This is a genomic window from Streptomyces subrutilus (assembly GCF_008704535.1).
Classification (GTDB): Bacteria; Actinomycetota; Actinomycetes; order Streptomycetales; family Streptomycetaceae; genus Streptomyces; species Streptomyces subrutilus.
In genome coordinates, this window is record NZ_CP023701.1 from 3867346 (window position 1) to 3923727 (window position 56382).

53 protein-coding genes (1 of these 53 only partly in view) are annotated in these 56382 nt (G+C 70.8%); 25 read left to right on the forward strand and 28 right to left on the reverse strand.

Annotated elements, in window-relative coordinates; all coding sequences use genetic code 11:
* Nucleotides 1-57: 57 nt before the first annotated feature.
* From CP968_RS16880 to dnaA, 5 genes are all read right to left on the reverse strand, one after another.
* Complete coding sequence (locus CP968_RS16880; protein WP_150518812.1) at nt 58-585, reverse strand: DciA family protein; 528 nt, start codon at nt 583-585, stop codon at nt 58-60.
* Nucleotides 582-1718, reverse strand: coding sequence for a DNA replication/repair protein RecF (recF, locus tag CP968_RS16885; RefSeq protein WP_150518813.1), 1137 nt, complete (start codon nt 1716-1718; stop codon nt 582-584). Before recF ends, CP968_RS16880 begins: the two co-directional genes overlap by 4 nt.
* A gap of 53 nt (nt 1719-1771) precedes the next feature.
* Complete coding sequence (gnd, locus tag CP968_RS16890) at nt 1772-2647, reverse strand: phosphogluconate dehydrogenase (NAD(+)-dependent, decarboxylating) (protein ID WP_150518814.1); 876 nt, start codon at nt 2645-2647, stop codon at nt 1772-1774.
* A gap of 187 nt (nt 2648-2834) precedes the next feature.
* Complete coding sequence (gene dnaN / locus CP968_RS16895) at nt 2835-3965, reverse strand: DNA polymerase III subunit beta (RefSeq protein WP_150518815.1); 1131 nt, start codon at nt 3963-3965, stop codon at nt 2835-2837.
* Between the two features lie 865 nt (nt 3966-4830).
* Nucleotides 4831-6606: a chromosomal replication initiator protein DnaA gene (gene dnaA / locus CP968_RS16905; RefSeq protein ID WP_150518816.1), complete on the reverse strand. Its 1776-nt coding sequence runs from the start codon at nt 6604-6606 to the stop codon at nt 4831-4833.
* Nucleotides 6607-6963: 357 nt separating this feature from the next.
* Between dnaA and rpmH the strand changes: the two genes are divergently transcribed.
* The 9 genes from rpmH (at nt 6964) to CP968_RS16950 (ending at nt 13454) form a co-directional block, all read left to right on the forward strand.
* Nucleotides 6964-7101 carry a 50S ribosomal protein L34 gene (gene rpmH, locus CP968_RS16910; protein ID WP_008741645.1) on the forward strand — a complete coding sequence of 46 codons (138 nt, stop codon included), beginning with the start codon at nt 6964-6966 and terminating at the stop codon, nt 7099-7101.
* A 21-nt stretch (nt 7102-7122) separates the two neighbouring features.
* Nucleotides 7123-7497: a ribonuclease P protein component gene (gene rnpA / locus CP968_RS16915; RefSeq protein ID WP_150518817.1), complete on the forward strand. Its 375-nt coding sequence runs from the start codon at nt 7123-7125 to the stop codon at nt 7495-7497.
* Complete coding sequence (gene yidD, locus CP968_RS16920) at nt 7494-7775, forward strand: membrane protein insertion efficiency factor YidD (RefSeq protein WP_150518818.1); 282 nt, start codon at nt 7494-7496, stop codon at nt 7773-7775. The genes rnpA and yidD overlap by 4 nt, the downstream gene beginning before the upstream one ends.
* A 3-nt stretch (nt 7776-7778) precedes the next feature.
* Nucleotides 7779-8882, forward strand: a complete 1104-nt coding sequence (gene yidC / locus CP968_RS16925; RefSeq protein ID WP_150518819.1) for a membrane protein insertase YidC — start codon at nt 7779-7781, stop codon at nt 8880-8882.
* Nucleotides 8883-8897: 15 nt separating this feature from the next.
* Nucleotides 8898-9410 (forward strand): Jag family protein, encoded by a 513-nt coding sequence (locus CP968_RS16930; protein WP_150518820.1) that lies wholly within the window; start codon nt 8898-8900, stop codon nt 9408-9410.
* A 106-nt stretch (nt 9411-9516) separates the two neighbouring features.
* The gene (gene rsmG, locus CP968_RS16935) at nt 9517-10257 is read left to right on the forward strand and encodes a 16S rRNA (guanine(527)-N(7))-methyltransferase RsmG (protein WP_150518821.1); all 741 of its coding nucleotides are present in this window, start codon (nt 9517-9519) and stop codon (nt 10255-10257) included.
* A 265-nt stretch (nt 10258-10522) separates the two neighbouring features.
* Nucleotides 10523-11614, forward strand: coding sequence for a ParA family protein (locus CP968_RS16940; protein ID WP_150518822.1), 1092 nt, complete (start codon nt 10523-10525; stop codon nt 11612-11614).
* A complete protein-coding gene (locus CP968_RS16945) occupies nt 11611-12705 on the forward strand; it encodes a ParB/RepB/Spo0J family partition protein (protein WP_150518823.1) in 1095 nt (364 codons plus the stop codon). The genes CP968_RS16940 and CP968_RS16945 overlap by 4 nt, the downstream gene beginning before the upstream one ends.
* A 131-nt stretch (nt 12706-12836) precedes the next feature.
* A complete protein-coding gene (locus CP968_RS16950; protein WP_150518824.1) occupies nt 12837-13454 on the forward strand; it encodes a GNAT family N-acetyltransferase in 618 nt (205 codons plus the stop codon).
* Nucleotides 13455-13520: 66 nt separating this feature from the next.
* On the opposite strand, the gene trxA is transcribed toward CP968_RS16950, so the two are convergent.
* The 7 genes from trxA to CP968_RS16985 form a co-directional block, all read right to left on the reverse strand.
* A complete protein-coding gene (gene trxA / locus CP968_RS16955) occupies nt 13521-13862 on the reverse strand; it encodes a thioredoxin (RefSeq protein WP_150518825.1) in 342 nt (113 codons plus the stop codon).
* Between the two features lie 50 nt (nt 13863-13912).
* Nucleotides 13913-14872 (reverse strand): thioredoxin-disulfide reductase, encoded by a 960-nt coding sequence (trxB, locus tag CP968_RS16960; protein ID WP_150518826.1) that lies wholly within the window; start codon nt 14870-14872, stop codon nt 13913-13915.
* Between the two features lie 124 nt (nt 14873-14996).
* Complete coding sequence (locus tag CP968_RS16965) at nt 14997-15959, reverse strand: zf-HC2 domain-containing protein (protein WP_150518827.1); 963 nt, start codon at nt 15957-15959, stop codon at nt 14997-14999.
* Nucleotides 15956-16651 (reverse strand): RNA polymerase sigma factor SigM, encoded by a 696-nt coding sequence (sigM, locus tag CP968_RS16970; RefSeq protein ID WP_150518828.1) that lies wholly within the window; start codon nt 16649-16651, stop codon nt 15956-15958. The genes CP968_RS16965 and sigM overlap by 4 nt, the downstream gene beginning before the upstream one ends.
* A 97-nt stretch (nt 16652-16748) precedes the next feature.
* Complete coding sequence (locus tag CP968_RS16975) at nt 16749-18482, reverse strand: protein kinase family protein (RefSeq protein WP_150518829.1); 1734 nt, start codon at nt 18480-18482, stop codon at nt 16749-16751.
* Between the two features lie 117 nt (nt 18483-18599).
* Nucleotides 18600-20774, reverse strand: a complete 2175-nt coding sequence (gene murJ, locus CP968_RS16980; protein ID WP_150518830.1) for a murein biosynthesis integral membrane protein MurJ — start codon at nt 20772-20774, stop codon at nt 18600-18602.
* 46 nt (nt 20775-20820) lie between these two features.
* Nucleotides 20821-23085: a DUF6049 family protein gene (locus CP968_RS16985; RefSeq protein ID WP_189828906.1), complete on the reverse strand. Its 2265-nt coding sequence runs from the start codon at nt 23083-23085 to the stop codon at nt 20821-20823.
* A 186-nt stretch (nt 23086-23271) separates the two neighbouring features.
* On the opposite strand from CP968_RS16985, the gene CP968_RS16990 reads away from it, so the two are divergent.
* Complete coding sequence (locus CP968_RS16990) at nt 23272-24714, forward strand: CCA tRNA nucleotidyltransferase (RefSeq protein ID WP_150518831.1); 1443 nt, start codon at nt 23272-23274, stop codon at nt 24712-24714.
* A 159-nt stretch (nt 24715-24873) separates the two neighbouring features.
* On the opposite strand, the gene CP968_RS16995 is transcribed toward CP968_RS16990, so the two are convergent.
* From CP968_RS16995 to CP968_RS17005, 3 genes are all read right to left on the reverse strand, one after another.
* A complete protein-coding gene (locus CP968_RS16995; protein WP_150518832.1) occupies nt 24874-26142 on the reverse strand; it encodes an MFS transporter in 1269 nt (422 codons plus the stop codon).
* 135 nt (nt 26143-26277) lie between these two features.
* Nucleotides 26278-27360, reverse strand: coding sequence for an inositol-3-phosphate synthase (locus tag CP968_RS17000; protein WP_150518833.1), 1083 nt, complete (start codon nt 27358-27360; stop codon nt 26278-26280).
* A 49-nt stretch (nt 27361-27409) separates the two neighbouring features.
* Nucleotides 27410-28012, reverse strand: a complete 603-nt coding sequence (locus tag CP968_RS17005) for a PadR family transcriptional regulator (protein ID WP_136210355.1) — start codon at nt 28010-28012, stop codon at nt 27410-27412.
* A gap of 273 nt (nt 28013-28285) precedes the next feature.
* On the opposite strand from CP968_RS17005, the gene CP968_RS17010 reads away from it, so the two are divergent.
* Together CP968_RS17010 and CP968_RS17015 are read left to right on the forward strand one after the other, a co-directional pair.
* Nucleotides 28286-30949 (forward strand): transglycosylase domain-containing protein, encoded by a 2664-nt coding sequence (locus CP968_RS17010; protein WP_150518834.1) that lies wholly within the window; start codon nt 28286-28288, stop codon nt 30947-30949.
* An 87-nt stretch (nt 30950-31036) separates the two neighbouring features.
* Entirely contained in the window at nt 31037-32497 is a 1461-nt protein-coding gene (locus CP968_RS17015; protein WP_150518835.1) for a glycosyltransferase family 87 protein, read from the forward strand.
* Nucleotides 32498-32550: 53 nt separating this feature from the next.
* On the opposite strand, the gene CP968_RS17020 is transcribed toward CP968_RS17015, so the two are convergent.
* From CP968_RS17020 to CP968_RS17030, 3 genes are all read right to left on the reverse strand, one after another.
* Complete coding sequence (locus CP968_RS17020; RefSeq protein ID WP_150518836.1) at nt 32551-33582, reverse strand: alanine racemase; 1032 nt, start codon at nt 33580-33582, stop codon at nt 32551-32553.
* Between the two features lie 83 nt (nt 33583-33665).
* Complete coding sequence (locus CP968_RS17025) at nt 33666-34784, reverse strand: lipid II:glycine glycyltransferase FemX (RefSeq protein WP_150518837.1); 1119 nt, start codon at nt 34782-34784, stop codon at nt 33666-33668.
* A gap of 141 nt (nt 34785-34925) precedes the next feature.
* Nucleotides 34926-35240 (reverse strand): hypothetical protein, encoded by a 315-nt coding sequence (locus CP968_RS17030; protein WP_150518838.1) that lies wholly within the window; start codon nt 35238-35240, stop codon nt 34926-34928.
* Between the two features lie 251 nt (nt 35241-35491).
* Between CP968_RS17030 and rpsF the strand changes: the two genes are divergently transcribed.
* The 4 genes from rpsF to rplI all read left to right on the forward strand — a co-directional run bounded on the left by rpsF (nt 35492) and on the right by rplI (nt 37197).
* Nucleotides 35492-35782 carry a 30S ribosomal protein S6 gene (gene rpsF / locus CP968_RS17035; RefSeq protein ID WP_004950685.1) on the forward strand — a complete coding sequence of 97 codons (291 nt, stop codon included), beginning with the start codon at nt 35492-35494 and terminating at the stop codon, nt 35780-35782.
* Nucleotides 35783-35855: 73 nt separating this feature from the next.
* Nucleotides 35856-36452 carry a single-stranded DNA-binding protein gene (locus CP968_RS17040; RefSeq protein WP_150518839.1) on the forward strand — a complete coding sequence of 199 codons (597 nt, stop codon included), beginning with the start codon at nt 35856-35858 and terminating at the stop codon, nt 36450-36452.
* Nucleotides 36453-36495: 43 nt separating this feature from the next.
* The gene (gene rpsR, locus CP968_RS17045; RefSeq protein WP_005315025.1) at nt 36496-36732 is read left to right on the forward strand and encodes a 30S ribosomal protein S18; all 237 of its coding nucleotides are present in this window, start codon (nt 36496-36498) and stop codon (nt 36730-36732) included.
* Between the two features lie 18 nt (nt 36733-36750).
* The gene (gene rplI, locus CP968_RS17050) at nt 36751-37197 is read left to right on the forward strand and encodes a 50S ribosomal protein L9 (protein ID WP_150518840.1); all 447 of its coding nucleotides are present in this window, start codon (nt 36751-36753) and stop codon (nt 37195-37197) included.
* A gap of 186 nt (nt 37198-37383) precedes the next feature.
* Here the strand turns inward: rplI and CP968_RS17055 are convergent, their stop codons facing one another.
* Nucleotides 37384-38721, reverse strand: a complete 1338-nt coding sequence (locus CP968_RS17055) for an MATE family efflux transporter (RefSeq protein ID WP_150518841.1) — start codon at nt 38719-38721, stop codon at nt 37384-37386.
* A 434-nt stretch (nt 38722-39155) separates the two neighbouring features.
* On the opposite strand from CP968_RS17055, the gene dnaB reads away from it, so the two are divergent.
* Nucleotides 39156-40640 carry a replicative DNA helicase gene (dnaB, locus tag CP968_RS17060; RefSeq protein ID WP_150518842.1) on the forward strand — a complete coding sequence of 495 codons (1485 nt, stop codon included), beginning with the start codon at nt 39156-39158 and terminating at the stop codon, nt 40638-40640.
* Nucleotides 40641-40649: 9 nt separating this feature from the next.
* Nucleotides 40650-42035 (forward strand): serine hydrolase domain-containing protein, encoded by a 1386-nt coding sequence (locus CP968_RS17065; RefSeq protein WP_150518843.1) that lies wholly within the window; start codon nt 40650-40652, stop codon nt 42033-42035.
* Nucleotides 42036-42116: 81 nt separating this feature from the next.
* Here CP968_RS17065 and CP968_RS17070 read toward each other — a convergent pair whose 3' ends face one another.
* The 3 genes from CP968_RS17070 to CP968_RS17080 form a co-directional block, all read right to left on the reverse strand.
* Nucleotides 42117-43292 (reverse strand): winged helix DNA-binding domain-containing protein, encoded by a 1176-nt coding sequence (locus CP968_RS17070; protein WP_150518844.1) that lies wholly within the window; start codon nt 43290-43292, stop codon nt 42117-42119.
* Nucleotides 43293-43362: 70 nt separating this feature from the next.
* Nucleotides 43363-43824 carry a GNAT family N-acetyltransferase gene (locus CP968_RS17075; protein ID WP_150518845.1) on the reverse strand — a complete coding sequence of 154 codons (462 nt, stop codon included), beginning with the start codon at nt 43822-43824 and terminating at the stop codon, nt 43363-43365.
* 16 nt (nt 43825-43840) lie between these two features.
* The gene (locus tag CP968_RS17080; protein ID WP_150518846.1) at nt 43841-44728 is read right to left on the reverse strand and encodes a GNAT family N-acetyltransferase; all 888 of its coding nucleotides are present in this window, start codon (nt 44726-44728) and stop codon (nt 43841-43843) included.
* A 179-nt stretch (nt 44729-44907) separates the two neighbouring features.
* Between CP968_RS17080 and CP968_RS17085 the strand changes: the two genes are divergently transcribed.
* Together CP968_RS17085 and CP968_RS17090 are read left to right on the forward strand one after the other, a co-directional pair.
* Complete coding sequence (locus tag CP968_RS17085; RefSeq protein ID WP_150521957.1) at nt 44908-45558, forward strand: HAD family hydrolase; 651 nt, start codon at nt 44908-44910, stop codon at nt 45556-45558.
* Nucleotides 45559-45685: 127 nt separating this feature from the next.
* A complete protein-coding gene (locus tag CP968_RS17090; protein WP_150518847.1) occupies nt 45686-46894 on the forward strand; it encodes a globin domain-containing protein in 1209 nt (402 codons plus the stop codon).
* A 74-nt stretch (nt 46895-46968) separates the two neighbouring features.
* On the opposite strand, the gene CP968_RS17095 is transcribed toward CP968_RS17090, so the two are convergent.
* The 5 genes from CP968_RS17095 to CP968_RS17115 form a co-directional block, all read right to left on the reverse strand.
* Complete coding sequence (locus tag CP968_RS17095) at nt 46969-47448, reverse strand: NUDIX domain-containing protein (protein ID WP_150518848.1); 480 nt, start codon at nt 47446-47448, stop codon at nt 46969-46971.
* A 59-nt stretch (nt 47449-47507) separates the two neighbouring features.
* Nucleotides 47508-48413, reverse strand: a complete 906-nt coding sequence (locus tag CP968_RS17100) for a LysR family transcriptional regulator (RefSeq protein ID WP_150518849.1) — start codon at nt 48411-48413, stop codon at nt 47508-47510.
* Nucleotides 48414-48587: 174 nt separating this feature from the next.
* A complete protein-coding gene (locus tag CP968_RS17105; RefSeq protein ID WP_150518850.1) occupies nt 48588-49736 on the reverse strand; it encodes a cystathionine gamma-lyase in 1149 nt (382 codons plus the stop codon).
* A complete protein-coding gene (locus tag CP968_RS17110; RefSeq protein ID WP_229886398.1) occupies nt 49733-50176 on the reverse strand; it encodes a low molecular weight protein-tyrosine-phosphatase in 444 nt (147 codons plus the stop codon). The genes CP968_RS17105 and CP968_RS17110 overlap by 4 nt, the downstream gene beginning before the upstream one ends.
* Nucleotides 50177-50234: 58 nt before the next feature.
* Nucleotides 50235-50615 (reverse strand): phage holin family protein, encoded by a 381-nt coding sequence (locus CP968_RS17115; RefSeq protein WP_150518852.1) that lies wholly within the window; start codon nt 50613-50615, stop codon nt 50235-50237.
* An 89-nt stretch (nt 50616-50704) separates the two neighbouring features.
* On the opposite strand from CP968_RS17115, the gene CP968_RS17120 reads away from it, so the two are divergent.
* The 4 genes from CP968_RS17120 to CP968_RS17135 all read left to right on the forward strand — a co-directional run bounded on the left by CP968_RS17120 (nt 50705) and on the right by CP968_RS17135 (nt 52989).
* Complete coding sequence (locus CP968_RS17120; protein ID WP_150518853.1) at nt 50705-51022, forward strand: cupin domain-containing protein; 318 nt, start codon at nt 50705-50707, stop codon at nt 51020-51022.
* A 160-nt stretch (nt 51023-51182) separates the two neighbouring features.
* Nucleotides 51183-51410 carry a DUF5326 family protein gene (locus CP968_RS17125; protein ID WP_189828907.1) on the forward strand — a complete coding sequence of 76 codons (228 nt, stop codon included), beginning with the start codon at nt 51183-51185 and terminating at the stop codon, nt 51408-51410.
* Between the two features lie 262 nt (nt 51411-51672).
* Nucleotides 51673-52443, forward strand: coding sequence for an IclR family transcriptional regulator (locus tag CP968_RS17130; RefSeq protein ID WP_150518854.1), 771 nt, complete (start codon nt 51673-51675; stop codon nt 52441-52443).
* A gap of 96 nt (nt 52444-52539) precedes the next feature.
* Nucleotides 52540-52989, forward strand: a complete 450-nt coding sequence (locus CP968_RS17135) for an SsgA family sporulation/cell division regulator (protein ID WP_150518855.1) — start codon at nt 52540-52542, stop codon at nt 52987-52989.
* A 146-nt stretch (nt 52990-53135) separates the two neighbouring features.
* On the opposite strand, the gene CP968_RS17140 is transcribed toward CP968_RS17135, so the two are convergent.
* Nucleotides 53136-54476 carry a YibE/F family protein gene (locus tag CP968_RS17140; protein WP_229886425.1) on the reverse strand — a complete coding sequence of 447 codons (1341 nt, stop codon included), beginning with the start codon at nt 54474-54476 and terminating at the stop codon, nt 53136-53138.
* 254 nt (nt 54477-54730) lie between these two features.
* Between CP968_RS17140 and thiC the strand changes: the two genes are divergently transcribed.
* On the forward strand, nt 54731-56382 hold the 5' portion of the coding sequence (gene thiC / locus CP968_RS17145; protein ID WP_150518857.1) for a phosphomethylpyrimidine synthase ThiC. Its footprint extends 136 nt past the window's final position; the window shows 1652 of its 1788 coding nt (coding positions 1-1652); the start codon lies at nt 54731-54733; its stop codon lies beyond the right edge, outside the window.

Genomic DNA, 56382 nt, shown 5'->3' on the forward strand with positions numbered 1-56382 from the left:
CGACGACCACCGCACCCGGCACCGCGCAGCGGACCGGCAGTGGACCCGCACCCCGGATCAGCCGTACGTGTCCCCCGGCCCGGTACTCCCCGGCGCACGCCACGGCCCGTACCCCCGCGGCCGCCCGCCGGGCCCCCGCACCTTGATCATCCGTACCGTCCCCTGCCCCAGGTCCGCGTTCAGCCGCGCGACCAGCTGCGGGGCCAGCAGCTTCAGCTGCGCCGCCCACGCCGAGGAATCGCACCGCACGACCAGTTCACGGTCCTCGTAGCGCTCCGGTTCGCAGTGCGCGGCGATCTCCGGGCCGACGATCTCCGGCCAGCGCTCCATCACGCCCGCCACCGCCATCGGCATCTCCCAGCCGCGTTCCGTCCGCAGCCGGTCCAGCGCCGCCATCAGCGGCATCGGGTCGCGCCCGTCCGCACGCGCGCCCGAGCGCAGCCCCGGGTGCTGCTGCCGCCTGCGGCCGCCCGCGGCGTTGCCCCGGGCCCGGGCCTGCTCCCGCGCCGCCGCCAGTGCCTGCCGCGCCAGGTCCACGCCGGAGGGCTCCGGTGCCTTGCGCGCTTGATCGCCCTGGTCGTTCACAGCCGGGTCACCTCACCGCCGGACACCCCGAACCGCGCTCCCACCAGCGCTCCCGGGACGTCGTCGTCCACGGCCGCCGTCACCAGCACCTGCTCGCCCGGCGCCACCAGCTCCGCCAGCCGCTCGCGCCTGCGCACGTCCAGCTCCGCGAAGACGTCGTCCAGGATCAGCACCGGCTCGCTGCCCTCCGAGCGCAGCAGCTCGTAGGAGGCCAGCCGCAGGGCCAGCGCGTACGACCACGACTCGCCGTGGCTCGCGTACCCCTTCGCCGGCAGCTCCCCCAGCCGCAGCAGCAGGTCGTCGCGGTGCGGTCCGACCAGCGTCACGCCCCGTTCGATCTCCTGCTTGCGCACGTCCGCCAGGGCCGCGAGCAGCACCTCGTAGAGCGCCTCCCGGGTGCGGGCCGTCCCGTCGTCCACCCCTTCGCCCGCCGAGGAGCGGTACGCGAGGCCCAGCGGGCCGCCGCCGGGTGCGAGCTGCTCGTACGCCTTGTCCGCCAGCGGCAGCAGCGTCGCGATCAGGTCGAGGCGCTGGGCCAGCAGCTCGGCGCCCACGCGGGCGAGGTGCTGGTCCCACACGTCGAGGGTGGACAGGTCCATGGTGCGCCCGCCGTGCCGGCGGGCCAGGGCCGCGGACTTCAGCAGGGTGTTGCGCTGCTTGAGCACCCGCTCGTAGTCGGAGCGGACCGCCGCCATCCGCGGCGAGCGCGCGGTGACCAGTTCGTCGAGGAAGCGGCGGCGTTCCCCGGGGTCGCCCTTGACGAGCGCGAGGTCCTCCGGCGCGAACAGCACCGTGCGTACGATGCCCAGCACGTCCCGCGGCCGGACCTGCGAGGAGCGGTTGATCCGGGCCCGGTTCGCCCGGCCGGGGTTCAGCTCCAGCTCGACCAGCTGCCGGCGCTCGCCCTGGGTGACCGACGCGCGGACGATCGCCCGCTCCGCCCCCATCCGGACGAGCGGGGCGTCGGAGGAGACCCGGTGGCTGCCGAGCGTGGCCAGGTAGCCGATCGCCTCGACGAGGTTCGTCTTGCCCTGGCCGTTGGGGCCCACGAAAGCGGTGACGCCCGGGTCGAGGGGAACCTCGGCCCGGGCGTACGAGCGGAAGTCGGCCAACGAGAGATGCGAGACATGCATGACGGCGCCGACCTCCCCCGGCTTCCTGCTCCTGCTGTTACTGCGGTGAGCTGCTAGTTCTTCTCGACCGCGTGGCCGCCGAACTGGTTGCGCAGCGCGGCGATCATCTTCATCTGCGGGGAGTCGTCCTGGCGCGAGGCGAACCGCGCGAAGAGCGAGGCGGTGATCGCGGGCAGCGGCACGGCGTTGTCGATCGCCGCCTCCACCGTCCAGCGGCCCTCGCCCGAGTCCTGCGCGAAGCCGCGCAGCCGCTCCAGGTGCTCGTCCTCGTCGAGGGCGTTCACGGCCAGGTCCAGCAGCCAGGACCGGATGACGGTGCCTTCCTGCCAGGAGCGGAAGACCTCGCGGACGTCGGTGACCGAGTCCACCTTCTCCAGCAGCTCCCAGCCCTCGGCATAGGCCTGCATCATGGCGTACTCGATGCCGTTGTGGACCATCTTCGCGAAGTGGCCCGCGCCGACCTTGCCGGCGTGCACGGAGCCGAAGTCGCCTTCGGGCTTGAGGGCGTCGAAGACCGGCTGGACCCGGGCCACGTCCTCGGCGGAGCCGCCGTACATCAGGGCATAGCCGTTCGCCAGGCCCCAGACGCCGCCGGAGACGCCGCAGTCGACGAAACCGATGCCCTTGGCGGCCAGCTCGTCGGCGTGCTTCTCGTCGTCGGTCCAGCGCGAGTTCCCGCCGTCGACCACGACGTCGCCGGGCGAGAGGAGCTCGCCGAGCTCGTCGACGGTGGACTGGGTGGCCGCGCCCGCCGGGACCATCACCCACACCACGCGGGGGGCCTGCAGGCTGTCCACGAGCTCCCGGAGGCTGTGGACATCGGCGAGGTCCGGGTTGCGGTCGTATCCGATGACGGTGTGGCCTGCGCGGCGAATGCGCTCGCGCATGTTGCCGCCCATCTTGCCGAGACCGACGAGACCAAGCTCCATCAGGTGGTTCCTTAAGCGTTGTGGCCGTCTGTGCCGGGGGTCCCCTGCTTCCCGGAGACACCCCAGGCCCCGAGCCTACGCCGGGGCGGCCCGCCCGGCTCAACGGGGCGCGGGGGCCGCGCCGTGCGGTCCCGGGACCCGGCCGCCGGGGGGCGGAGCGGGTCCCGGGCCGTCGGCGCCGCGGGCGTCAGCCGGAGAGGCGCACCGGCATGATCAGGTACTTGTACGCCTCGTCGGCCTCGGCGTCGACGGCGGGGCGGCCGCTGAGCAGGGCCGGCTTGGTCGAGGTGGTGAAGCTCAGCTGGGCGGCGGGGGAGTCGATCGCGCTCAGGCCGTCCAGCAGGAAGGTCGGGTTGAAGGCGATGGAGATGTCGTCGCCCTCCAGCTTCGCGTCGACGCGCTCCACAGCCTGTGCGTCGTCGCTGGAACCGGCTTCGAGGATCAGCACGCCCTGCTCGAAGCTCAGCCGCACCGGGGTGTTGCGCTCGGCGACCAGGGCCACGCGCTTGACGGCCTCGACGAACGGGGCGGTCTCGATCACGGCGACGGAGTTGAACTCGGTCGGGAAGAGCGTGCGGTACTTCGGCAGGTCGCCTTCCAGGAGGCGGGTGGTGGTGCGGCGCCCGGCGCCCTCGAAGCCGATCAGGCCCTCGCCCTGGCCGGAGCCGGAGAGCGCCAGGGTGACGGTGTCACCGCTGGTCAGCGACTTGGCGGTGTCGAGGAGGGTCTTCGCCGGCACCAGCGCGACGGCGGAGGCCTCCGGGTCCTCGGGCTTCCACAGGAACTCGCGGACCGCGAAGCGGTAGCGGTCGGTGGAGGCCAGGGTGACGCGGTCGCCCTCGATCTCGATGCGGACGCCGGTCAGCACGGGCAGCGTGTCGTCGCGGCCCGCTGCGATGGCGACCTGCGCGGCGGCCGAGGCGAAGACCTCGCCGGGCACGGTGCCGGTCGCGGTCGGCATCTGCGGCAGCGCCGGGTACTCCTCCACGGGCAGGGTGTGGAGGGTGAACCGGGAGGATCCGCAGACCACGGTCGCCCGTACACCGTCTGTGGAAATCTCCACCGGCCGGTTGGGGAGGGCGCGGCAGATGTCGGCGAGCAGCCGTCCGGAGACCAGGACCGTGCCGTCCTCCTCCACGTCCGCCTCGACGGAGACCCGCGCCGAGACCTCGTAGTCGAAGCCGGACAGGCTCAGCTTGCCCTCCTCGGCCTTCAGCAGAAGGCCCGCGAGAACGGGCACCGGCGGCCGGGCCGGGAGGCTGCGGGCCGTCCAGGCCACCGCCTCCGCGAGTACGTCGCGCTCCACCCGGATCTTCACCGGAACCGCCTCCTGCTGTTGCTCGCTCGTCTTGCCGGCCTTCGTCGTCGGCTCGTCGATGCCTCGACCGATGCCGGGGACCAGTCTGACGTACGGCGCCGACAGCCGCTGCGGCCGGCGGTCAAGTCGGGAGCGGGGAGTCGGGACGGTCCACCGACGAGTTGTGCACAGGGCCTGCTTGAAAACCGAATCCGGCCTGACTCTGTATGGGAGTAGTAGTAGGGGCTGTGGATACAGTGGATAACCCCGTTTTCCCAGGTCAGCACGCGTTTTTTATCCACCGGCCCTGTGGGTGGCACCCGTGGACAACCCGGTGCTCCTGTGGAGAACGAAAAGTTCTGCACAGCCCGTCCCCAGGAAGGCCCCACTACTCCACAGGTGTGTCCCCAGCTTTTCCCCACTACTCCACAAGCCAAACGTCTACATCCGTGTGACCGCTTTCACTCGGGGCGGTGATCGGGGGTGGCGCGTTGCCGAACAGTGGACAACGGTGTGGAGAAGCCCCCGCATCCTGTGCACAGGATGCGAGAACCTGTGGGTCGCCGGTGGACAGAGCCGTGGACGGTGCTGTGGACGAATATTTTGTCCACAGCCTGTGGATGACGCTTGCGCACAATTCCACAGGGGTCTGAACTGCCCTGATGGTCCCTCACCCCGTACGCCTGTGGACAGATTGTGGATGACGGAACGCGTCCCCAGGCTGTGGACGGAAGAAAGTCCGCGAATCTGTGGATGACTTGCTCCCGCGGGGGCGTATTCGAACAGGTCAGAGGCGCGCGAACGACGAAGGGCGCCCCCGTGACGACCCGGGAGCGCCCTCTGAACACGCGTGAAGGGGCCCTGGAGCGGCTCCCGACGAGCCGGCTCAGGCGTTCTTGATGCGGTTGGTGAGCTCCGTGACCTGGTTGTAGATGGAGCGCCGCTCGGCCATCAGGGCGCGGATCTTGCGGTCCGCGTGCATGACCGTCGTGTGGTCCCGGCCGCCGAACTGGGCCCCGATCTTGGGCAGCGAGAGGTCCGTGAGCTCCCGGCACAGGTACATGGCGATCTGCCGGGCGGTGACCAGGACCCGGCTGCGCGAGGACCCGCACAGGTCGTCCACGGTCAGGCCGAAGTAGTCGGCGGTGGCCGCCATGATGTCGGAGGCGGTGATCTCGGGCGCGCTGTCCTCGCCGCCCGGGATCAGGTTCTTCAGGACGTCCTCGGTCAGGCCGAGGTCGACCGGCTGCCGGTTCAGGCTCGCGAAGGCCGTGACCCGGATCAGCGCCCCCTCCAGCTCGCGGATGTTGCGCGAGATGCGGGAGGCGATGAACTCCAGTACCTCCGGAGGGGCGTTGAGCTGCTCCTGGACGGCCTTCTTGCGCAGGATCGCGATCCGGGTCTCCAGCTCGGGCGGCTGGACGTCGGTGATCAGGCCCCACTCGAAGCGGTTGCGGAGCCGGTCCTCCAGGGTGACCAGCTGCTTGGGCGGCCGGTCGGAGGAGAGCACGATCTGCTTGTTGGCGTTGTGGAGCGTGTTGAAGGTGTGGAAGAACTCCTCCTGCGTCGACTCCTTGCTCGCGAGGAACTGGATGTCGTCGACGAGCAGGATGTCCATCTCGCGGTACCGCTTGCGGAAGGCGTCGCCCTTGCCGTCGCGGATGGAGTTGATGAACTCGTTGGTGAACTCCTCGGAGCTCACGTACCGCACCCGGGTGCCGGGGTACAGGCTCCGCGCGTAGTGCCCGATCGCGTGCAGCAGGTGCGTCTTGCCCAGGCCCGACTCCCCGTAGATGAACAGGGGGTTGTACGCCTTGGCGGGAGCCTCGGCCACCGCGACCGCCGCGGCGTGCGCGAAGCGGTTGGAGGCGCCGATGACGAAGGTGTCGAAGAGGTACTTGGGGTTCAGCCGGGCGGTCGGTTCCAGCGGGCCCGGCGCCGAACCCCCGGACGGCGCGGGCGCCGCGGGCCGGCCCGGCGCCTGGCGCTGCGCCGGCTGCTGGTCGTACGGGTGGGACTGCTGCTGCTCGTACTGGTGGGAGGACCGCGACGGCGGGGACTCGTACGGAGACTGCTCGTACTTCTGCTGCTCGTAGGAGCCCTGGTCGTAGCCGGAGGGCTCGGACTGCTGGAGGTAGCCCGGCTGCGGGGAGGCGTAGGGGTCGCGCTCGGGGAAGCCGCCGAGGCGCGGCTGCTGCCAGCCGTAGTCGTCCTGCTGCCCGCCGCGCGGCCAGGAGCCGGGCTCGGGGCGCTGCTGCTGGTAGTCCGGGTAGGCGGGCCGGCCGGTGGGCAGCTGGTCGTCGCCGGGACCCCCGCCGGGGCGCTGGCCGCCGTACGGCTCGTACGCGTCCCGCTGCTGGCCGGAGGAGGGGCCGGGCGCGGGCTCGCCGGCGGAGTCGTCCACGGTGATGGCGATCCGGATCGGACGGCCGCACTCGCGGCTCAGCGCGTCGCTGATCAGCGGGGCGAGGCGGCCTTCGAGGACGCGCTTGCCCCATTCGTTGGGGACGGCGAGCAGCGCGGTGTCGGCGACCAGTGCCAGGGGCTGGCACCGCTCCACCCACTGCTTGTCCTTGGGCTCGATACCCGGCTGTCCCTCCCCGAGGAGCTTTTCGAGCACCCTTGGCCACACTGCGGCAAGATCGGCAGGTACGTCAGCCACAGAGCACGCTCTCTCACAGGGAGTCCCACGAATGTGTGGTTCTTTGGGACGGTCGGGACGAAAAATCCGGGATCAGACAACGGTAGTCAGGGCGGCGGGTACGGTTCAAGTCGTTGTCCACAGCCTGTGCACAGTGTGGGGCACCGTAGGCTCGGTTTGACCGGATGGCGTAGCCGCGCGTACCGTAACGAGGTCGAGTTGTCGATGGCTGCTGCCGCCTGCCTACCGATGGGCGAAGGTCACTGATAGTGATCATTTAGCGGTGCCACTCGGGCGAACACGCGAATTTCCTTCGTGGGCGCACGGTGACAGCCAGGCGATGTCCCGCCACAACGATTCATTCTCTGGAGCCCCCGAGTGAGCAAGCGCACCTTCCAGCCGAACAACCGCCGTCGTGCCAAGACCCACGGCTTCCGTCTCCGGATGCGTACCCGTGCCGGTCGCGCGATCCTCGCGAACCGTCGTGGCAAGGGCCGCGCCGCCCTTTCCGCGTAACCACAAGCCGGTCGTGACGTCGTGCTGTCTCCCGAACATCGGCTGAGGCGGCGCGAGGACTTCGCGAGCGCGGTACGCCGAGGTCGTCGGGCTGGTCGCCCGCTCCTCGTCGTCCACCTACGTACAAGCGGTGCAACGGACCCGCACGAGTCGGGGGAGACTGATCCCTCGACGCGTGCGGGTTTCGTCGTCAGCAAGGCCGTCGGCAACGCCGTCGTCCGTAACCGGGTGAAGCGCCGTCTGCGCCATCTTGTCCGCGAGCGGCTGTCCCAGCTGCCCGCCGGTAGCCTGGTGGTGGTGCGTGCGTTGCCCGGAGCGGGCGACGCCGGCCACGACGAACTGGCCCGGGACCTGGATGCCGCACTGACGCGGCTCCTGGGAGGCGTGGCTCGATGAAGTACCCGCTGCTCGCTTTGATCAAGCTGTACCAGTGGACCATCAGTCCGCTGCTCGGGCCGGTGTGCCGCTACTACCCGTCGTGTTCGCGCTACGGGTACGCGGCCATCGACCGGCATGGTGCGGTGAAGGGGACGGTTCTGACCGCCTGGCGGATTCTGCGGTGCAATCCGTGGTCCCCGGGCGGTGTGGATCATGTCCCACCCCGGAAACGCCCGCGTTGGCACGAGCAGCTGCGCAGTGCGTTGCGTAGATCTCGCCATGCTCAAGGAGCCTGATTAGTGGACACGATTGCAGGTCTGTTCAGCTTTATCACCACGCCCGTGTCGTGGATCATCGTCCAGTTCCACACGCTGTACGGGGCGATCTTCGGCGCGGACAGTGGATGGGCCTGGGGCCTGTCCATCGTGTCCCTGGTGGTCTTGATCCGTATCTGCCTGATCCCGCTCTTCGTGAAGCAGATCAAGGCGACACGGGGCATGCAGGCGCTCCAGCCGAAGATGAAGGCGATCCAGGAGCGCTACAAGAACGACAAGCAGCGCCAGTCCGAAGAGATGATGAAGCTGTACAAGGAGACGGGTACCAACCCGCTCTCCTCGTGCCTCCCCATCCTGGCGCAGTCCCCGTTCTTCTTCGCGCTCTACCACGTGCTCGCGGCCATCGCCAACGGCAAGGAGATCGGCTACATCGACGGCCCGCTGCTGGCCAGCGCCCGTCAGGCCCACATCTTCGGGGCGCCGCTCGCGGCCAAGTTCACGGACAGCGCCGAGAAGGTCGCCTCCCTGAACGCCTCGATCACCGATGTGCGCGTCGTCACCGCCATCATGATCATCCTGATGTCGCTGTCGCAGTTCTACACGCAGCGCCAGCTGATGCAGAAGAACGTGGACCTCTCGGTCAAGACGCCCTTCATGCAGCAGCAGAAGATGCTGATGTACATCTTCCCGGTGATCTTCGCCGTCATGGGCATCAACTTCCCCGTCGGTGTCCTCGTCTACTGGCTGACCACCAACCTGTGGACCATGGGTCAGCAGATGTACGTGATCAACCAGAACCCGACGCCGGGCAGCAAGGCCCAGGACCAGTACCTCACCCGCCTGCTGAAGCACGTCGGCTCCCACGGTGACGTCAAGGGGCGGAGCAAGAAGAAGATCGTCGCGGCGATCGTGGCCAAGGGCCCGGACCGCAACGACAACGAGCGCAAGTTCATCGCGGCCCTGACGAAGCAGGGTCTGGCCGCCCAGGCCGACGGCTCTGTGGTCAAGAGCGTCGAGGCCACGGCGGACGCGGACGCGGCGAGCGGTGGTGCGGCCAAGCGGCAGCAGCCCAAGCGGCAGTCGAAGTCCCAGCGTCACACGCCCAGCAAGCCCTCTCCCAAGAAGTAAGAAGGAGCCCCTCCCGTGACGGAAGGCACCACCACCGCTGCCGCCGAGGGTGGCGACACCCTGACCCGCCTTGAGCAGGAGGGCGAGATCGCGGCCGACTACCTCGAGGGTCTGCTGGACATCGCCGACCTGGACGGCGACATCGACATGGACGTCGAGGCCGATCGTGCCGCGGTGTCGATCGTCGGAGACTCGTCCGGCCGCGGTCTGGAGAAGCTCGTCGGTCGTGACGGCGAGGTCCTGGAAGCGCTGCAGGAACTGACCCGCCTCGCCGTCCACCGGGAGACCGGGGACCGCAGCCGGCTGATGCTGGACATCGGCGGGTTCCGGGCGAAGAAGCGCGAGGAGCTGGCCGCGCTGGGAGCCCAGGCGGCGGCGGACGTGAAGGCGTCCGGCGAGCCCCTGAAGCTGGCGCCCATGACGCCGTTCGAGCGGAAGGTCGTCCACGACGCCGTGGCGGCCGCTGGTCTGCGGAGCGAGTCCGAGGGCGAGGAGCCGCAGCGCTTCGTCGTAGTGCTTCCGGCCTGATCGGCAGCACGAGTGGTCGGCCCCGTCTGTGTCGCAGGCGGGGCCGATGTTTGTCAGCCTGGCATGTGAACGACGCAGCATCGTGAAGACGTGGTTCTTCAGAACCATGCGGTACGGAAGGACGGTCCCCGTGACGGAGGCAGCTGAGCTTCCCCCGGCGCCTGAAGAGGCGCGCGCGGTGTTCGGTGAGTTTTTCCCGGAAGCTGTGCGGTACGCGGAGCTGCTGGCGGACGCGGGAGTCAAGCGGGGCCTGATCGGGCCGCGCGAGGTGCCGCGGCTGTGGGAGCGGCATCTGCTGAACTGCGCTGTGCTGTCGGAAGTGGTGCCCCGGAACGTCACCGTGTGCGACGTGGGCTCGGGTGCCGGCCTGCCCGGCATCCCGCTCGCCCTGGTGCGCCGGGACCTCAAGATCACCCTGCTGGAACCCCTGCTCCGGCGGACGACCTTCCTCCAGGAAGTGGTGGAGCTGCTCGGCCTGGACCACGTCACGGTGGTGCGCGGGCGGGCCGAGGAGGTCCTCGGCAAGCTCCAGCCGGTGCATGTGGTGACGGCGCGCGCGGTCGCCCCGCTGGACCGGTTGGCGGGCTGGGGCGTGCCCCTGCTCCGTCCGTACGGGGAGATGCTGGCGCTCAAGGGGGACACGGCCGACGAGGAGCTGGTGGCGGCCAAGGCCGCGCTGACGAAGCTCGGCGTCGTGAAGACCTCGGTGCTCCAGGTGGGCGAGGGCGTCGTGGACCCGCTGTCCACGGTGGTCCGCGTCGAGGTCGGCGAGAGCCCCGGCGGGGTGAGGTTCGCGGCCAAGCGGGCCAAGGCGGCCCGGGTGGGACGCGTGCGCCGGCGGCGCTGATCACGGCGACGCGCGGGACCTGCGGGGAGATTTCGCCCGAGTTGGGACCTATGGGCAGGGATGCCGGAGTGTCGTGGAGGCCCGGAGACTCCGTCCGGGCATCGTGTTTCACGTGAAACGTCGCTCTCTGCTGCACGGAATCATCAGCCGCGGTCGTGCGGCCGCGTCCCCCCGCCACGCCAAGGACGCGAGGGGGACGGAGTTGTCCACAACGGTGGATTCATCCACAGGAGTACGGGCCCCGCTGGTTCGCGACCCCGGTGACATGGCAGGCTCTGTTCATCGCGAGCCTGATGCCGAGGAGAGTGACACCGTGCGGTCCGACGCCAACCTCGCGGGGCCGATGGCCGATCCGGTCCCCGGTCCCCGCTCTGAAGCGGCGGGCGAGGATGTTTCACGTGAAACATCGCCTCCGCCCCTGGTAGACAACGACACCCCCATCGGCCGGTCGGCCCAGCTGGCCGTGGAGGCACTGGGGCGCGCCGGTGAGGGTCTTCCGCGGCCGGACCAGACCCGGGTCATGGTGGTCGCCAACCAGAAGGGCGGGGTGGGCAAGACCACCACGACCGTCAACCTGGCGGCCTCGCTGGCCCTGCACGGGGCGCGGGTCCTGGTGATCGACCTCGACCCCCAGGGCAACGCCTCCACCGCACTGGGCATCGACCACCACGCGGACGTGCCGTCGATCTACGACGTGCTCGTCGACAGCCGGCCGCTGCTGGAGGTCGTCCAGCCGGTGGTGGACGTCGAGGGCCTGTTCTGCGCTCCCGCCACCATCGACCTGGCGGGCGCCGAGATCGAGCTGGTCTCGCTCGTCGCCCGTGAGAGCCGGCTCCAGCGGGCGATCCAGGCCTACGAGCAGCCGCTCGACTACATCCTGATCGACTGCCCGCCGTCCCTCGGGCTGCTGACCGTGAACGCCATGGTGGCGGGCGCGGAGGTGCTGATCCCCATCCAGTGCGAGTACTACGCGCTGGAGGGGCTGGGGCAGCTGCTGCGCAATGTCGACCTGGTGCGGGCCCACCTGAACCCGGCGCTGCACGTGTCGACGATCCTGCTGACCATGTACGACGGCCGGACCAGGCTGGCGTCGCAGGTGGCGGAGGAGGTGCGCAGCCACTTCGGCAAGGAGGTGCTGCGCACGAGCATCCCGCGATCGGTGCGCATTTCCGAGGCGCCGAGCTACGGCCAGACGGTCCTCACCTACGACCCCGGTTCCAGCGGTTCGCTCTCCTACCTGGAGGCGGCCCGGGAGATCGCGTATCGCGGGGTGGGCATGCAGTACGACGCCCGGCAGGCCCATCTGGGCGCGGGCACGAAGAGCACGCAGAGCGTGGCGGAGGGGATCATCCAATGAGTGAGCGACGTAGGGGTCTGGGGCGGGGGCTCGGTGCGCTGATTCCCGCGGCCCCGCAGGAGAAGACGCCGCCGGTGATCGGTGGCGGGTCGGCGTCCGCCTCGGCGGTGCCGGTGCTGACCTCGGAGCGGGGGGTGGCGGCGGCCAAGTTCGCGGCGCTGGCCCAGGCCGATGTTTCACGTGAAACATCGCGCGCCGAGGCCGCGCCGGCGAGCGAGCCGGAGCCGGCGGCGCCGGAGCCGCAGGGAGTGGCGGGGGCTACCTTCGCGGAGCTCGCGATGGACTCGATCACCCCGAACCCGCGGCAGCCCCGCGAGGTGTTCGACGAGGACGCCCTCGCCGAGCTCGTGACCTCCATCCAGGAGGTGGGCCTGCTCCAGCCGGTGGTCGTGCGCCAGGCGGCCCCCGGCCGCTACGAGCTGATCATGGGTGAGCGGCGCTGGCGGGCCTGCCGGGAAGCCGGGCTGGAGACCATTCCGGCGATCATCCGGGCGACGGACGACGAGAAGCTTCTGCTGGACGCGCTGCTGGAGAACCTGCACCGGGCGCAGCTCAACCCGCTGGAGGAGGCCGCGGCCTACGACCAGCTGCTCCAGGACTTCAACTGCACGCACGACCAGCTGGCGGACCGGATCGGGCGTTCGCGGCCGCAGGTGTCCAACACGCTGCGGCTGCTGAAGCTGTCGCCGTCGGTCCAGCGCCGGGTGGCGGCGGGCGTGCTGTCGGCGGGGCACGCCCGTGCGCTGCTGTCGGTGGACGACTCCGAGGAGCAGGACCGGCTGGCGCACCGGATCGTGGCCGAGGGGCTCTCCGTGCGGGCGGTCGAGGAGATCGTGACGCTGATGGCCTCGGATCCGTCGAGCCCGGTGAAGCCCAAGGGTCCGCGGGCCGGTGCCCGGGTGGCTCCGGCGCTCAACGAGCTGGCGACGCGCCTGTCGGACCGGTTCGATACGCGGGTGAAGGTGGATCTGGGCCAGAAGAAGGGCAAGATCACCGTCGAGTTCGCGTCGATGGAGGACCTGGAGCGGATCCTGGGAACGCTGGCCCCGGGCGAGGGCCGCGTGCTGGAACAGGGTCCGTCCGGGGAGTGAGCGCGGGCGGGTGACCGCGGCCCGTGAGGGGCGGCCCGTGTCGGGGAACCGGCAGGGGCCGCCCCCTTTGCCGTGGCCGCTCGGGCCCTGTGTGCTGTCGGATGGAGAGGTCCGGTGGATACGATGCGGTCATGGGTCGTCGGCTGGTACCGCTCACGCTGGACAACCTCCGTGACCTTCCCCGGCGTTGCCGGTCCTGCGTGTTCTGGGAACTCGATCCGGTCAGCGGTGAGGCGTCCGTGAACGCCGGTACCGCGGAGCAGGAGAAGGAGGCGTGGATCTCGGCCGTCCTCCTGGAGTGGGGATCGTGCGGCCGCGTGGTCTACGTGGACGAGGTGCCGGTGGGCTTCGTCCTGTACGCGCCGCCCGCGTACGTACCGCGGGCCACCGCATTCCCGACGAGCCCCGTCTCCCCCGACGCCGTGCAGCTGATCACGTCCTGGATCATGCCGGGGTACCAGGGTCAGGGCCTGGGCCGGGTGATGGTCCAGACGGTGGCGAAGGACCTGCTGCGGCGCGGGTTCCGGGCGATCGAGGCCTTCGGGGACGCCCGGTGGGAGGGACCGGCCTGTCTGCTGCCGGCGGACCACCTGCTCGCGGTGGGCTTCAAGACGGTACGGCCGCATCCGGTGCATCCGCGGCTGCGGCTGGAGCTGCGCTCGACGCTGTCGTGGAAGGAAGACGTGGAACTGGCGCTGGACCGCCTGCTGGGCGGGGCGCGCAAGGAGCCGGCCCTCAGGCCGCTGTGACCCGGACGTGCGAAACGGGGCCGCCCTTTCGGGAGCGGCCCCGTTTCACGTGAAACATCGTCGCCGTCAGACGGCCTTGACCTGGACGAAGTCGGCGAGGTCACGCAGGATGGCGGCCTTCGGCTTGGCACCGACGATGGTCTTGGCGACCTCGCCGCCCTGGTAGACGTTCAGGGTCGGGATGGACATGACGCCGTACTTGGCGGCCGTCGCCGGGTTCTCGTCGATGTTCAGCTTGACGATCTCGATCTGGTCGCCGTACTCGGCGGCGATGGCCTCGAGGGACGGCGCGATCTGACGGCACGGTCCGCACCAGGCGGCCCAGAAGTCCACCAGGACGGGCTTGTCGCTGTTGAGGACCTCGGCGTCGAAATCGGCGTCGGTCACGTTCTTCAGGGTGCCGGCCACAACGGCCTCCTTCTCCTGCGGGGTGTGGGGTGTGCGGGGTGGTGTGGGGGTCAGACCGACGCGTGGGCCTTCTCGGCGTCCGCGAGTGCCGCGAGGAAGCGCTCGGCGTCGAGAGCGGCGGAGCAACCGGTGCCCGCGGCGGTGATGGCCTGACGGTAGGTGTGGTCCACGACGTCGCCGGCGCCGAACACGCCGGTCACGTTGGTCCGGGTGGAGGGCGCCTCGACCTTGAGGTAGCCCTCGTCGTCGAGGTCCAGCTGGTCCTTGAAGAGCTCGGTGCGCGGGTCGTGGCCGACGGCGATGAACAGGCCGGTCACCGGCAGCTCGGAGGTCTCGCCGGTCTTGGTGTTGCGCAGGGTCAGACCGGAGAGCTTCTGCTCGCCGTGGATCTCGGCGACCTCGCTGTCCCAGGCGAACGTGATCTTCGGGTCGGCGAAGGCGCGGTCCTGCATGGCCTTCGAGGCGCGCAGGCTGTCGCGGCGGTGGACGATCGTGACGGACTTGGCGAACCGGGAGAGGAAGGTGGCCTCCTCGATCGCGGTGTCGCCGCCGCCGACGACGGCGATGTCGTGGTCCTTGAAGAAGAACCCGTCACAGGTGGCGCACCAGGAGACGCCGCGACCCGAGAGGGCGTCCTCGTTGGGCAGGCCCAGCTTGCGGTGCTGGGAGCCGGTGGTGACGATGACGGCCTTGGCGCGGTGCACGGTGCCGGCGGTGTCGGTGACGGTCTTGATCTCACCCGTGAGATCCACGGAGACGATGTCGTCCGGGACCAGCTCGGCACCGAAGCGCTCCGCCTGGCCGCGCATGTTGTCCATGAGGTCCGGTCCCATGATCCCGTCGCGGAAGCCGGGGAAGTTCTCCACCTCGGTGGTGTTCATCAGGGCGCCACCGGCGGTGACCGCACCCTCGAAGACCAGGGGCTTGAGCGAAGCGCGTGCGGTGTACAGGGCGGCGGTGTAACCGGCCGGCCCGGAGCCGATGATGATCACGTTTCGAACGTCGCTCACGGGTTTCTTCCTCGTCTCTGCGGACTGCCTGTTGCCTACCGGGGGCCGGTGCGGACTCTCACCCCACCCAACCGATCCTACGGCTCATGCATTCCCGGTCCGTTCGCCGTGCGGGGCCACCGGTTCAGCTTCGCGGATAGGTCTGCGTGAGCAGTACTCTTCCCGGCTCGGCGGAGGCGACCGACGCGCAGGCCGTGTCGACCAGGTACGCGTCCACCCGGGCGCCGTCGCCCGGGTGCGGGAGGACCAGGAGGTAGACCGGCGCGCCCTGGTAGCTCCCGGGCGCCGCGGCGAGAGGGGCCTCGGAGCGTCCGGTGCCCTGGCGCACGCACGCCGGGACGGGTACGGCGCGGCGGTCGTCGCCCGGGGCCAGGCCCGGGCCGGGCGTGGTGTTCTCGGTGCCGAAGGTGTTGTTCTCCTGCTCCCCCGGCGCCGTCCGCTCCCCCGGTACCGTCTGGGCGCCCGGACCGGAGGCCAGCAGCTGCCGGACGCTGTCCCGCAGACCCTGGGCGGTGTAGCCGCCGTCCTCGGAGGGGGCCTGGGCCGCGGGGCTGGACGCGTCCTTGCGGGCGGCCGCGTCGTGGGCCGGCTGACCGGAGAGGTCGGTGAACAGGAAGACCCCGAGGGCGCAGGCACCGGCCGCGACGAGGCCGGTGAGGACGGCGATCCGGCGCCGGGCGCGACGGCGGCCGGGACCGGTTGGGCCGGCCGGGTGACCCGAGGGCCGCCGGACGGCGGTCGCGCCGGCCGGGACGGTCGATGTTTCACGTGAAACATCGGCGTTCCCCACCGGGGTACGGGGCTCGGCCGCAGAGCCGGAGCGGGGTCGGGTGGCGTCGAGCAGGGCCTCGGCGGCGAGGGCCGCGTCGATGCGTCCGGCGACGTCGGCGGGCATCCGGACCGCGCCCTGGGGGGTGCCGAGCAGGGCGCGGATCTCTTCCAGGGAGGCGCGGACGTCCGCGCACAGGGCGCACGTGTCGAGGTGGTGGCGGACCTCCGCCGCACGGGAGGGGGACAGGAGGCCTTCGGTCAGGTCGGAGATCTCCGAGACGTCCGGGTGCCGGATCGTGCCGGTGGTGGGGCTCACGGTCGTCCACCTCCGCCCTTCACAGTGTCTGCGTCTGGATGCCTGGGTTCTGCCGCTGGTGGGACGGACGGGCCCGGCGTCCGGTTCCTTCCCCGCTCCGCGCCGCCGTTATCCCCGGCCCCGGTGCGCAGATGAGTGAGGAGCGGCAGGAGTTTGGCCCGGCCCCGGGCGCAGCGGCTCTTCACGGTGCCGGTGGGGACGTCGAGGATCCGGGCGGCCTCGGCCACCGGGTACGCCTCCATGTCGACGAGGACGAGTGCGGCCCGCTGGTCGGCCGGGAGGGTGCGCAGGGCGGCCAGGAGCTGGCGGTGCAGGTCCTCCCGCTGGGCCGGGGCCTCGGCCGACTCGTGGGGTTCCAGGAGCCGTTCCAGACGGTCCGTGTCGTCGAGGGGGGAGGTCTTGCGGGAGGCGGCCTTGCGGGCGCGGTCGAGGCAGGCGTTGACGGTGATCCGGTGCAGCCAGGTGGTGACGGCCGACTCCCCGCGGAAGGTGTGTGCGGCCCGGTAGGCGGAGACGAGGGCGTCCTGCACGGCGTCGGCCGCCTCCTCCCTGTCCCCCAGGGTCCGCAGGGCCACGGCCCACAGCCGGTCCCGGTGGCGCCGGACCAGCTCGCCGAAGGCGTCGGGGTCCCCACCGGTGTGGAGGGCGAGCAGATCCCCGTCGCTCTCGTCGCCGGTCCTCGCGTCGTGCATCACACCTCGCCTCCCGGAGGGAGATTACGGCCTGGGCAGGCGAAACACGAGGGTCCGCCGTACCGGTGGTGCGCCGGTGCCCGCCCGTCCGCGCCGGTCAGGAGCCCTGGCCGCGGATCTGGATCTCGTTGATGCCGCCCCGGTACCCGCCCTCGCCGTCGGACGGCAGGTCGATGATGTGGACCAGGACGTACCGGGTGCGGACCGGTTGGTCGAGGGTGGCGCTGAAGTCCTTCTTCGCGGTGTCCGCCTTGGTCAGCCGCTGCGAGAACTCGGAGAGGAGGTCGGGGCCGGACGCGCCCGCGGGCGCGGCCAGGACCTGGAGCTTCTGCCCTGCCGCGGAGAGCTTCAGGTCGATGCCGGTCACGTTCTGCTCGCTGCCGAGGTCGACGATGATGCCGCTGCCGTCCTTGCGGCCGGGGAGGTTGCCGAAGTTGGAGTGGCCGAAGTACTGCGGCGTCACCCACCCCGAGCCCGCGCTGCCGTCGATGGCACGGGGGGCGTCCTCGGGCTTCACCTGGTCTTCCCCGCCTATGGCGATGACCGAGGCGTGGGCCGGCTTCAGGGGCTTGCCGGCCTCGGGCGGCTTGGGGTTGTCGTCCCCGCCCGGCTGCGGCGTCTGACCGGTGTCGCTGCTGCTGCCCTGGTTGGTCCGGCCCAGCAGGGTGTCGGCCAGCTGCCAGCTGCCCAGGCCCAGAGCGGCGATCAGAAGGGCGGCGACGCCCCACTTGAGGACCTTGCCCGTCCGGCTCTGCAGCGGCGGCGGCGGTACCACGGTCACCGGCTGGGTGGTCGGCATGCCGGCCGGCGCGGGCCGGCCGTAGCTGCCCTGCTGGTACGTCGTGTGCTGGTACTCCGGCGGGGCCGTGAAAGCGGGCTCCGGCGGCCGGATGCGGGGCATCGCGGCCACGGTCTTGGCCAGCTCCTCCGGGGTGGTGAAGGCCGGCTCCTGGCGGGAGGCGGTGGCCCCGTCGTTGGCGAGGGCCCGCATGGCGAGCTCGCCCAGCCCGCGGTGGACCCCGGCGCGCACCTGGTCGGGGGCGATCAGGCCGACCCCCTTGGGCAGCCCGGTGAGGCCGTAGGCGTCGTTCTCGTACGGCCAGCGCTGGGTGAGGGCGGCGTACAGGAGGGCGCCGACGGCCTCGGTGTCGGCCCGCTGGGGAGTTTCGCTGGTGATGCCGCGCAGTGCCGCGTTCACGGCGAGGCCGCGGATGCGGTACTGGCCCGACGACGTGCGCAGTATCGCGCTGGGGGTCAGCCGCAGGTGGGCGAGGCCCTCGCGGTGTGCGGCGGCCATGGCCTGGGAGATCTGGCTGACGAGCTGGTACGCCTCGTGGGCCTCCAGCGGGCCGGCGGCGAGCAGCGCGGTGAGCTCGGTCGCGTCGGGCAGCCATTCGTGGACGACGTAGACGAGGTCGTTCTCCTCCACGGCGTCGAGCACCTGGACGAACCGGGGATCGCCCAGGAGGGCCGAGGAGCGGGCCGCGGCCAGGACGGAGCGGGCCCGCGGGTGGTCGGCGGGCAGCAGGTGGACGCCCACGGCCCGGCGCAGCTTCTCGTCCATCGCGCGCCAGCTGCTGAATCCGTCCACACGGGTGACGCACTCCTCCAGGCGGTAGCGCCTGGCGAGCTTGTGGCCGCTGTGGAGTTCGGGGGCGGCCGCGGGGGCCGCGCCGATCCGTTCGCCGTCCTTTTCTGGCATGGGTCCGTCCGCGGCTCGTCCGTCCTGGATGTCCGCCCCGTCGGCCGTGGCCTTGACCGCGTCTGCGGCCAGCGGCTCGTCGCCGCTGTTGTCGGCCACGTCGACGGCGGCCGTGCTGCGTTCCGCCACCGTCGGTCCCGCCTCCCCATCCGTTGCGCGCTTCGGGTCAGTCTGCGAAGCCATGCCAATTGTGCCCACAGTCCGACGCTATGCACGACACACGATGGGGTCCAACGGTTGTGCGCATCAGCGCCCCAGACGTCCGCGCACCATTCCCACCATCGCGTTGAGTTCATCGATCCGCATCCGCTTGGCGGCGATGAGGAACACCGCCGCCAAGGCGATCGCGCCGGCCACGAGGGCGGCCGCGGAGCCGCCGACGCCGCCGCCGAGCCACTGGGTGACGCCGTAGGCCGACGCACCCGCCACCGCGGCCGCGGGGACGCACGCGCCGGTCAGGCGGGCGTAGGTGCGCATCACGTGCGCTCCGTCGAGGTCGCCGCCGAGCCGGGTCTTCAGACGGCGCCAGGCGACGCCCACGCCGACCGCGTAGCCCAGCCCGTAGGCGGCGGCCATGCCGACGACGGCCCACCGGGCGGGGAGCAGGAAGAACGAGGCCGCGGAGCCGGCGGCGTTGACCGCGGCGACGATGACCGTGTTGTAGAAGGGCGTCCGGGTGTCCTCGTAGGCGTAGAAGCCGCGCAGGACGACGTACTGGACGGAGTAGGGGATCAGGCCGAGGCCGAAGGCCATCAGGACGTACCCGATGTTCTGGGCGCCGGCGCCGGAGCCCGCGTAGAGCAGGGTGGCCATGGGGACGCCGAGGGCGAGGAACGCGAAGGCGCACGGGACGATCGCCACGGCCGAAGTGCGCAGCCCGTAGGAGATGTCGTCGCGCACGGCGGCCGCGTCCCCGTCGTGGGCCGAGCGGGAGATGCGCGGCAGGACGGCGGTCATGACGGAGACGGTGATGATCGCCTGCGGCATCTGCCACAGCAGCAGTGCGTAGTTGTAGGCGGTGATGCCGGTTCCGGGGTGGCCCTGCTTCTCGGCGACGGACCCGGCCCAGGTGGCGAGCTGGGTGACGACGACGAGGCCGATCTGGTTGGCGAGGACGAAGAAGAACGTCCACTTGGCCAGCCGGGCGGCCTTCCCGAGGCCGTGGCCCTTCCAGTCGAAGCGCAGCCGGGGGGTGAACCCGGCGTCGCGCAGGTACGGCAGCATCGCGAGGGCCTGGACCGTGAGCCCGAGCAGGGTGCCCAGGCCCAGCAGGCGGACGCCCTCGGGGGTGACGGTGGAGGCGTTGACGCCGGAGGTGGTGAAGCCGCCGAACGCGAAGATGAAGGCGCCGAAGGTGGCGATGACCACGATGTTGTTGAGGACGGGGGTCCACATCATGGCGCCGAACCGGCCGCGGGCGTTGAGGATCTGACCGAGCACCACGTGCACGCCCATGAAGAACATGGTGGGCAGGCAGTAGCGGGCGAAGGCGACCGCGACGTCCATCTGCTGCGGGTCGGAGGCGATCTTCGGCGACATCATCGTGATGAACACCGGTGCGGCCAGCACGCAGATGGTGGTGATGCCCGCGAGGAGCACCACGACGAGGGTCAGCAGCCGGTTCGCGTACGCCTGTCCGCCGTCGCTGTCGTTCTTCATGGCCCGCACCAGCTGCGGGATGAAGACGGCGTTGAGCGCGCCGCCGCCGACCAGCACGTAGATCATCGTGGGCAGCGTGTTGGCGATCTGGTACGTGTCGTTGAAGGTGCCGACGCCGATGGCGCCGGCGATGACCAGGGTCCGCAGGAAGCCGGTGATGCGGGAGACGATCGTGCCGGCGGCCATCAGCGCGCTGGACTTCAGCAGGCCGGCGGCGCGCCCGGCGGGCTTGGCGGGGGCCGGGGCGGCCACGGGCGCGTCCTCGGCCGGGGTGCGGGGCGCCGCCTCCTGGTCCCGGTAGAGGTGCGCGAAGGCGTCCGGTGCGGGCTGCTGGTCCACGGCGTTCGTCACCAGGGAGTCGACGCCGACGAACTGGGTGGTGGTGGCGTGGTCGCCGTACGGCAGGTGGCGCGAGGGGCCGTCCGGCTCCGGCGGCGGGGTCTGGGCCCACACGCGCGGATCGGGGGCGTAGGAGGGCGCGGACGGCGCAGCGTAGAGCGGGCCCGGCTCCTGGAAGGTGCCGGGCGGCGGAGGCGGGTGCGAGGCCCTGTCGTAGAGGACCTCGGTGACGGGGTCCTGGGCGGACAGGTCCTGTGACCGGTACGGGTCGTAGTCGTACGCATCCTGGACATACGGGTCGTGATCCGGCGCGGGCGCGGGCGCGGGAACCTGCCCGGGCACCGGGGTGCCCGGAGCAGCGCCCTGGCCGGGCGCCGGCCCACCAGTGCCCTGCGCGCGGTCACCGTCGTACGGCGCGTTCATCGAAACCCCACCTCATCGTCCCCAGGCCGACCGGCCACGGCATCGCTCAACGGTCCACTGTCTCACCCGTTCCGGACCGGTCCGCGCTTTGCGGTCCGGTGTCCGGGGACTCGTCACTCGGCTGCGTGCTCTCCTCGGCGGCCGCGCGCGCCGCGACGCGCTTGCGGCTGGCGTACATCTTGATGCCCGCCAGCACCAGCAGGAGCACGCCGCCGGCGATGACGAGCATCACGGTGGAGGTGATCTCGGTGGCCTCGACGGTGAACGTGCGCGCCTTGCCGTAGGGGACGCCGTCCTTGGTGAAGAGCTGGGCGGTGACCTCCACCGGACCGCTCGCCGTGGCGCTCGCGTCGAACTTGACGGTCTGGCTGTGGCCGCCCTGGACGGTGACCTCCTGCTCGGACTCGCCGCTGCCGCTGAACATCAGACGGGTGGGGTTGGCGGACTTCACCCGCAGGACCAGGTCGTGGACGTTCTGGACCAGGCTGTTCTGGACGCTGACCGGGATGGTGGCGCTGTGTCCCGACAGGGTGGCGTCGGACTTGGGGATGACCTTGACCTTCTCGGTGAGGCCGATCAGGTAGTCCTGCACCTGGTCCCGGTAGAGCTTGGCCTGGTCGGGCCGGCCGCGCCAGGAGGTGGACATCTCCCGGTTGGTGGAATTGCCGAAGGGGATCTCCACGCGGTCGGGCATGGTGAGGATCACCTTGAAGTGGTCGAGCGTGTTCTGGGTGGTGCGGATCTTCTCGAAGGCCGACACCGGCAGCTCCTGCTTGCGCAGGGCCTCCGGGTACTGGCCCGCGCCCGGCACCAGGGTGGCGGCTCCGGGGTCGGGCTTGGCCGCGGCGGCGGATTCGAGGTCTCCGGGCTGGGTCCAGCGACCGCCCTGGAGTCCGCGCAGGGCGGTGGCCATGGTGTTCACCTGGCCGACCGAAGGCATCCGCTGCGGGGTGACCACGAAGCTGCGCTGCTCGTCGGTCTTCTGCAGGTTCAGGGCGAGGGTGTGGGCCAGGAACTGCTGCACCGCGAGGGTGGAGTCCCCGGCCTTGAGCATGTCGCCCTCGAAGGCGGTGGAGAGCTCGGCGTCCGCCACGACCGCGGTGGTGCCCGCGCCGATGGGGCGGGCGGCCGAGGGGGTGTAGCCGAGGCTGCCCGTCTCCGTGAGGCTGTCGCTGCGGGCGAGGACGTTGCGGGCGCCGGCCGAGGTGGCGACGTTGACGATCGAGGGGTCGATCGCGCCGTTCACGGGCCAGGAGAAGTCGGTGGAGGCGGGGACGTGCAGGACCGTCTCCACGGCCTGCCGCGCCTTGTCCGTGGCCGGCCGAAGCTGGCCCAGGGTGCCCGACACGTCCTTGCCCTGGTGGGCGAGGGAGGCCAGGTCGGGGTCGGCGAAGGGCAGGGCGACGACCTTCTTGCCCTGCACGGCGGCTTCCAGCGAGCTCAGCCACTGCTCCGCGACGGCCTTGTTGCGGCCCTGTACGAGCTTGCCGTCGGGCCCGCGGACCCGGTAGCCCTTGGTCATCGCGTCGACCGTGGTCAGCAGGTCGGGGTCGATGACCCAGGTGATCGGCAGGTCCTTGCCGAGGGAGACCATCTGCTCCAGGCGGCCGCCGGGCCGGAGCTCCTCGGCGAGCGAGTCGTCGAGGAAGACGGGGGTCTGCACCTCGTCCGAGCCGGTCTCGGCGGTCACCCGGGTCTGGGCGATCAGCGGCCACGCGTAGGTCAGCTGGGACCGCTTGGCGGCGGCCTCCGGCTGCCAGGGCAGGAAGGTCCGCCCGATGCCGAGGACCTGCTGGGAAGGCCGGCTGTCGGTCGCCCCGGACAGCGAGACGCCGAGCTGGTAGACGCCGTCCTTGTCCAGCTCCAGCTTGTTCACCGGCACCGTGAGGGTGAACTCGTGGCCGACCTTCGAGGGCAGCGAGGGGATCTTCACGGCGTAGGCCTGGTCGATCTCGCCCGGATCGGTGCCGGCCCGGAAGGCGCCGCGGTCGGCGGCCTCGTCGATGGAGGAGCGGTCGGCCAGGACGGGCCCGACCCGCAGCCCCACGTGGGCGTCGTTGATCGCTTCGGATCCGTTGTTGACGACGGTGCCGGAGATCGTGAGGGTGTCCCCCTTGACCGGTGCCGCAGGCGCCATGGAGGTCACCTGGACGTCCACCGAGGAGGCCGGAGCGGCCTCGGCCTCGGGGGCGGGGGAGTAGATCAGCGCGGCGACCACGGGCGTCCCCGCCAGCAGCACCACCGCGCGTCGCAGCCATCGGCGCCGGACGGGGGCGGGCCTCGCCCCCTGGATGTCTGCCGCCTCGGCCACGCGTTAGCCCGTTCCTCGAAGTGTCAGTGGTCGTCGTCTGTGCGTCTAGGCATGGTAACGAGACCCGCTGTGCGCGAGTGCCGCCCCTTGCTCCACATGATCGGCTCAGGCCCGGGCCGGGCGTGTAACGGGGGTGCCACAAAACGGGGAAGCCCGGGCCGGGCCGGGCACGTACCCTTTTCTGTTGTGCCGAACGCCAACGAAGACACCCCCAGTGCCCTGAGTCAGGTGCAGCGCCGCGCGGTGAGCGAACTGCTGCGGATCGCCCCTGTCGCCGACGAGCTCGGCCGCCGATTCCAGGAGGCGGGCTTCCGCCTCGCCCTGGTCGGCGGGTCCGTCCGCGACGCGCTGCTGGAGCGTCTCGGCAACGACCTCGACTTCACCACCGATGCCCGCCCCGAGGACGTCCTGAAGATCGTCCGGCCGTGGGCCGACTCCGTCTGGGACGTCGGCATCGCCTTCGGCACCGTCGGATCGCAGAAGGACGGCTTCCAGATCGAGGTGACCACCTACCGCTCCGAGGCGTACGACCGGACCTCGCGCAAGCCCGAGGTCTCCTACGGCGACTCCATCGAGGAGGACCTGGTCCGGCGCGACTTCACGGTCAACGCCATGGCCCTGGCCCTGCCGGAGCAGGAGTTCATCGACCCGCACGGCGGTCTCGACGACCTGGCCGCCGGCCTCCTGCGCACCCCGGGCACCCCCGAGGACTCGTTCTCCGACGACCCGCTGCGCATGCTGCGGGCCGCCCGGTTCGCCGCACAGCTCGACTTCGAGGTCGCCCCGGAGGTCGTGGCGGCGATGAAGGCGATGTCCGACCGGATCGAGATCGTCTCCGCGGAGCGGGTGCAGGGAGAGCTGAACAAGCTGATCCTCTCCGCGCACCCGCGCAAGGGCCTGGGCCTGCTCGTGGACACCGGCCTGGCGGACCGGGTGCTGCCCGAGCTGCCCGCACTGCGGCTGGAGAGCGACGAGCACCACCGGCACAAGGACGTCTACGACCACTCGCTGATCGTGCTGGAGCAGGCGATCGCGCTGGAGGAGGACGGCCCCGACCTGGTGCTGCGGCTGGCCGCCCTGCTGCACGACATCGGCAAGCCCCGGACCCGGCGGTTCGAGAGCGACGGCCGGGTCTCCTTCCACCACCACGAGGTGGTGGGCGCGAAGATGACCAAGAAGCGGCTGACCGCGCTGAAGTACTCCAACGACATGATCAAGGACGTCTCCCGTCTCGTGGAGCTGCACCTGCGCTTCCACGGCTACGGGGACGGGGAGTGGACCGACTCCGCCGTGCGCCGTTACGTGCGCGATGCCGGTCCGCTGCTGGAGCGGCTGCACAAGCTCACCCGCTCCGACTGCACCACCCGCAACAAGCGCAAGGCCAATGCCCTCTCCCGGACCTACGACGGACTGGAGGAGCGCATCGCGCAGCTCCAGGAGCGCGAGGAGCTGGACGCGATCCGGCCCGACCTGGACGGCAACGAGATCATGCGGGTGCTGGACGTCGGCCCCGGGCCGCTCATCGGCAAGGCGTACGCCTTCCTGCTGGAGCTGCGGCTGGAGAACGGGCCGATGGGGCGGGACGCGGCCGTCGCCGCGCTCAAGGAGTGGTGGGCAGCCCAGGGCTGAGCCGGCAGACCTCGGGCGGCGTACCGCGGCGTTCCCGGCCGGTGTTTCACGTGAAACACCGGCCAGGAGGGTGCGGAACGCCGCCCGAGGTCCGGACCGCGGGTGCTGCGGGGACCGCGGGCGGGTACCGCGTGAATCAGGCGCGACGGGGTCGATGTTTCACGTGAAACGTCGCCCCTGCCGCTCCAGCAGGACCGCGGTCGCCGCGTAGAGGGCGGACACGCAGAGGATCAGGGTCGGGGACCGCCCGTCGGCGGGGAGCATCAGCGAGGCCACGGCCGCCGCCCCGACGAACGCCACGTTGAACAGGACGTCGTAGACCGAGAAGACCCGCCCCCGGTACTCGTCGTCCACCCGGGACTGCACGACCGTGTCGGTGGCGATCTTGGCGCCCTGGGTGGCGAGGCCCAGGACGAACGCGGCGACCAGCATCGGCCCGGGAGCGAAGAACAGGCCGAGCGCGGGAACCAGGACCGCGGCCCCGGCGGCGCAGACGGTGATCGAGCCGAGGGTGCCCAGGCGGCGCACCGCCCAGGGCGTGATGACGGCGGCGGCGAAGAACCCCGCCCCGGAGACGCCGACCGCGACGCCCAGCAGCGCCAGCCCGTCGGCCTCGTCGGCGGACCAGGCGTAGCGGCACAGCATGAGCAGCGTGACGAACAGGGCTCCGTAGCAGAAGCGCATCAGGGTCATGGCGGTCAGCGCCCGGGCCGCGTCGCGCCGTGCGGCGAGGTGCCGCAGCCCCTCGGCCATGCCCCGCACGGTGAGGGCGAGCCCCTCGGCGACCGACGGGTGGCGCCGGCCGGGCGGATGGTCGGGTCCGAGGAGTCCGACGGCCAGCCGCAGGGAGGCCAGACCCGCGAGCAGGTAGAGGCCGGCGCCGACCAGGACGACGAGGGCGTTGGACCCGGAGGCCAGCACCCGGACCAGGAAGGCCAGCCCCCCGCCCGCGACGGCCGCGAGGGTGCCGGCGGTGGGGGAGAGGGCGTTCGCGGTGACCAGCTGGCCGGCGCCGGCGACGTGCGGCAGCGAGGCGGCGAGCCCGGCCAGCACGAAGCGGTTGACGGCCGTCACGGAGAGCGCCGAGGCGTAGAACAGCCAGTCGGGCACGTGGGCCACGATCAGCAGCGCGGTGCCGCAGGCGAGGACGGCCCGCAGCAGGTTGCCGTAGAGGAAGACCTGGCGGCGGCGCCAGCGGTCGAGGAGCACTCCGGCGAAGGGGCCGACGACCGAGTAGGGGAGCAGCAGGACGGCCATCGCCGAGGCGATGGCACCCGGCGAGGCCTGTTTCTCCGGAGAGAAGACCACGTAGGTGGCGAGAGCGACCTGGTAGACGCCGTCGGCCGCCTGTGAGAGCAGCCGTACGGCGAGCAGGTTGCGGAAGTCCCTCAGGCGCAGGAGTACGCGCAGATCACCTACGACAGGCATGAGGGCAAGGGTCACACACGCGGAGGGTCCCCGGGCACGCGGCCCGGGGACCCTCCGCGGAAGAACAGCCGAAGTCCAGGTGTCCCGGGGACCCTTGGACCCGACCGGCGCGCTGCGGCGCCGAGCGGGGACCGGCTAGCGCTCGACCTCGCCCTTGATGAACTTCTCGACGTTCGCGTAGGCCTCGTCGTCGAAGTACTGCACCGGCGGGGACTTCATGAAGTAGCTGGACGCCGACAGGATCGGGCCGCCGATGCCGCGGTCCTTGGCGATCTTCGCGGCGCGCAGGGCGTCGATGATGACACCGGCGGAGTTCGGGGAGTCCCACACCTCGAGCTTGTACTCCAGGTTCAGCGGGACGTCGCCGAACGCACGGCCTTCGAGGCGGACGTAGGCCCACTTGCGGTCGTCGAGCCACGCGACGTAGTCGGACGGTCCGATGTGGACGTTCTTCTCGCCGAGCTCGCGGTCGGGGATCTGCGAGGTGACGGCCTGCGTCTTGGAGATCTTCTTCGACTCGAGGCGGTCGCGCTCAAGCATGTTCTTGAAGTCCATGTTGCCGCCGACGTTGAGCTGCATGGTGCGCTCGAGCCGGACGCCGCGGTCCTCGAAGAGCTTCGCCATCACGCGGTGCGTGATGGTGGCGCCGACCTGCGACTTGATGTCGTCGCCGACGATCGGGACACCGGCCTCGGTGAACTTGTCCGCCCACTCCTTGGTGCCGGCGATGAAGACCGGGAGGGCGTTGACGAAGGCGACCTTGGCGTCGATGGCGGCCTGGGCGTAGAACTTCGCCGCAGCCTCGGAGCCGACCGGCAGGTAGCAGATCAGGACGTCGACCTGACGGTCCTTGAGGATCTGGACCACGTCGACCGGAGTCTCGGCGGACTCCTCGATCGTCATGCGGTAGTACTTGCCCAGGCCGTCCAGGGTGTGGCCGCGCTGCACGGTCACACCGGTGTTCGGGACGTCGCAGATCTTGATGGTGTTGTTCTCGCTGGCGCCGATGGCGTCCGAGAGGTCGAGGCCGACCTTCTTCGCGTCGACGTCGAACGCGGCGACGAACTCGATGTCACGCACGTGGTAGTCGCCGAACTGGACGTGCATCAGACCGGGGACCTTGGCCGCCGGGTCGGCGTCCTTGTAGTACTCGACGCCCTGCACCAGCGAGGCGGCGCAGTTGCCTACGCCGACGATGGCTACGCGAACCGAACCCATTCCGGTTGCTCCCTGTTTGTTCTCGGACGAGGTCTGCGAGATGCAGGCCTCATTTTGCAGTTTCGTCGGACGGACCGGGTCGTCTCTGATCCCGTCCCGCCCGCTCGCTCTCGATGAGCTCGTTCAGCCAGCGCACTTCGCGTTCGACGGACTCCATGCCGTGCCGTTGCAGCTCGAGCGTGTAGTCGTCGAGGCGCTCCCGTGTGCGGGCGAGTGAGGCGCGCATCTTCTCCAGGCGCTCCTCCAGCCGGCTGCGGCGGCCCTCCAGCACCCGCATGCGCACTTCTCGTTCGGTCTGGCCGAAGAAGGCGAAGCGGGCGGCGAAGGACTCGTCCTCCCAGGTGTCGGGGCCGGTGTGGGAGAGCAGCTCCTCGAAGTGCTCCTTGCCCGCGGCCGTCAGCCGGTAGACGATCTTGGCGCGGCGCCCCGCGAGCGAAGCGGCGAGAGCGTCCTCCGGGGCGTTGCCCGGCTCCTCGATCAACCAGCCGTTGGCGACCAGCGTCTTGAGGCAGGGATAGAGCGTCCCGTAGCTGAACGCCCGGAACACCCCCAGTGAGGTGTTGAGCCGCTTGCGCAGCTCGTAGCCGTGCATGGGGGATTCGCGAAGCAGGCCGAGGACGGCGAATTCGAGGATGCCTGAGCGCCTGCTCATCCGCTGTCCCTCCTCCGGCTCTGGGTCTTTATGCCGAGCTGATGTATCGACTCGATACATCCAGACGATAGAACGGGTGGCCTCCTCCGACAAGGGGCGACGTGGTGACCGGCGTCACATCACCAATTCGCAGGAGGCAAGTTGCCTGTTTTGGGGTGAACTTCGGCACTGAACGGCTTTTGAGCGTGCGTAGTCTGTGCGCCAAGACACCGGGGGAACCGGGATTCACCCGCCGCTTCCAGGCCACTCGCCTGCCCGAGGAGTAGTCGTTCGATGAGCGAGCACCGCCGCAAACCGCCGCAGCCCCAGGGTGGTGGACGTGCCTCGGCCCGCCGTGGCGCCCAGCAGCCGCCGGCACGGGCCGCCGGGGCGAGACGTGACGTCCCCGCCGCCTCACACAGCGGTCCCTACGCAGAGCAGCCCGCCCCGGGCGGCCGTGCGGAGGCCCGCAGGGCTGCCCAGAGAGGCGCCGCGGGGCGTGGGAAGGGCGCCGGGAAGGCCGGCCGCGGCACGGGCCGGCCGGACAAGCGGCTCATCAACTACCCGCGGTCCGACCGGGACGGCTGGAAGCGCTTCGTGCCGTCCTGGAAGTTCGTCAGCGGCACCTGTGTGGGGTTCTTCGCGATCATCGTGGCCGGCGCCGGCATCGGCATCGCGATGGTGAACAAGCCCGACCCCAACAAGGCGGCCCAGGCGCAGAACAACGTCTTCCTCTGGGCGGACAACACCCAGATGGTCGCGACCGGCGGTTCGATGAACCGGCAGATCGTCACCATCGGCGAGATCCCCCTGTCGATGCAGAACGCCGTGATCGCGGCGGAGAACCAGTCCTTCGAAACGGACAAGGGCGTCGACCCGATGGGCATCGTCCGCGCCGTGTGGAACATGGCCAAGGGCGGCTCCACCCAGGGCGGCTCGACGATCACGCAGCAGTACGTGAAGAACACCTACCTCGACTCCGACCAGACGCTCAAGCGGAAGGTCACCGAGCTCTTCATCTCGATCAAGCTCGGTGTCTCGGAGGAGAAGGACACGGTCCTCGCGGGCTACCTGAACACGGCGTACTACGGCCGCGACGCTTACGGCATCCAGGCCGCGGCCCGCGCCTACTTCGGCAAGGACGCCAAGGAGCTCAACCCCTCCGAATGCGCGTTCCTGGCCTCCATGCTCAAGGGCCCGAACCTGTACAACCCGGACGGCGGCATCGGCACCGCGGCCACCCCCGAGCTGAACGAGCAGCGGGCCCGCAAGCGCTGGGCCTGGGTCCTGGACCGCGAGGTCGAGGTCGGCCGGATGACGAAGGAGGACCGGGCCAAGTACAAGGACTCCGACTTCCCCGCCCGCGTCGAGTCCGAACAGGCCCGGGGCATGTCCGGTCAGATCGGGTACCTGGTCGAGACGGCCAAGCAGTACGTGATGAAGACCAAGAACATCAGCGCCGAGCAGATGGCCCTGGGCGGCTACCGGATCAGGACCACCTTCCAGAAGCCGAGGGTGGACGCGCTGGTCAAAGCGGTGGAGGACACCCGCGACAACTTCCTCGACGAGAAGAAGCGCCCCGAACTGGACACCTTCGTCCAGTTCGGCGCCGCGTCCGTCGACGTGAAGACCGGCGCGATCGTGGCCCTGTACGGCGGTCCGGGCTGGGACAAGAAGTACTTCAGCAACAACGCCAACACCATCGGTGTCCCGGTCGGCTCGACCTGGAAGCCGTACGTCCTGGCGGCGGCGATGGAGTACGGCACCCAGAACTCCAAGGGCCAGGGCATCTCGGTCGACAGCAAGTACATGGCCGACGACCTGACCGTGATCAAGAACCGCCAGGGCAAGCCGCTGCTCGACAACGCGGGCAGGCCCTTCAAGCAGAAGAACGAGAGCCCGACGGCCTTCGGCTTCGTCACGCTCAACGAGGCGATGGAGAAGTCCATCAACGTCCCCTTCGCCCAGCTGGTCTTCGACGTCGGCCACACCAAGGTGCGCGAGGTGGCCAAGTCGACGGGCATCCTCGAAGACTCGATGGACAAGGCCGACAACGCCTCCTTCGCGCTCGGCACCTCGACCCCGAGCGCCATCCGCATGGCCGACTCCTACGCGACCTTCGCCGCCTCCGGCACGCACCGCGAGCCGTTCTCCGTGAGCGAGGTCGTGAAGGACGGGGAGCCGCTGACCGGCTTCGAGGCGCCCGCGGACCAGCGGGCCATGGACAGCGCCGTCGCCGACAACGTCACCAAGGTCCTGGAGAACGTGGTCCAGAACGGCACCGGCACCAAGGTCAAGAAGCTGGGTCGGCCCGCCGCCGGCAAGACCGGCACCACCGACCAGAACAAGTCGGCCTGGTTCGTCGGCTACACCCCGGAGCTGTCCACCTCCGTGGCCCTGTTCCGCACCGACCCGAACTCGGCGGACAAGAAGCTGATCTCCATGAACGGCGTGGGCGGCACGGACTCCATCCACGGTGGTGACATCCCCGCCGTGATCTGGACCGAGTACATGCGCGAGGCGCTCAAGGGCCTGCCGGAGAAGAAGTTCCCCGAGCCCGAGGACATCGGCGTCGTCGCGGACTCCGCGGGCGCTCCGTCCCCCTCGCCCTCGCCTTCGCCCTCCCCCACCCCGAGCCCGACTCCCACCCCGACGACGCCCTCCCCCACCCCGAGCCCCACCCCCACCCCGTCCAACGGCGGCAAGCCCTCCTGCAAGCCGTGGGAGCTGTACTGCGACCCGAACACGGCCGGCGGCACGGGCAACGGCGGCAACGGCAACGGAGGCAACGCCGGGAACGGGAACGGCGGCAACGGCAACGGGGGCAACGGGAACGGCGGGCTCATCGGCGGCGCCGACGGCGGCACCAGCTCGGGCACGTCACCGACGCCCACCGGCAAACCCGGCCGCCCCGGAGGCTCCACCGCGGGATGGCCCCCGGGCCGCCCCGAGGAGTGATCCACCCGCGGCACCGCGTGGGGAAGGCCGTCGCACCCGTTGCGGCGGCCTTCCCCCGTGTCCGGCCCCGTACGGCAGGATGAGCGCATGACGAAGGTGCAAGAGGACCTCCCCGTGCTGCCCACCCAGCAGGACGAGGTCGCCGCTGCCGGCAGCGAGTTCCTGGGCGGGCCGCTGGGCCGCCATGCCCGGCTCGGGGGCCAGTGGCTGGGACCGGTCCGCGTCGTGGTCCTCGTCGCGATCGGCATGTTCGCCCTGGGCATGGTGCAGAAGCTGCCCTGCTACGACTGGGCGTGGTTCCGGGGGGCGGGCTCGCAGTACACCCACGCCTGCTACTCCGACATCCCGCACCTCTACGCGGTCCGCGGGTTCGCCGACAACCTGACCCCCTACTTCGACCGGCTCCCCGGCGACATGGAGTACCTGGAGTACCCCGTGCTCACCGGGCTCTTCATGGAGATCGCCTCCTGGCTGACCCCGGGCAGCGGCACCATGCAGCACCGCGAGCAGATGTACTGGATGGTCAACGCGGGCATGCTGATGGCCTGCACCGCCGTCATCGCCGTGTGCGTGGCCCGCACCCACCGGCGCCGGCCCTGGGACGCCCTGCTGTTCGCCCTCGCACCGGCCTTCGCGCTCACCGCGACGATCAACTGGGACCTGCTGGCCATCGCCCTGACCGCGGCCGGGATGCTCATGTGGTCCCGCGGCCGGGCGGTGCTCTTCGGCGTCTTCATCGGTCTGGCCACCGCCGCCAAGCTCTACCCCGCGCTCTTGCTCGGGGCACTGTTCGTGCTGTGCTGGCGGGCCGGAAAATGGCGTGAATTCGGCTACGCCGCCCTCGGTGCGGCAGGGGCCTGGCTCCTCGTCAACCTGCCCGTCATGCTCTTCGCCTGGGACGGCTGGACGAAGTTCTACACCTTCAGCCAGGAGCGGCCCATCGACTTCGGCTCCGTGTGGCTGCTGATCTCCCAGCGCTCGGGCAACCCCCTCGACGGGGCGAACACCTACGCGACCGGGCTGACGCTGCTGCTGTGCGGGGCGATCGGGCTGCTGGCGCTGACCGCGCCCCGCCGCCCGCGCTTCGCCCAGCTCGCGTTCCTGGTCGTCGCCGTGTTCATCCTGACCAACAAGGTCTACTCGCCGCAGTACGTGCTGTGGCTGATCCCGCTCGCCGCGCTGGCCCGGCCGCGCTGGCGCGACTTCCTGATCTGGCAGGCCGGCGAGGTCGTCTACTTCTTCGGGATCTGGTTCTACCTCGCCTACACGAGCAGCGGCGAGAAGCACCAGGGCCTGCCCGTGGAGGGCTACCAGCTGGCGATCGCGGCGCACCTGCTGGCCACGCTCTACCTGTGCGCGGTCGTCGTGCGCGACATCCTGCTGCCCGAGCGGGACGTCGTACGCCTGGACGGCTCGGACGATCCCTCCGGCGGGGTCCTGGACGGGGCCGAGGACGTGTTCGTCCTCTCGGACGCGGCGAGGGCGCCGCGGTACGCGGCGCCCTCGGAGGGACAGCGGGTCGACTGGGGCGCGGGCCCCGGGGACTGACCGCGCCGGGCCCTGTCCGGGCCCCGGCACGGTGCGGGCTCAGGTGTCCAGGCTCAGGTGTCCAGCGCGCGGTCGAACTGCGTCGTGGTGTGGCGCAGGTGCGCCACCAGCTCGTCGCCGACCTTGGGCTCGGTGGCGTCCGCCGGCACGAACAGGATCGACACCTGCATGTGCGGGGGCTCCGCGAACCAGCGCTGCTTGCCCGCCCACACGAACGGCGAGAGGTTGCGGTTGACCGTGGCCAGGCCCGCGCGGGCGACGCCCTTGGCACGCGGCATCACGCCGTGCAGGGCCTTGGGGGCCTCCAGGCCCACCCCGTGCGAGGTGCCGCCGGCCACCACGACCAGCCAGCCGTCGGAGGCGGCCTTCTGCTGCCGGTAGCCGAACCGGTCGCCCTTGGCGACGCGCGTGACGTCGAGGACCGCGCCGCGGTACTCGGTCGCCTCGTGGTCGCCCAGCCACAGCCGCGTGCCGATGCGGGCCCGGAAGCGGGTCTGCGGGAACTGCTGCTGGAGCCGGGCCAGGTCCTCGGCCCGCAGGTGGCTGACGAACATGGTGTGCAGGGGCAGTCGGGCGGCGCGCAGCCGGTCCATCCAGCCGATGACCTCCTCGACCGCGTCCGAGCCGTCGGGGCGGTCCAGCGGCAGGTGCAGGGCGAAGCCCTCCAGCCGGACGTCCTCGATCGCCGCGTGCAGCTGGCCGAGGTCCTGCTCGGAGATGCCGTGCCGGCGCATCGAACTCATGCACTCGATGACCACCCGGGCGCCCACGAGGCCGCGCACCCCGTCCAGCGAGGACACCGAGCGGATGACCCGGTCGGGGAGCGGCACCGGGTCCTCGCCCCGCCGGAAGGGGGTGAGGACGAGCAGGTCGCCGCCGAACCAGTCCTTGATGCTGGCGGCCTCGTACGTCGTCCCGACGGCCAGTACGTCGGCGCCCATCCGGGTCGCCTCCTCGCACAGCCGCTCGTGGCCGAAGCCGTAGCCGTTGCCCTTGCAGACCGGGATCATCCCGGGGAACTGGTCCTGGATCTGCTTCTGGTGCGCACGCCAGCGCGCGGTGTCGACGTAGAGCGTGAGCGCCATGCCCGTCCGGAGCCTCTCTTGAGGAGCTGCGTGGTGCAGCGGTGCGTGGGGTGGTGGGGTGGGTGGATGGGGGTGGGGGTGGATCAGCGGCGCGACATGTAGAGGTCGAGCGCCTTGTGCAGCACCTTGTTGAGCGGGAAGTCCCACTCGCCGACGTACTCCACGGCCTCGCCGCCCGTGCCGACCTTGAACTGGATCAGGCCGAACAGGTGATCGTTCTCGTCCAGCGTGTCAGAGATTCCGCGCAGGTCGTAGACGCCGGCGCCCAGTGCGTACGCGTCGCGCAGCATGCGCCACTGCATCGCGTTCGAGGGCCGCACCTCGCGCTTGTGGTTGGCGGACGCGCCGTACGAGTACCAGACGTGCTGGCCGACGGTGAGCATCGTGGCGGCGGCCAGCGGCTCCCCCTCGTGCGTCGCGATGTACAGCCGCATCCGGTTGGGGTCCTCGGCGTTGAGGGCCGTCCACTGGCGCTGGAAGTAGCTGAGCGGGCGCGGGCGGAACTTGTCGCGCTCGGCGGTGATCTCGTACAGGTGCTGCCAGGTCGGCAGGTCCTCGTAGCCGCCTTGGACGACCTCGACGCCGGCCTTCTCGGCCTTCTTGATGTTGCGGCGCCACAGCTGGTTGAAGCCCTTGAGGACGTCGTCCAGCGAGCGGTTGGCCAGCGGGACCTGGAAGACGTACCGGGGCTGGACGTCGCCGAAGCCGGCGCCGCCGTCCTCCGCCTGCTGCCAGCCCATGCGGCGGAGCTTGTCGGAGACCTCGAAGGCGCGGGGCTCGATGACCGAGGCCTCCACGTCGCGCAGGCGCTTGACGTCGGGGTCCTGGATGCCGGCCTTGATGGCGGTCGAGTTCCAGCGGCGGATGACGACGGGCGGGCCCATCTTCACGGTGAAGGCGCCCTGCTGCTTGAGGTGCGCCAGCATCGGCTGGAGCCACTCCTCCAGGTTGGGGGCGTACCAGTTGATGACCGGGCCCTCGGGGAGGTACGCGAGATACCGCTTCACCTTGGGCAGCTGGCGGTACAAGACGAGGGCGGCGCCGACGAGTTCGCCGGAGCCGTCGAACCAACCGAGGTTCTCCGAACGCCACTCGTTCTTCACGTCGGCCCACGCCGGGACCTGGCAGTGGCTCGCCGAGGGCAGGCTCTGGAGGTAACCCAGATGCTGCTCTCGGCTGATGGTCCTCAGGGACAGGCTCATGCGGGGCGTCTCCTCCGGCGGCTTCGCTGGCTATGGCGCGAAGCCTACTGCGACAGGGGCGCGACCCTTCTGGGGGACGGGCCGGAGGCCCGCGCCGGACTGTGACCGGCCCGGGCCCCCGGGTGGGGCGGAGGTGCCCGGTCAGCCGGCCCAGCCGCCGAAGAGACCGCCGTGCGCCATGCCGAGGTAGAAGCCCACGGCCGAGGCGCCCAGCCCGATGATCAGTGCGAAGCGCTCGCGTGTCGTCACCGAGATGAACTGTCCGTACGCGCCGGTGAGGATCCCGATCAGCCCGGCCCACGAGCTGAGCAGGTGCAGGTTGTGGAAGAAGCCCGTGACGAACGCCACGGTGCCGAGGACCAGGGTGACCGCCATCAGGGTGTCCTGAAGCGGGTGGGGCTTGCCGTCGGTCGCGAGGAGCGAGATCGAGGACTGGGGTCGAATGGCCTGTGCCATCGGAAGGCACCTCCTGGCTGAAGCAGAGCGGTGCGCGGGGCCGCCTCCGGCAGGAGCCGGGGGCATAGCACCGAGCACACCCGATGCATACAGATTGTGGCCCTCTGCTGCCGGATTTCAACCGGAAGGAGTCGACGGGGTAGTCTGTACGGTCTGCGCGGTGTCTGTTCTCGGACACCGTGCGGCACGCATCACGACCCTCCTGCCACGGAACGACCGTGGCCGCTGAGTCCAAAGGAGGTGGGTTCCACATGCGTCACTACGAAGTGATGGTCATCCTCGACCCCGATCTCGAGGAGCGCGCTGTCTCCCCGCTGATCGAGAACTTCCTCTCCGTCGTCCGTGAGGGCAACGGAAAGGTCGAGAAGGTCGACACCTGGGGCCGTCGTCGTCTCGCTTACGAGATCAAGAAGAAGCCCGAGGGCATCTACTCGGTCATCGACCTCCAGGCCGAGCCTGCGGTCGTCAAGGAGCTTGACCGACAGATGAACCTGAACGAGTCGGTTCTCCGGACCAAGGTCCTTCGCCCCGAGACCCACTGAACTTCGGTTCAGCGGTAATCGGGACCGAGTAGCACAGCAGCCCAGCAGCACATCCCCGCCGAGAGGTTCATCCATGGCAGGCGAGACCGTCATCACGGTCGTCGGCAATCTCGTCGACGACCCCGAGCTGCGCTTCACCCCCTCGGGTGCGGCGGTCGCGAAGTTCCGTGTCGCGTCCACTCCCCGCATCTTCGACAAGCAGACCAACGAGTGGAAGGACGGCGAAGGCCTGTTCCTGACCTGTTCGGTCTGGCGTCAGGCGGCCGAGAACGTCGCCGAGTCCCTTCAGCGGGGCATGCGCGTCATCGTGCAGGGCCGCCTGAAGCAGCGGTCGTACGAGGACCGCGAGGGTGTCAAGCGCACGGTCTACGAGCTGGACGTCGAGGAAGTCGGCCCCAGCCTGAAGACCGCCACGGCCAAGGTCGCCAAGACCACGGGTCGCGGCGGCCAGGGTGGATACGGCGGCGGCGGACAGCAGCAGGGCGGCGGCGGTGGCAACTGGGGCGGAGCCCCCGGTGGCGCCGCTCCGCAGGGCGGCGGAGGCCCCTCCGACGACCCGTGGTCGTCCAGCGCGCCGGCCGGTGGCCAGCAGCAGGGCGGCGGCGGGGGCGGCTGGGGTGGAAACTCCGGCGGCTCCGGCGGTGGCTACTCGGACGAGCCGCCCTTCTAGGGCAGCTCGAACCCCCACTTCTTGATCACACAGGAGAGACACCATGGCGAAGCCGCCTGTGCGCAAGCCTAAGAAGAAGGTCTGCGCGTTCTGCAAGGACAAGACCGCGTACGTGGACTACAAGGACACGAACATGCTGCGGAAGTTCATTTCCGACCGCGGCAAGATCCGTGCCCGCCGCGTCACCGGCAACTGCACGCAGCACCAGCGTGACGTCGCCACGGCTGTGAAGAACAGCCGTGAGATGGCACTGCTGCCCTACACGTCCACCGCGCGATAAGGAAAGGGTGACCGACTAATGAAGATCATCCTGACCCACGAGGTTTCTGGCCTCGGTACCGCCGGCGATGTCGTCGACGTCAAGGACGGTTACGCTCGCAACTACCTGGTCCCGCGTGGTTTCGCGATCCGCTGGACCAAGGGTGGCGAGAAGGACGTGGCGCAGATCCGCCGCGCCCGCAAGATCCACGAGATCGCGACCATCGAGCAGGCCAACGAGTTCAAGGCCAAGCTTGAGGCCGTGAAGGTTCGCCTGGCCACCCGCGCGGGTGACGCCGGTCGTCTCTTCGGTTCCGTTACCCCGGCCGACATCGCCACGGCGATCGAGTCCTCGGGTGGCCCGAAGGTCGACAAGCGCCGCGTCGAGCTGGGCTCGCCGATCAAGACCCTCGGTTCGTACCAGGTCTCCGTGCGTCTGCACGCCGACGTGGCCGCGAACGTGGGCGTCGAGGTCGTCGCCGCCTAAGGGCTGCAACACGAAGGGCCGCACCCCACGGGGTGCGGCCCTTCGTCGTGTGCCGGGCCGGGCGGCGGCCGGTGTTTCACGTGAAACCCGGCCGGTGTTTCACGTGAAACAGGGTGTGGACCGGGAGCCGCGACGTTTCACGTGAAACATCGCCCGGGCCGCGCCGCGCGTCGGCCGCCCGCGGTCCTAGCGGGTGGCCCCGGCGACCAGCCAGCGGCCCGAGCGGGCGCGGAGCTGGAGGGTGACCATCCGGACCAGCATCATCAGCGTCATGGCCCACCAGAGCGTCGTCAGGCCGCCGCCGAGCGAGGGGACGAGCAGGGCGACCGGGGTGAAGACGGCCAGCGTCAGCAGCATCGCCCAGGCCAGGTAGCGACCGTCGCCCGCTCCCATCAGCACCCCGTCGAGCACGAAGACGATGCCGGAGACGGGCTGGGAGACGGCCACCACCAGCAGGGCGGGCAGCAGCGCGTCCTCGACCGCCGGGTCGCCGGTGAACAGCGGGACGAACACGGGCCGGGCGGCGGCGACCAGCAGGCCGAGCACGAGGCCCGAGACGATGCCCCACCGCACCATGCGGCGGCACACGGCCTTGGCGCCCTCGGTGTCCCCGGCGCCCAGGTAGCGGCCGATGATGGCCTGCCCCGCGATGGCGATGGCGTCCAGGGCGAAGGCGAGCAGGCTCCACAGGGAGAGCAGGATCTGGTGCGCCGCGATGTCGGCGTCGCCGAGCCGGGCGGCGACGGCGGTAGCGATCATCAGGACGGCCCGCAGCGACAGGGTGCGCACGAGCAGCGGCGCCCCGGCCTGGGCGCAGGCCCGTATGCCCGTGGCGTCCGGGCGCAGGGAGGCGCCGTGCCGCCGGGCGCCCCGTACGACGACCACGAGGTAGACCGCGGCCATGGCGCACTGGGCGATGACGGTGCCCCATGCGGATCCGGCGATGCCGAGGCCCGCGCCGTACACCAGCGCCACGTTCAGGACGCCGTTCAGGGCGAAGCCCCCCACGGCGACGTAGAGCGGCGTACGGGTGTCCTGGAGGCCGCGCAGGACACCCGTGGAGGCCAGGACCACGAGCATGGCCGGGATGCCGAACGAGGAGATCCGCAGGTACGTGACGGCGTACGGGGCGACCGTGTCCGAGGCCCCGAAGAGGGAGACCAGCCAGGGAGCGGCGGGCAGCACCACCGCGATGACGAGGGCCCCGAGCAGGAGGGCGAGCCAGATGCCGTCCATGCCCTGGCGGATGGCCGCGCGCAGGTCGCCGGCGCCGACGCGGCGGGAGACGGCCGCGGTGGTGGCGTAGGCGAGGAAGACGAAGACGCTGACCGCGGTGGTGAGGAGGGCGGCGGCGATGCCCAGGCCGGCCAGCTGGGGGGTGCCGAGGTGCCCCACGATGGCGCTGTCGGCCATCACGAAGAGGGGCTCGGCGACGAGGGCGCCGAAGGCGGGAACGGCCAGAGCGAAGATCTCTCTGTCGTGTCGTCTCGGCGCGGCCTTCGGCGTGGCGGGGGCCTGTGTCATGCGCTCAATCTAATCTTCCACAGGTAATGGATGCAAGGCTCTTTGGAGCCTTACCGAGGCGCTGACTTGGGCGTTCTTCGCAACCCGTTGGAGGCGATCTTGAGACAGTGGCCAAGAATTTTCTCCCCCACAGGGGTCAACCCAAGAAACCCCAGGTCAGAGTGGGTAACGGGGTGGGCCGGGTGATTTTGTCCACAGCACTGTCCCCCGGTCCGTACACAGCTTCCGTGGAGTTACCCACAGCATTGGCGCCGTCGTCCACATCTCATCCACACAGCCTGTGGATAACAAGATTGGCTGACGCCGCTCGCGGCCCTACCGTGGTGCGTTGCCCGACTCGCCGAGAGCCGATTCGGGTGCCCCAAATGTCAGAGCCGTGTCGTAGAAAGAGTGACACGGCGAGGTCCGCGTTGCGGACGGGAGGAGGCGGCCCGGTGAGCATCCCCGAGCCCATGGACGACCCTTGGGCCGACAGCGGTCCGGGGGACCGTCTGCCCACCCGTTCGCGCCGCGGTGGAGAAGGCCGCGGCCGCGGTGACGAGCAGCACGAGCGGGGCCGCGAGGGGGGCTCCTGGGACGGGGGCGGGGGCGGCGGCTTCGAGCGGGTCCCGCCGCAGGACCTCGACGCGGAGCAGTCGGTGCTCGGCGGCATGCTGCTGTCGAAGGACGCCATCGCCGACGTCGTGGAGGTCCTCAAGGGACACGACTTCTACCGGCCCTCCCACGAGACGATCTACCAGGCCATCCTCGACCTGTACGCCAAGGGCGAGCCGGCCGACCCGATCACCGTCGGCGCGGAGCTGACCCGGCGCGGCGAGATCGGCAAGGTCGGCGGGGCCTCGTACCTGCACACGCTGGTGCAGTCGGTGCCCACCGCGGCGAACGCCGAGTACTACGCGGAGATCGTCCACGAGAGGGCGGTCCTGCGCCGCCTGGTGGCCGCCGGTACGAAGATCACGCAGATGGGGTACGCGGCCGACGGCGACGTCGACGAGATCGTCAACAGCGCCCAGGCCGAGATCTACGCCGTCACCGAGCAGCGCACCTCCGAGGACTACCTGCCGCTGGGCGACATCATGGAAGGCGCCCTCGACGAGATCGAGGCCATCGGGTCGCGCAGCGGCCAGATGTCGGGCGTCCCGACCGGGTTCACCGACCTGGACTCGCTGACCAACGGCCTGCACCCCGGCCAGATGATCGTCATCGCGGCCCGTCCCGCCATGGGAAAGTCCACGCTCGCGCTGGACTTCGCGCGGGCCTGCTCGATCAAGAGCAACCTGCCGAGCGTGATCTTCTCCCTGGAAATGGGTCGCAACGAGATCGCGATGCGCCTCCTCTCGGCGGAGGCGCGGGTGGCCCTGCACCACATGCGTTCGGGAACCATGACCGACGACGACTGGACCCGGCTGGCCCGCCGGATGCCCGACGTCTCGGCCGCCCCGCTGTACATCGACGACTCCCCCAACCTGTCGATGATGGAGATCCGGGCCAAGTGCCGCCGGCTCAAGCAGCGCAACGACCTCTCGCTCGTCGTCATCGACTACCTCCAGCTGATGCAGTCGGGCGGCTCGCGCCGTCCCGAGAGCCGCCAGCAGGAGGTCTCGGACATGTCGCGAAACCTCAAGCTGCTGGCGAAGGAGCTGGAGGTCCCCGTGATCGCGCTCTCCCAGCTGAACCGTGGTCCCGAACAGCGCACGGACAAGAAGCCGATGGTCTCCGACCTCCGTGAATCGGGCTCGATCGAGCAGGACGCCGACATGGTGATCCTGCTGCACCGCGAGGACGCCTACGAGAAGGAGTCCCCCCGGGCCGGCGAGGCCGACCTGATCGTGGCCAAGCATCGAAACGGCCCCACGGCGACGATCACCGTGGCCTTCCAGGGCCACTACTCCCGCTTCGTGGACATGGCCAACACGTAGCATCCGATCATGGATGAGCTCATCGAGGACCGTGACCTTCTCCCCGCGACCCGGCGTGCGTTGAGCCACCGGGTGGCCGTGGCGCAGAGCGAAGGGCGGGCGCCGTCCGTGGTGGCCGCGGTCGCGCGGGGGAGCGGGATCGTCTGGGAGGGCGCCCGGACCTCCGTCGCCGGGCCCGGCCCGGACGGGAACGTGCAGTACCGGGTCGGGTCGATCAGCAAGACGTTCACGGCCGTTCTGGTGATGCGGCTGCGCGACGAGGGGCTGCTCGACCTCTCCGATCCGTTGGAGAAGCACCTGCCCGGGACGGGCGTCGGCGAGGTGACCGTCGCCCAGCTGCTCTGCCACACCGGCGGGTTGGCCGCGGAGACGCCCGGTGCGTGGTGGGAGCGCACCCCCGGGTCGACGCGCCCCGAACTCGCGGACGTCCTGGGCGAGGACCCGTTCCGGCACGCGCCCGGCCGCCGGTACCACTACTCCAACCCCGGTTACACGCTGCTCGGTTCGCTCGTCGAGGCGCTGCGCGGGAAGCCGTGGGCGCAGGTGCTGCGGGCGGAGGTGTTGGAGCCGCTCGGTCTGGACCGCACGGGGGAGGTGCCCCGGGCGCCGCACGCGGACGGCTGGGCCGTGCATCCGTGGGCGGACGTGATGATGCCGGAACCGCTGGAGGACCTGGGCCTGATGGCCGCGGCCGGGCAGCTGTGGTCGACCACGAGGGACCTGGCACGGTTCGCCGGCTTCCTGCTGCGCGGTGACGAGCGGGTGCTGAGCGCCGCCACGGTACGGGAGATGCGCGCGGCGGCGTCGCCGCCGGAGCCCGGTGTCGCCGAGGCCGGATACGGCCTGGGCCTGCAGCTGGCGGTGCACGGCGGCCGCCGGCTCGCGGGGCACACCGGTTCGCTGCCGGGGTTCGTCGCGGCGCTCTGGATCAGCGAGGCGGACGACGTGGCGGCGGTGGTCCTGGCGAACTGCACCTCGGGTCTGCCCGTCGCGACCGTGGCCGCAGACCTGCTGGCGATCGTGGCCGAGGCCGAGCCGAGGTTCCCGGAGCCGTGGCGGCCGCTGCGGGAGGCCGATCCGGTGGCCTTGGAGCTGTGCGGGCCCTGGTACTGGGGCACTTCGGCCCAGGTGGTGCGACTGACGGCGGACGGGGCGCTGCAACTGGAACCGGTCGGCGCCACCGGGCGGGCGGCTCGCTTCCGCGCGGAGCCCGATGGCAGCTGGCGCGGGCTGTCCGGCTACTACGCGGGGGAGACCTTGCGGGCGGTGCGCCGGGAGGACGGGTCGGTCAGCCACCTCGACCTCGGGTCCTTCGTCTTCACGCGGGAGCCCTACGACGCCGGGGCGCCGGTGCCCGGCGGGGTGGACCCGGGGGGCTGGCGCGGCATCGGCTGACGCGGCGGCCGGGCGCTCGGGGACCGGTGGCCGGGGCCGGAGCTCGGGCCGGGTGACGCGCCCGACCCGGCCTCGGACGGGTCAGGCGACGAGCTCGCGCTCCAGCGGGGTCCGGAAGCGCGGGGTGATCCTGGCCGCGCCCAGCCAGTCCGCCAGGCGGCCGGCCTCGTGGGCTATCGCCTCCTCGGCGGCGCGTCCGGGGCGGCCCAGCAGCCGCCAGACGACCTCGCCGTCGGCGCGTTGGGCCCACCCGCCGACGATCTCGCCGTTCCACCAGACGGTGGGGCCGATGTTGCCGGCGTAGTCGAAGAGGGCGGGCCGGTGCGCGGGATCGAGGTGGAAGCTCCGGTCGGCCCAGCCCATCCCGCTGGGGTCGAGGCCGGGCAGCAGCGCCGCCCAGGGCTCGGGGGCGGGCTCGGGACCGGTGTCACCGGGGCTCACCAGGGCGGTGGCGCCGTCCTCCAGCCGTACCGGGTCGGGCCCGACGGCGGCGAGGGCCGTGCGGACGTCGGTCAGGGTCCAGCCCGTCCACCACGCGAGGTCCGCTTCGGTGGCCGGGCCGTACGCCCGTAGCCAGCGCCCGGCGAGCTCCGCGCGGGCTTCCGCGGCGGGCAGGGCGGGCCAGGGCGCGGTGTGGACCCAGCGGTACTGGCTGGAGGTCCACGATCCGCGCGGGCGGTCCCGGCGGATGCGCCCATCCGCGGCCAGCAGTCGGATGACCCGGGTGGCGATGCCGGTCCGCGCCTCGTACTTCTTGCCCCGGCCCAGAGTGATCTTCAGGCGGAGGGCGGGCACGGCGGCGGACAGCTGGCTGCCGGTGGCGGGGCCCGCGGTGTCCAGCGCGGCGAGGGCGGCCTCCTCGGCCCCGGCCAGCCAGTCGGCGTCCAGGCCCTGGCCGTCCTCTGCGAGGTGCTTGAGGAGGGTGCGCCGCTCCTTGGCCGCGATGGCGCGGGCCGTGGAGGCGTCGACGTACGGCGCCAGCGGGGCGGAGACCGCGAAGAGAGTGTTGCGCATGCTGAGCAGGCGGACCAGGCTGACGTCTTCGTAGAGCGCCCGTTCGATCACCTCGGGGCCGCCCTCGGTCAGCCGGGCCCGGGCGGAGAGGAAGACCGTCGAGGCGTCCGTGGCGTGCAGGGCGACGACGCAGTCCGCGGCCTGCGGCACCGTGGCGGCGCGGACCGAGGGCGCCAGGCGGTGGCGCCGGCCGAGGCGGTGGCGGCGTTCCGCGGTGCTGATCAGGGGGAGGGCGGAGTTCACCCTCCCGATCGTAGGCCGGACCGCCGTGCGGCGGTCCGGTTCGCCGAACCTGCCCGTCCGACGCGGTCGTTCAGAGAGAGAGCTTGAACCCGACGTGCGAACCGGTGAAGCCGAGGCGCTCGTAGAAGCGGTGGGCGTCGGTCCGGGTCGCGTCCGAGGTGAGCTGGACCAGGCTGCAGTGGTCGGCCCGGGACTGCTCGATCGCCCATTCGATGAACCGGGTGCCGAGCCCGCTGCCGCGTTCGTCGGCGTGGACGCGGACGCCCTCGATGACGGAACGGGTCGCGCCCTGGCGGGAGAGCCCGTGGACGATCGTGAGCTGGAGCGTGCCCACGACCCGTCCCGCGCGGACGGCGACGACCACGTGCTGGTTCGGGTCCTCGGAGAGGCGCTTGAGGGCCGCGACGTACGGAGCGAGGTCGTCGGGGGATTCCCGCGTCGCCCCGAGCGGGTCGTCGGCCAGCATGGCGACGATCGCCGGAAGGTCGGCCTCGGTCGCGGGGCGGATGGTCAGCTCGGAGGCATCGCTCATGCCGGGTTGTCCTTTCTCAGCCGGCGGCCACGGTGAGCGGCGCCCAGCGACGGGTCCAGTCACCGGGCGGGCCGGGGATGTCTCGGGTCATGACGGTGTTGGAGGACACGGACTCCAGGCCGCGTTCCTTCAGCCAGCCGCGGAGTTCCTCGTGCCGTAGGTCGACATCGGTGCGCAGCGGCCGTTCGGTGCCCGCGGCCAGGGCCGTGACGAGGGCGCGGGCGGTGTCGGTGTCCCGGGCGATCAGCGGGCCCACGACGTGGGTGTCCATGTTGGGCCAGGCCGCGGCGTAGCCCGTGAGCGTGCCCTCGCCGTCCTCGGCCACGAGGAGTTGGTCCGCGAAGGCGGGCAGCCGGACGATCATGTGGGTGCGATCGGTGCCGAAGACCTCGGCGTCCAGCGCCAGGATGCGGGAGAGGTCCTCCACGCCGGCCGGCCTGACGGTGGAGCCGTCGTGGGAGTCCACCGTCCCGTCGGGCCGGAAGGTGCCGCGGAGCATCTCGGCGCGGCCCGCGGACGCGAAGCCGAGCTCTTCGTAGAGGGGTCGGCCGTAGGGGGTGGCGTGCAGGGTGAGGGGCACGCCCTTGAGGACGTCGTCGCAGACGTGCCGCATCAGACGGCGGCCCAGGCCCCGGCGGGCATAGCGGTCGGCGACCAGCACCATGCCGATGGCGGCGAGCTCCGGCGCGGCGGGAGTCTGTCCGTACCGGGTGACGACACAGGCGGCGGCCAGTCCCTGCCCGTCCGGGGCGTCGATGCCGTAGCCGTCACCCGCGGCGAGGAGCAGCCCCCACTTGTGGACCTCGCGGGGCCAGCCGCGGTCCTCGGACAGGTCGGCGCACCGGGGGAGGTCGTCCATGGTCAGTGGCCTGATGGGTGCCTCGGTGATCTGTGGTGGTGTCACCGACTCAGAGTGGATCATCGGCCGGGAGTCGTCCAGGGGGTTTGACGAGGCGATGTTCCACGTGAAACACGGACCGGCGTTTCACGTGAAACATCGGCCGGTGTTTCACGTGAAACCACGAGACGTCTCACGTGAAACACGGTGGGGCGTCCGATACGGACGGACTAATCTCGATGTCCATGCCCCTCCTGCACCTCTTCGACCTCGACGGAACGCTGATGTACGGCTCGGCGGCGCCGGTCGAAATCTCCCGCCAGCTCGGGCTGGGCACCGAGATCGCCGAGCTGGAGCGGGCGTTCGCCGCGCTGGAGATCGGCCCCCAGGAGTTCTCGGTGGCCGCCCACGCCCTGTGGTCGGAGCTGACCCCCGCGCACGTCAGGGCGGCCTTCGACGGCTCTCCCTGGCTGGCCGGCATCCGGGAGGTGTGGCAGGAGATCCGGGAGCGGGGCGACTACTGCGCGGTGATCTCGCTGTCGCCGTCCTTCTTCGTGGACCTGCTGCTGGAGTGGGGCGCGCACGCCGCGCACGGATCGCTCTATCCGGAGGTGCCGTTCACCCGCCCCGTGGAGGTGGCCGGGATCCTGACGCCCGAGGCCAAGGTGACGGTGGCGGACCGACTGTGCGAGCGGTTCGGTGTCACGCGGGGCGACTGCGTCGCGTACGGGGACTCGATGACCGATGCCGTGCTCTTCGACGTCGTGCCGGTGTCCGTGGCGGTCAACGCGCGTCCTTACCTGGCCGAACGGGCCACGCACGTCTACACGGGCCGGGACCTCAGAGAGGCCTTCCAGCTCTCCGGATCGGCCCGCCCGCAGGCCACGGCATCCTAGGGGGAGCGGGGGTTCGAAACGCGGATTTTCTCCATTTCCCCGCAGGGCCCCAGGCGGGCTGGCACGCTGTGGAGCCCGGAACCCGGAACCACGGATCGACAGGCCGTGGGTGTGCAGACCGACCGAGATGCTCGAAGCGAGGCACCGCATGGACGCTCCGCCCACCAGATCGGCGAGACGGGAGACGGCCCGGATACCCTCCGGCGGCGGTACGGCCGAGCCCTCACCGGACGCCGTGCTCATCCGCAGGACCCTCGCGGAGATCGAACCCGTAGCCGACAGGATGACCTCGTACTTCTACGCCCTGGTGTTCATAGGCCACCCGGAGCTGCGCAGCATGTTCCCGATCGCCATGGACGTACAGCGCGACCGGCTGCTGAAGGCCCTGCTGACCGCCGCCGAGCACATCGACAACCCCGCGGTGCTCCTCCCGTACCTGCGCAGGCTGGGCACCGGGCACCGCAAGTACGGCACGCTGCCCGGCCACTATCCGGTGGTGGGCGAGGCGCTGTTGGGGGCTCTGGCCCGGTACGCCGAAAGGTCCTGGGGACCGGAGGCGGAAGCCGCCTGGGTGCGGGCCTACACCGCGATCTCGCAGACCATGATCGATGCGGCGTCGGACGACGAGGTCGCCGCTCCGGCGTGGTGGCACGCCGAGGTGGTCTCCCACGAACTGCGCACCCCGGACATCGCGGTGCTGACGGTCCGCCCCGACCAGCCCTACGCCTTCCTGGCCGGCCAGTACACGAGCCTGGAGACCCCGTGGTGGCCGCGGGTCTGGCGCCACTACTCCTTCGCCTCGGCCCCGCGCACCGACGGCCTGCTCTCCTTCCACGTGAAGGCCGTCCCCGCGGGCTGGGTCTCCAACGCGCTGGTCCGTCATGCCAGGCCGGGCGACGTCTTACGCCTGGGTCCGCCCGCCGGATCGATGGTGGTGGACCACAGCACGGACAACGGAATGCTCTGCCTGGGCGGCGGCACCGGCATCGCGCCGATCAAGGCGCTGATCGAGGACGTGGCCGAGCACGGCCAGCGCCGCCCGGTGGAGGTCTTCTTCGGCGCCCGCTGCGACAACGACCTGTACGACAAGGACACCCTGCTGGGCCTCCAGCGCTCGCACCCGTGGCTCTCCGTGCGCCCGGTCGTCGGCGACGGCCTGTCCGGACAGCTGCCGCACGCCGTGGGCGAGCACGGGCCGTGGAGCTCGTACGACGCGTACGTCTCCGGACCGCCCGCCATGATCCGCAGCGGAGTCGACGAACTCAAGCGGATCGGCATCCCCGGCGAGCGCATCCGTCACGACGCGGTGGAGGAACTGGCGGGCGTGGCCGGCTGAGGGCCCCGGGGCCGAGCCCCTCAGCCGTCTGCGGCGGAGCCCCGAGGCTCCGCCGCGCCCGGCCGGCGGGAAGGTCAGCCCAGGTCGGGGGCGTGCATGGCGCGCACCCCCTCGATGTTGCCGTCGAGGTAGTGCCGCAGGGACAGCGGGACGAGGTGGACGGCCGCGATGCCGACCCGACTGAACGGCACCCGGACGATCTCGTACTCGCCCTCGGGTTCGTCGATCTCGGGACCGTGCCGCTGGCTGGGGTCCATGGATTCCAGGTGGCAGACGAAGAAGTGCTGCACCTTCACGCCGGTGACCCCCCGTTCGGCGATGTGCTCGACGGTGTCGACGAAACAGGGGACCACATCGGTGATCTTCGCGCCGAGTTCTTCGTGCACCTCTCGGTGAAGGGCGTCGACGACCGTGGCGTCGGAGGCTTCCACTCCCCCGCCGGGGGTGAGCCAGTACGGATCGACGCCGGGCTTGGTGCGCTTGATGAGGATCAGGTCGTCACCGTCGAGCAGGATCGCGCGGGCGGTGCGTTTGACCACGGGACGTTCGGTCATGGGAGAAGAGTGGCCCACCGCTCCGCTTCTGAAACGCGCCACGGGCCGGAAACGGGGTCTCACCAGCGCACGGCGGCGCGCAGCAGCCTGTCGTGGGCACGCGCGAGATGGGCGAGGGCGAGGCTCCCGGCCCGTACGACGAGGAACCAGGTGCGCAGCGGCGGCACGGCGGGCTCCGGCAGGGCCACGATCCGGCCCGCGTCGAGGGCGTCCTGGCAGAGGTAGCGGGGCAGGACCGCGCATCCCGCGCCGGCCCGGACGCACTCCAGGACGGCCCGCAGATCGGGCGCCACGACGGTGGCGGCGGGTGGCCGGGCGTCGGGGTGGGTGTCGAAGACGGCGGACCAGTAGCGGGTGGCGAGCGGCAGCGTTTCGTGGACTTCGACGAGCGGGATGCCGTCGAGTGCGGCGGGCCCGTCGGCGCGCAGCCGCTCGGCATCGACGAAGGCGGCCCAGTAGGGCGCCGCGACCAGGAGGTGTTCCTCGTCGCACAGGGCGGTGGCGGTGAAGGGCCCGCCCCGGGGCTGCGCGGTGGTGACCACGAGGTCGTGGTGGCCGGCGGCCAGCCCGTCGAGGGCCTCCTCTGCCCGGGAGGGGAAGGCTGTGCGCAGCGAATGGCCCTGGCCGACCAGGGGTGCGAGGGCCGGCAGTACGCGCAGGCAGAGGAATTCGGGAGGCCCGGCGATGTGCAGGGTGCGCAGCGCCCCCGCGGCCTCCAGCTCGGCTTCGGTGATCCGCAGCAGCGCGTCGAGGTGGGGCGCGGCCTTCTGGGCCAGTTCGTCGCCGACGGCCGTCGGGGTGACGCCGCGGGCGCGCCGGTCGAACAGGGGCCGCCCGAGCTGCCGTTCCAGGATGCGTATCTGCGAGGTGACCGCGGGCTGTGACAGCCCGAGCAGCCCGGCGGCCCGGGTGAACGAGCCGGCGCGGTGAACGGCGACGAAGGTCCGCAATAAGGCCAGGTCCACAGCGGTACCTCTCGGTGGGGGCCTTCAACTATAAAGAGGGCGATGGGTCCCTGTCGTTACCGTGATTGGACTCTGACGCACAGTCAACTAGCCTGGTGATGTGGTTCTTCGCGCGCGGAACCCGGGGCGGTCCGAGCCACCAGGGGGGAGGCTCGGACCGCTTCCACCGCCCCGTCAGCCGGCGCCGCCCGCGATGTCGAGGGCCCGCAACACGTCCGCGGTCAGGTCGTCGGTGTCCTCTGCTCCGGCGGAGAAGCGGATGAACCCCTCCGGCACGGCGTCTCCACCCCACCGTCCGCGCCGCTCGGCGGTGGACCGCACCCCGCCGAAGCTGGTCGCGTCCTCGACCAGGTGCAGGGCGGCCATGAACCGTTCCGCGTGCGCACGATCGGGAAGCGTGAAGGAGACCACCGAACCGAAGCCCCGCATCTGCCGGGCGGCCGTCTTGTGCGCGGGGTCCGCGGGCAGACCGGGATAGCGCAGCCCCGTCACGTCGGCCCGGCCGGTCAGTGCTTCGGCGACGGCCAGCGCGTTGGCCCACTGGCGCTGGGCGCGCAACTGGATGGTGGCCAGGGAGCGGTGCGCCAGCCAGGCCTCCATCGGGCCGGGGATCGCGCCGACGATCTTGCGCCACTGCCGTACCCGGGCCGCCAGCTCCGACGAGCGGCAGACGACGTACCCGAGGAGCAGGTCGCCGTGGCCGGTCAGGCCCTTGGTGCCGCTGGCCACGGAGAAGTCCGCCCCGAGCTCCAGCGGCCGCTGGCCGAGCGGGGTGGCGAGGGTGTTGTCGACGGCGACGAGGGTCCCCCCGGAGTGGGCGGCGTCGACCAGGCGCCGTACGTCGCAGACGTCGAGGCCGGGGTTGGACGGGGTCTCGATCCACAGCAGCCGGGCGCCGTCGAGGACCGCGAGCTGGGCGTCCTCGCCGGTGGGGGCGGTGCGCACGTCGATCCCGTACGCCTCCAGCTGCTCCCGGAGCAGGGGCAGCGCCTGGTAGCCGTCGTCGGGCAGGACGACGGTCTCCCCGGTGCGCGCGTGGGCGAGGAGGACCGCGGAGACCGCCGCCATCCCGGAGGCGAAGACGACGGTGTGCACCTCCTCGCCGGGCGCCTCCAACTCGCCGATGGCCCGTTCGAGCAGGGTCCACGTGGGATTGGTGTCGCGCCCGTAGGTGTACGGGCCCTCTACGTCGCCGGGCAGGTGGAAGTGGGCGGCGAACACGGGCCCGGGCAGGGTCGGTTCGTTCTTGACGGGGTCGGGCAGACCGGCCCGTACGGCCCGGGTGCCGTCGCCGAGCGGCGGGGTGCGGTCGTGGTCGTTCACGCGGGGGTCTCCTTCATGGCTTCGCGCACGGCGTCGAGCAGGCCGGGGCTCGCGGCCTCGACCAGCTCCAGGCACTCCTCGAACCCGTCGAGGGACCCGTAGTAGGGGTCCGGCACGTCGGTGTCCGAGGCCGCGGCCGACGGGTCGTAGGACCGCAGCAGCCGGACCTTGGCGGTGTCCTGCGGGGTGGGGGCGAGGTCCCGCAGATCGCGCAGGTGGCCGGCGTCGAGGGCGATCACCAGGTCGAGCCGGGCGAACCAGGACGACCGGAACTGCCGGGCACGGTGGTTCTGGGCGTATCCCGCCGACTCCAGGACGGCAACGGTGCGCGGATCGGCGCCGTCGCCCTCGTGCCAGCCGCCGGTGCCGGCGCTGTCGACCTCCACCAGGCCGTCGAGCCCCGCCTCGGTCACGCGGGCGCGGAAGACGGACTCGGCCATGGGCGAGCGGCAGATGTTGCCGGTGCAGACGAAGCACACGCGGTACACGGGCGCCCGCTCAGTTCTTGTCGGGCAGCAGCATGTTCACGGCCCAGGAGACGACGGAGATGATCAGGCCGCCGAGGACCGCGGTCCAGAAGCCGTCCACGTGGAAACTGAGGTCGAGCTGCCGGGCGAGCCAGGAGGTCAGCAGCAGCATCAGGGCGTTCACGACGAGGGTGAACAGGCCGAGGGTGAGGATGAACAGCGGCAGCGAGAGCAGATTCACCAAGGGCTTGACGAGGAAATTGACCAAGCCGAAGACCAGCGCGACCAGAATCAGGGTGAGGGTGCGGTGCCCGAGGCTGCTGCCGTCGTCGAGGCTGATGCCGGCGAGCAGCCAGATGGCCACGGCCAGCGCCGCGGCGTTGGCCAGCGTCTTGACTACGAAATTCGTCATGTGTCTGATCGTTGCAGAGAAGATCCCGCCGGAACATCCGCAGATCAGCGGATGCGACGGCGCGACCGAGTCCAAGGGGTACGAGGACGATGAAGGCCTTCCGGCTGGATGAGCTCGAAGCGGAGCGGGCGGCCAACGACGGCGCCTACCTGCAGTTCCTGCGCGAGCGGAACATGTCGGTGGGGCTGTACGCGCTCGACGCGGGCCAGGGCGACCCGCAGGCACCGCACCGCCAGGACGAGGTGTACTTCGTCGTGAGCGGCCGTGCCTCGATCACGGTGGGGGAGGAGACGACGACGGTGGCGCGCGGCAGCGTCGTCTACGTCCCGGCCGGGGTCCCGCACAAGTTCCACCACATCACCGAGGACCTGCGGGTGATGGTGGTCTTCTCCCCGCCGGAGGGCTGAGCAGAGGGCTCGGGCCCGCCCGGTTCCCGAGGGTCGCGCCCCCGGTCCCCCTAGGGGGCGGATCAGGGGAGGGCGGGGGCTCGCGGGCCCCCGGCCGGGACCCCGGCCTCCTAGCATCGAAAGCAGGACATCAGCGAACGATGAAGAAGAGGTCGAGGACATGGACGGCATCCGACAGGTATTCGCGGGCATGCCCTGGTGGGTCAAGTGGGTCGCCGTGCCGTTGCTGGCGCTTTTCGTCTTCGGCGGTGTGATCACCAGCATCCTGGGCGCGTTGATCGGCCTCGTCTTCAAGCTGCTGCTCTTCGTCGGCCTCGTCGCGGGACTGGTCTTCGTGGTGAAGAAGGTCCGCGGGGATTCCTCGAAGTCCTCGGCCGGGGACTGGTAGCGGGTCCGGGTCCGGGGCCGGCGGTTCCGCGATTGGGCCAGGTGAGGGAACGTGGAGCGCGAAACCGCTCACACCGGGGGAATCGGCCGATAGAGTCGCAATCCGTGCCGGTACCTGGGCACCGAAAGCTGGTAGCACCGCCCTGACCCGCGGTTACGTCGAGCAGCCGCCGAACACGACCCCCAGGAGCCACGGCAGACGCGGGGGCGGCCCCCGCGGAGCGGGCCTCTCCGAGGCCCGCGGCCACGCCTGGGGGTGAGCTTTGGCTTCGGTTCACAATCCCGGTGTACCGACCCTGATCGGCTCGGTGCAACGGGCGCTGAGGCTGCTGGAGGCCGTCGGCTCCCACCGCGACGGGGCCCCGGCGAAGCAGCTGGCGCGCGAGGCCGGGCTCCCGCTTCCCACCGCGTACCACCTGCTGCGCACCCTGACGCACGAGGGCTATCTGCGCCGGGAGAGCGGGGTGTTCGTCCTCGGGGCCGCTGCCGGGCGGCTGGCCGGTGGAGGGCTCCAGCAGAAACGTCGCGGCATGATCGTCGATGCCCTCGCGCACTTCCGCGACGCGGTCGGGGCACCCGTCTACTTCGCGGTCTACCGCGAGGGCGAGATCGAGGTCGTGGGCGTCTCGGACACCCCGGACCGGCCGGCCTGCGAGGAGTGGGCGGACTTCCGGGATACCGGGCACGCACACGCCGTCGGGCAGTGCCTGCTCGGCCAGCTCGACGAGAAGACCCGCCGGGACCACTACGACCGCCACCCGGTCGAGGCGCTCACCTCATACACCGTGCGCGACCTCAGGTCCTTGGAAGAGCGGATCGCGTCCCTCGAACGGATGCAGCCGGTGACAGAGCGTCAGGAGTACGCGCTGGGGACGGTGTGTGCCGCCATCCCGATTACCGCGGGAGACGTAGCCGCAACCCTGGCCATTTCCCTTCCCTCGCATGAAGAAGGCCATTTGATGGCACTTATTGACCGACTCAGGGCGGAAGTGGGTGCATTGTTGAGCACCCTCTCGTTCTCTATCAGTATCTGAAAACTCACTCCTTGTGATCTGCTAGCGCTTCCACCACTCTTGTCAAGAGGCCCTGGGGGACCATTCCTGGCCACTTCCACTACAGCGGGGTAGGCAATGCGCGAGTCGGTACAGGCAGAGGTCATGATGAACTTCCTCGTTTCCGAGGAGCTCTCGTTCCGCATCCCGGTGGAACTGCGCTACGAGGCCCGCGACCCCTACGCGGTCCGCCTGACGTTCCACCTCCCCGGAGATGCCCCGGTGACCTGGGCGTTCGGCCGGGAACTGCTCCTCGACGGCATCAACAAGCCGTGCGGCGACGGCGATGTGCACATCGCGCCCACCGACCCCGACGAGCTGTCCGACGTGCACCTCAGGCTGCAGGTCGGAGGCGACCGGGCCCTGTTCCGCGCGAGCGCGGCGCCGCTCGTCGCCTTCCTCGACCGCACCGACCGGCTGGTCCCGCTCGGCCAGGAGCGCAACCTGGGCGACTTCGAGGAGCACCTCGACGAGGCGCTGGACAAGATCCTGTCGGAGTCGCGGCAGAACGAACAGAACGCCGGCTGAGGCCGCCCGACGGCGGCCGGCACCTGCCGGAGCGGGCCGACGCGCGCCGGAGTCGGCCTACGCCTACCGAGCCGGACCGACGCCGACCGACGCGCGCCGAGCGGTACCGGCGCCGACCGACGTCGGGGCCCTCCCGGCGCGCTCCCTCAGCGCTTGCGCCGTCGGCCCCGGCCGCCGCTGCGGCCCGGCCCGGAGGACGCGGCCGCCCCGGCCGGCGCCGCCCGGTCGGCGGACACCACCAGCGCGGCCAGTGCCGTCGTCACCGGGACCGAGGCCACGAGGCCGATCGAGCCCACGAGGGTGCGCACGATCTCTTCCGCGACCAGCTCGCTGTTGGCCACCGATCTCATGCTGCTGTTCGCGATGGAGAAGAGCAGGAGCAGGGGCAGCGCGGCGCCGGCGTAGGCCAGCACCAGCGTGTTCACCACGGACGCGATGTGGTCGCGCCCGATCCTGATGGCCGCCTTGTAGAGACCGCGCGGCCCCAGCGAGGAGTCGGCCTGGTGGAGTTCCCACACGGCGGAGGTCTGGGTGACCGTCACGTCGTCCAGTACGCCGAGCGAGCCGATGATCACGCCCGCGAGCAGCAGTCCGCTCATGTCGATGTTCGGGTACAGCCCGTGGATCAGCCCGGTGTTGTCGTCGGTGTTGCCGCTGAGGAACGCCCAGTCGATGAACAGCGAGCCCAGCAGCCCGATCAGCATCAGGGACACCAGAGTGCCCAGGACGGCGACCGAGGTGCGGGCCGTCAGGCCGTGACACATGTAGAGCGCGATGAGCATGATCGCGCTCGCTCCCACGATCGCGACGACCAGCGGATTGGATCCCTGGAGAATGGCGGGGAGGATGAAGAGGGTCAGCACGCCGAAGCTGATGACCAGCGCGATCAGCGCGAACAGCCCCCGCATCCGCCCGACCAGGACGACGGCCACGGCGAAGATCCCGGCCAGCAGCGCCATCGGGAACTTGCGGTTGACGTCGATCACCGAGTACTGGAGGTCCCGCGGCGCGTCCGGGGCGTAAGCGACCACCACCTCCTGGCCGTTCGCCAACTGGCGCGGTGCGCCGGGCTGGACGATCTCCACGAAGGTCCGGCCCTTCTCCGGGCCCGTCCGCACCTCGATCGTGGCCTTCTTGCACTCGCCGGTCTGCTCGGCCCGCGCCTCGCGGCCCTGCGGAGTGGACGTGTCACCGGTGGCCGGCACCTGCGAGGCGTTGACGGATTTGCAGTCGACCTGTGCGAGGGACACGACCGCCCCCTGCTGGGTCTGGCGGTCGAAGCCGACCCCCGACCGCTCGTGCGCAGGCGCCCCGCCCGGCCACAGCACCACCAGACCGACGACGACAGCCGTCGCGAAGGGGATCAGTACCGCCGCGATGACCTTGCGGAGGTGCTTCGAGACGGGCGCTGCCGGACCGTGGTGGTGGCTGTGGGAGTGGCCGGTGGACTGCGCCGGACCTGCGTGCGCAGGGTCGGTGTGATCAATGTGGTCTGTGGGCTTGGTGGGGGGCTGCGGCGAGGACGTCACCGGCTGATCATCGCAAGAGATGAGGGGGCCCACTGTTCAGCACGCCCTAGAGGACGCTAGCGTGGGGGCACCTTTGCACAACGCGGGAGCTCGGAGCACCGGGCTGAGAGGACGCTGATCACCGTACGCGCATGACAGATGCGCACGGGAAGAGGCTGCGTCGACCGCCGAACCTGTTACCGGGTAATGCCGGCGTAGGGAGATCAGGTCTCATGACCATTCAGGATGCACGCACGCCTGCCGTCAGCCAGGACGCCGAAGGCCGGACCGAGCGCCAGCCGGGCTGGCACAAGGGTTACGTCGCGGGCTCCCGCCCCGACATCCGGGTGCCGGTCCGCCAGGTCCACCTCACCAACGGCAAGGACGTCACGCTCTACGACACGTCCGGACCGTACACCGACCCCCAGATCGAGACCGACGTCCGAAGGGGTCTCGCGCCGCTGCGCGAGAACTGGATCATCGGACGCGGAGACACCGAGGAGTACGCGGGACGCCCCGTGCGTCCCGAGGACGACGGGATCAAGCACACCTCGCCGCGGGGCGGCCTCAAGAACCTCGACGCGGTCTTCCCCGGCCGCCCCCGCCAGCCGCGCCGAGGCCGGGGAGGCGCCGCCGTCACGCAGCTCGCGTACGCCCGCCGGGGCGAGGTCACCCCGGAGATGGAGTACGTCGCGATCCGCGAGAACGTCTCGCCCGAGGTGGTCCGCGAGGAGATCGCCGCGGGCCGCGCGGTACTCCCGGCCAACGTCAACCACCCGGAGATCGAGCCGATGATCATCGGCAAGCGGTTCCTGGTGAAGGTCAACGCCAACATCGGCAACTCCGCGGTCACCTCCTCCATCGAGGAGGAGGTCGACAAGATGACCTGGGCCACCAAGTGGGGCGCCGACACGGTCATGGACCTCTCGACGGGCCGCAACATCCACACCACCCGCGAATGGGTGCTGCGCAACTCCCCCGTCCCGATCGGTACCGTCCCCCTCTACCAGGCACTGGAGAAGGTCGACGGCCGGGCCGAGGAACTGACCTGGGAGATCTACAAGGACACCGTCATCGAGCAGGCCGAGCAGGGCGTCGACTACATGACGGTCCACGCCGGCGTGCTGCTGCCGTACGTGCCGCTGACCGCCCGCCGCAAGACCGGCATCGTCTCGCGCGGCGGTTCGATCATGGCCGCGTGGTGCCTGGCGCACCACGAGGAGAACTTCCTCTACACGAACTTCGAAGAGCTCTGCGACATCCTCGCGACGTACGACGTCACCTACTCGCTGGGTGACGGCCTGCGTCCGGGCTCCATCGCTGACGCCAACGACGCGGCCCAGTTCGCGGAGCTGAAGACCCTCGGCGAGCTGAACACCATCGCCAAGCGGCACAACGTCCAGACCATGATCGAGGGGCCGGGGCACGTCCCCATGCACAAGATCAAGGAGAACATCGACCTCCAGCAGGAGATCTGCGAGGAGGCCCCGTTCTACACGCTCGGCCCGCTGACCACGGACGTGGCGCCCGCCTACGACCACATAACCTCGGGCATCGGCGCCGCGATGATCGCCTGGTGGGGCACGGCGATGCTCTGCTACGTCACGCCCAAGGAGCACCTGGGCCTGCCGAACCGCGACGACGTGAAGACCGGCGTCATCACGTACAAGATCTCCGCGCACGCGGCCGACCTGGCCAAGGGGCACCCCGGGGCCCAGGAGTGGGACGACGCCCTGTCGGACGCCCGCTTCGAGTTCCGCTGGGAGGACCAGTTCAACCTGGCCCTCGATCCGGACACGGCCCGCGAGTTCCACGACGAGACCCTGCCCGCCGAGCCGGCCAAGACCGCGCACTTCTGCTCCATGTGCGGTCCGAAGTTCTGCTC

What these genes read in the sequence shown, in the direction of transcription:
- recF (WP_150518813.1), bottom strand. Translation starts at nt 1,718, where the DNA reads ATGCATGTCTCGCATCTCTCGTTGGCCGACTTCCGCTCGTACGCCCGG.
- gnd (WP_150518814.1), bottom strand. Translation starts at nt 2,647, where the DNA reads ATGGAGCTTGGTCTCGTCGGTCTCGGCAAGATGGGCGGCAACATGCGC.
- yidD (WP_150518818.1), top strand. Translation starts at nt 7,494, where the DNA reads ATGAAGTACCCGCTGCTCGCTTTGATCAAGCTGTACCAGTGGACCATC.
- rsmG (WP_150518821.1), top strand. Translation starts at nt 9,517, where the DNA reads ATGCGGTACGGAAGGACGGTCCCCGTGACGGAGGCAGCTGAGCTTCCC.
- CP968_RS16940 (WP_150518822.1), top strand. Translation starts at nt 10,523, where the DNA reads ATGGCAGGCTCTGTTCATCGCGAGCCTGATGCCGAGGAGAGTGACACC.
- CP968_RS16945 (WP_150518823.1), top strand. Translation starts at nt 11,611, where the DNA reads ATGAGTGAGCGACGTAGGGGTCTGGGGCGGGGGCTCGGTGCGCTGATT.
- CP968_RS16950 (WP_150518824.1), top strand. Translation starts at nt 12,837, where the DNA reads ATGGGTCGTCGGCTGGTACCGCTCACGCTGGACAACCTCCGTGACCTT.
- sigM (WP_150518828.1), bottom strand. Translation starts at nt 16,651, where the DNA reads ATGCACGACGCGAGGACCGGCGACGAGAGCGACGGGGATCTGCTCGCC.
- murJ (WP_150518830.1), bottom strand. Translation starts at nt 20,774, where the DNA reads ATGAACGCGCCGTACGACGGTGACCGCGCGCAGGGCACTGGTGGGCCG.
- CP968_RS16995 (WP_150518832.1), bottom strand. Translation starts at nt 26,142, where the DNA reads ATGCCTGTCGTAGGTGATCTGCGCGTACTCCTGCGCCTGAGGGACTTC.
- CP968_RS17000 (WP_150518833.1), bottom strand. Translation starts at nt 27,360, where the DNA reads ATGGGTTCGGTTCGCGTAGCCATCGTCGGCGTAGGCAACTGCGCCGCC.
- CP968_RS17005 (WP_136210355.1), bottom strand. Translation starts at nt 28,012, where the DNA reads ATGAGCAGGCGCTCAGGCATCCTCGAATTCGCCGTCCTCGGCCTGCTT.
- CP968_RS17010 (WP_150518834.1), top strand. Translation starts at nt 28,286, where the DNA reads ATGAGCGAGCACCGCCGCAAACCGCCGCAGCCCCAGGGTGGTGGACGT.
- CP968_RS17015 (WP_150518835.1), top strand. Translation starts at nt 31,037, where the DNA reads ATGACGAAGGTGCAAGAGGACCTCCCCGTGCTGCCCACCCAGCAGGAC.
- CP968_RS17020 (WP_150518836.1), bottom strand. Translation starts at nt 33,582, where the DNA reads ATGGCGCTCACGCTCTACGTCGACACCGCGCGCTGGCGTGCGCACCAG.
- CP968_RS17025 (WP_150518837.1), bottom strand. Translation starts at nt 34,784, where the DNA reads ATGAGCCTGTCCCTGAGGACCATCAGCCGAGAGCAGCATCTGGGTTAC.
- CP968_RS17030 (WP_150518838.1), bottom strand. Translation starts at nt 35,240, where the DNA reads ATGGCACAGGCCATTCGACCCCAGTCCTCGATCTCGCTCCTCGCGACC.
- rpsF (WP_004950685.1), top strand. Translation starts at nt 35,492, where the DNA reads ATGCGTCACTACGAAGTGATGGTCATCCTCGACCCCGATCTCGAGGAG.
- CP968_RS17040 (WP_150518839.1), top strand. Translation starts at nt 35,856, where the DNA reads ATGGCAGGCGAGACCGTCATCACGGTCGTCGGCAATCTCGTCGACGAC.
- rpsR (WP_005315025.1), top strand. Translation starts at nt 36,496, where the DNA reads ATGGCGAAGCCGCCTGTGCGCAAGCCTAAGAAGAAGGTCTGCGCGTTC.
- rplI (WP_150518840.1), top strand. Translation starts at nt 36,751, where the DNA reads ATGAAGATCATCCTGACCCACGAGGTTTCTGGCCTCGGTACCGCCGGC.
- CP968_RS17055 (WP_150518841.1), bottom strand. Translation starts at nt 38,721, where the DNA reads ATGACACAGGCCCCCGCCACGCCGAAGGCCGCGCCGAGACGACACGAC.
- CP968_RS17065 (WP_150518843.1), top strand. Translation starts at nt 40,650, where the DNA reads ATGGATGAGCTCATCGAGGACCGTGACCTTCTCCCCGCGACCCGGCGT.
- CP968_RS17075 (WP_150518845.1), bottom strand. Translation starts at nt 43,824, where the DNA reads ATGAGCGATGCCTCCGAGCTGACCATCCGCCCCGCGACCGAGGCCGAC.
- CP968_RS17085 (WP_150521957.1), top strand. Translation starts at nt 44,908, where the DNA reads ATGCCCCTCCTGCACCTCTTCGACCTCGACGGAACGCTGATGTACGGC.
- CP968_RS17090 (WP_150518847.1), top strand. Translation starts at nt 45,686, where the DNA reads ATGCTCGAAGCGAGGCACCGCATGGACGCTCCGCCCACCAGATCGGCG.
- CP968_RS17095 (WP_150518848.1), bottom strand. Translation starts at nt 47,448, where the DNA reads ATGACCGAACGTCCCGTGGTCAAACGCACCGCCCGCGCGATCCTGCTC.
- CP968_RS17110 (WP_229886398.1), bottom strand. Translation starts at nt 50,176, where the DNA reads ATGGCCGAGTCCGTCTTCCGCGCCCGCGTGACCGAGGCGGGGCTCGAC.
- CP968_RS17115 (WP_150518852.1), bottom strand. Translation starts at nt 50,615, where the DNA reads ATGACGAATTTCGTAGTCAAGACGCTGGCCAACGCCGCGGCGCTGGCC.
- CP968_RS17120 (WP_150518853.1), top strand. Translation starts at nt 50,705, where the DNA reads ATGAAGGCCTTCCGGCTGGATGAGCTCGAAGCGGAGCGGGCGGCCAAC.
- CP968_RS17125 (WP_189828907.1), top strand. Translation starts at nt 51,183, where the DNA reads ATGGACGGCATCCGACAGGTATTCGCGGGCATGCCCTGGTGGGTCAAG.
- CP968_RS17135 (WP_150518855.1), top strand. Translation starts at nt 52,540, where the DNA reads ATGCGCGAGTCGGTACAGGCAGAGGTCATGATGAACTTCCTCGTTTCC.